This window comes from Pseudomonas sp. Ps21-P2, assembly GCF_039672565.1.
Taxonomy (GTDB): domain Bacteria; phylum Pseudomonadota; class Gammaproteobacteria; order Pseudomonadales; family Pseudomonadaceae; genus Aquipseudomonas.
Window position 1 is genome coordinate 171433 of the sequence record NZ_JBDFPL010000008.1, and the last position, 56728, is coordinate 228160.

Annotated in this window: 53 protein-coding genes and 1 riboswitch (2 of these 54 running past the window's edge); of the genes, 28 read left to right on the forward strand and 25 right to left on the reverse strand. The window is 59.4% G+C overall.

Annotated features, from left to right (window positions below):
* Together ABEH28_RS20585 and ABEH28_RS20590 are read left to right on the forward strand one after the other, a co-directional pair.
* Positions 1 to 217, forward strand: the final stretch of a protein-coding gene (locus ABEH28_RS20585; protein ID WP_346630941.1) for a cytochrome b. The gene continues 335 nt to the left of window position 1, outside the view; the window shows 217 of its 552 coding nt (coding positions 336-552); its start codon lies off the left edge, out of view; it ends in the stop codon at positions 215 to 217.
* 31 nt (positions 218 to 248) lie between these two features.
* A complete protein-coding gene (locus ABEH28_RS20590) occupies positions 249 to 845 on the forward strand; it encodes a YceI family protein (RefSeq protein WP_282368546.1) in 597 nt (198 codons plus the stop codon).
* A 133-nt stretch (positions 846 to 978) separates the two neighbouring features.
* Here the strand turns inward: ABEH28_RS20590 and ABEH28_RS20595 are convergent, their stop codons facing one another.
* From ABEH28_RS20595 to ahcY, 4 genes are all read right to left on the reverse strand, one after another.
* Positions 979 to 2898, reverse strand: coding sequence for a DEAD/DEAH box helicase (locus tag ABEH28_RS20595; protein ID WP_192173214.1), 1920 nt, complete (start codon positions 2896 to 2898; stop codon positions 979 to 981).
* Between the two features lie 277 nt (positions 2899 to 3175).
* Positions 3176 to 3985, reverse strand: a complete 810-nt coding sequence (locus ABEH28_RS20600; RefSeq protein WP_282368542.1) for a transporter substrate-binding domain-containing protein — start codon at positions 3983 to 3985, stop codon at positions 3176 to 3178.
* Positions 3986 to 4140: 155 nt separating this feature from the next.
* The gene (gene metF, locus ABEH28_RS20605; protein ID WP_192173212.1) at positions 4141 to 4986 is read right to left on the reverse strand and encodes a methylenetetrahydrofolate reductase [NAD(P)H]; all 846 of its coding nucleotides are present in this window, start codon (positions 4984 to 4986) and stop codon (positions 4141 to 4143) included.
* Positions 4987 to 5167: 181 nt separating this feature from the next.
* Positions 5168 to 6577 carry an adenosylhomocysteinase gene (gene ahcY, locus ABEH28_RS20610; protein ID WP_192173211.1) on the reverse strand — a complete coding sequence of 470 codons (1410 nt, stop codon included), beginning with the start codon at positions 6575 to 6577 and terminating at the stop codon, positions 5168 to 5170.
* 21 nt (positions 6578 to 6598) lie between these two features.
* Positions 6599 to 6707: riboswitch (S-adenosyl-L-homocysteine riboswitch) on the reverse strand.
* Between the two features lie 196 nt (positions 6708 to 6903).
* On the opposite strand from ahcY, the gene ABEH28_RS20615 reads away from it, so the two are divergent.
* On the forward strand, positions 6904 to 7308 hold the full coding sequence (locus tag ABEH28_RS20615) for a hotdog domain-containing protein (RefSeq protein ID WP_192173210.1): 405 nt from the start codon (positions 6904 to 6906) through the stop codon (positions 7306 to 7308).
* 144 nt (positions 7309 to 7452) lie between these two features.
* Here ABEH28_RS20615 and otnI read toward each other — a convergent pair whose 3' ends face one another.
* From otnI to ABEH28_RS20645, 6 genes are all read right to left on the reverse strand, one after another.
* Entirely contained in the window at positions 7453 to 8244 is a 792-nt protein-coding gene (otnI, locus tag ABEH28_RS20620) for a 2-oxo-tetronate isomerase (RefSeq protein WP_346630942.1), read from the reverse strand.
* Between the two features lie 22 nt (positions 8245 to 8266).
* A complete protein-coding gene (locus tag ABEH28_RS20625) occupies positions 8267 to 9724 on the reverse strand; it encodes an SLC13 family permease (protein ID WP_346630943.1) in 1458 nt (485 codons plus the stop codon).
* An 84-nt stretch (positions 9725 to 9808) separates the two neighbouring features.
* Entirely contained in the window at positions 9809 to 10471 is a 663-nt protein-coding gene (locus ABEH28_RS20630; RefSeq protein ID WP_346630944.1) for an aldolase, read from the reverse strand.
* A complete protein-coding gene (gene otnK, locus ABEH28_RS20635) occupies positions 10468 to 11760 on the reverse strand; it encodes a 3-oxo-tetronate kinase (protein WP_282368531.1) in 1293 nt (430 codons plus the stop codon). Before otnK ends, ABEH28_RS20630 begins: the two co-directional genes overlap by 4 nt.
* Before the next feature lie 10 nt (positions 11761 to 11770).
* Complete coding sequence (ltnD, locus tag ABEH28_RS20640) at positions 11771 to 12793, reverse strand: L-threonate dehydrogenase (protein ID WP_282368529.1); 1023 nt, start codon at positions 12791 to 12793, stop codon at positions 11771 to 11773.
* 204 nt (positions 12794 to 12997) lie between these two features.
* Positions 12998 to 13825 (reverse strand): DeoR/GlpR family DNA-binding transcription regulator, encoded by an 828-nt coding sequence (locus ABEH28_RS20645; protein WP_192173205.1) that lies wholly within the window; start codon positions 13823 to 13825, stop codon positions 12998 to 13000.
* A gap of 381 nt (positions 13826 to 14206) precedes the next feature.
* Here ABEH28_RS20645 and ABEH28_RS20650 point away from each other — a divergent pair, with 381 nt between their 5' ends.
* Positions 14207 to 14593, forward strand: a complete 387-nt coding sequence (locus ABEH28_RS20650; RefSeq protein ID WP_192173204.1) for an MAPEG family protein — start codon at positions 14207 to 14209, stop codon at positions 14591 to 14593.
* A gap of 183 nt (positions 14594 to 14776) precedes the next feature.
* On the opposite strand, the gene ABEH28_RS20655 is transcribed toward ABEH28_RS20650, so the two are convergent.
* Both ABEH28_RS20655 and ligB read right to left on the reverse strand, forming a co-directional pair.
* Positions 14777 to 15196 (reverse strand): DUF1090 domain-containing protein, encoded by a 420-nt coding sequence (locus tag ABEH28_RS20655; protein ID WP_192173203.1) that lies wholly within the window; start codon positions 15194 to 15196, stop codon positions 14777 to 14779.
* A 59-nt stretch (positions 15197 to 15255) separates the two neighbouring features.
* Complete coding sequence (ligB, locus tag ABEH28_RS20660; RefSeq protein WP_346630945.1) at positions 15256 to 16941, reverse strand: NAD-dependent DNA ligase LigB; 1686 nt, start codon at positions 16939 to 16941, stop codon at positions 15256 to 15258.
* Between the two features lie 189 nt (positions 16942 to 17130).
* Between ligB and ABEH28_RS20665 the strand changes: the two genes are divergently transcribed.
* Entirely contained in the window at positions 17131 to 17751 is a 621-nt protein-coding gene (locus ABEH28_RS20665) for a LysE family translocator (RefSeq protein WP_192173201.1), read from the forward strand.
* A 100-nt stretch (positions 17752 to 17851) separates the two neighbouring features.
* Here the strand turns inward: ABEH28_RS20665 and metK are convergent, their stop codons facing one another.
* Both metK and ABEH28_RS20675 read right to left on the reverse strand, forming a co-directional pair.
* Positions 17852 to 19042, reverse strand: a complete 1191-nt coding sequence (metK, locus tag ABEH28_RS20670) for a methionine adenosyltransferase (protein ID WP_065991235.1) — start codon at positions 19040 to 19042, stop codon at positions 17852 to 17854.
* A 17-nt stretch (positions 19043 to 19059) separates the two neighbouring features.
* Complete coding sequence (locus tag ABEH28_RS20675; RefSeq protein WP_346630946.1) at positions 19060 to 20058, reverse strand: metalloregulator ArsR/SmtB family transcription factor; 999 nt, start codon at positions 20056 to 20058, stop codon at positions 19060 to 19062.
* 258 nt (positions 20059 to 20316) lie between these two features.
* On the opposite strand from ABEH28_RS20675, the gene tkt reads away from it, so the two are divergent.
* From tkt to fba, 6 genes are all read left to right on the forward strand, one after another.
* A complete protein-coding gene (gene tkt, locus ABEH28_RS20680; protein ID WP_346630947.1) occupies positions 20317 to 22314 on the forward strand; it encodes a transketolase in 1998 nt (665 codons plus the stop codon).
* Between the two features lie 123 nt (positions 22315 to 22437).
* Positions 22438 to 23484 carry an erythrose-4-phosphate dehydrogenase gene (gene epd / locus ABEH28_RS20685; protein WP_192173198.1) on the forward strand — a complete coding sequence of 349 codons (1047 nt, stop codon included), beginning with the start codon at positions 22438 to 22440 and terminating at the stop codon, positions 23482 to 23484.
* A 19-nt stretch (positions 23485 to 23503) separates the two neighbouring features.
* A complete protein-coding gene (locus ABEH28_RS20690) occupies positions 23504 to 24667 on the forward strand; it encodes a phosphoglycerate kinase (RefSeq protein ID WP_346630948.1) in 1164 nt (387 codons plus the stop codon).
* Positions 24668 to 24691: 24 nt separating this feature from the next.
* Entirely contained in the window at positions 24692 to 24919 is a 228-nt protein-coding gene (locus tag ABEH28_RS20695) for a hypothetical protein (RefSeq protein ID WP_192173196.1), read from the forward strand.
* Between the two features lie 110 nt (positions 24920 to 25029).
* A complete protein-coding gene (locus ABEH28_RS20700) occupies positions 25030 to 25353 on the forward strand; it encodes an MliC family protein (RefSeq protein ID WP_346630949.1) in 324 nt (107 codons plus the stop codon).
* A 121-nt stretch (positions 25354 to 25474) separates the two neighbouring features.
* The gene (fba, locus tag ABEH28_RS20705) at positions 25475 to 26539 is read left to right on the forward strand and encodes a class II fructose-bisphosphate aldolase (protein WP_037018967.1); all 1065 of its coding nucleotides are present in this window, start codon (positions 25475 to 25477) and stop codon (positions 26537 to 26539) included.
* Between the two features lie 76 nt (positions 26540 to 26615).
* Here the strand turns inward: fba and ABEH28_RS20710 are convergent, their stop codons facing one another.
* The 3 genes from ABEH28_RS20710 to ABEH28_RS20720 all read right to left on the reverse strand — a co-directional run bounded on the left by ABEH28_RS20710 (position 26616) and on the right by ABEH28_RS20720 (position 29302).
* A complete protein-coding gene (locus tag ABEH28_RS20710; protein ID WP_346630950.1) occupies positions 26616 to 27089 on the reverse strand; it encodes a thioesterase family protein in 474 nt (157 codons plus the stop codon).
* Positions 27090 to 27310: 221 nt separating this feature from the next.
* On the reverse strand, positions 27311 to 28276 hold the full coding sequence (locus ABEH28_RS20715) for an L-carnitine dehydrogenase (RefSeq protein ID WP_346630951.1): 966 nt from the start codon (positions 28274 to 28276) through the stop codon (positions 27311 to 27313).
* A 138-nt stretch (positions 28277 to 28414) separates the two neighbouring features.
* Positions 28415 to 29302, reverse strand: coding sequence for a 3-keto-5-aminohexanoate cleavage protein (locus tag ABEH28_RS20720; protein ID WP_346630952.1), 888 nt, complete (start codon positions 29300 to 29302; stop codon positions 28415 to 28417).
* A 214-nt stretch (positions 29303 to 29516) separates the two neighbouring features.
* Between ABEH28_RS20720 and ABEH28_RS20725 the strand changes: the two genes are divergently transcribed.
* A complete protein-coding gene (locus tag ABEH28_RS20725; protein WP_346630953.1) occupies positions 29517 to 30473 on the forward strand; it encodes a GlxA family transcriptional regulator in 957 nt (318 codons plus the stop codon).
* Between the two features lie 244 nt (positions 30474 to 30717).
* Here ABEH28_RS20725 and ABEH28_RS20730 read toward each other — a convergent pair whose 3' ends face one another.
* Together ABEH28_RS20730 and ABEH28_RS20735 are read right to left on the reverse strand one after the other, a co-directional pair.
* On the reverse strand, positions 30718 to 31137 hold the full coding sequence (locus ABEH28_RS20730; RefSeq protein ID WP_192173191.1) for a DUF3010 family protein: 420 nt from the start codon (positions 31135 to 31137) through the stop codon (positions 30718 to 30720).
* A gap of 47 nt (positions 31138 to 31184) precedes the next feature.
* Positions 31185 to 31589, reverse strand: a complete 405-nt coding sequence (locus tag ABEH28_RS20735; RefSeq protein ID WP_192173190.1) for a lysozyme inhibitor LprI family protein — start codon at positions 31587 to 31589, stop codon at positions 31185 to 31187.
* Between the two features lie 329 nt (positions 31590 to 31918).
* On the opposite strand from ABEH28_RS20735, the gene ABEH28_RS20740 reads away from it, so the two are divergent.
* The 10 genes from ABEH28_RS20740 to ABEH28_RS20785 all read left to right on the forward strand — a co-directional run bounded on the left by ABEH28_RS20740 (position 31919) and on the right by ABEH28_RS20785 (position 42365).
* Complete coding sequence (locus ABEH28_RS20740) at positions 31919 to 32407, forward strand: type VI secretion system tube protein Hcp (RefSeq protein WP_346630954.1); 489 nt, start codon at positions 31919 to 31921, stop codon at positions 32405 to 32407.
* A gap of 9 nt (positions 32408 to 32416) precedes the next feature.
* On the forward strand, positions 32417 to 33376 hold the full coding sequence (locus ABEH28_RS20745) for a hypothetical protein (protein WP_346630955.1): 960 nt from the start codon (positions 32417 to 32419) through the stop codon (positions 33374 to 33376).
* Entirely contained in the window at positions 33373 to 33750 is a 378-nt protein-coding gene (locus ABEH28_RS20750; protein WP_108121072.1) for a hypothetical protein, read from the forward strand. The genes ABEH28_RS20745 and ABEH28_RS20750 overlap by 4 nt, the downstream gene beginning before the upstream one ends.
* A gap of 180 nt (positions 33751 to 33930) precedes the next feature.
* Positions 33931 to 34347 carry a hypothetical protein gene (locus ABEH28_RS20755; protein ID WP_346630956.1) on the forward strand — a complete coding sequence of 139 codons (417 nt, stop codon included), beginning with the start codon at positions 33931 to 33933 and terminating at the stop codon, positions 34345 to 34347.
* A 209-nt stretch (positions 34348 to 34556) separates the two neighbouring features.
* The gene (locus tag ABEH28_RS20760) at positions 34557 to 35534 is read left to right on the forward strand and encodes a dipeptidase (protein WP_074886739.1); all 978 of its coding nucleotides are present in this window, start codon (positions 34557 to 34559) and stop codon (positions 35532 to 35534) included.
* A gap of 88 nt (positions 35535 to 35622) precedes the next feature.
* Positions 35623 to 36153 carry a 4-vinyl reductase gene (locus ABEH28_RS20765; RefSeq protein WP_192173186.1) on the forward strand — a complete coding sequence of 177 codons (531 nt, stop codon included), beginning with the start codon at positions 35623 to 35625 and terminating at the stop codon, positions 36151 to 36153.
* A gap of 15 nt (positions 36154 to 36168) precedes the next feature.
* Complete coding sequence (dgcA, locus tag ABEH28_RS20770) at positions 36169 to 38229, forward strand: dimethylglycine demethylation protein DgcA (protein WP_192173185.1); 2061 nt, start codon at positions 36169 to 36171, stop codon at positions 38227 to 38229.
* Positions 38230 to 38390: 161 nt separating this feature from the next.
* Positions 38391 to 40352: a dimethylglycine demethylation protein DgcB gene (dgcB, locus tag ABEH28_RS20775; protein ID WP_346630957.1), complete on the forward strand. Its 1962-nt coding sequence runs from the start codon at positions 38391 to 38393 to the stop codon at positions 40350 to 40352.
* Entirely contained in the window at positions 40352 to 41572 is a 1221-nt protein-coding gene (locus ABEH28_RS20780; protein ID WP_346630958.1) for an electron transfer flavoprotein subunit alpha/FixB family protein, read from the forward strand. Before dgcB ends, ABEH28_RS20780 begins: the two co-directional genes overlap by 1 nt.
* Complete coding sequence (locus ABEH28_RS20785; protein ID WP_346630959.1) at positions 41562 to 42365, forward strand: electron transfer flavoprotein subunit beta; 804 nt, start codon at positions 41562 to 41564, stop codon at positions 42363 to 42365. The genes ABEH28_RS20780 and ABEH28_RS20785 overlap by 11 nt, the downstream gene beginning before the upstream one ends.
* 27 nt (positions 42366 to 42392) lie before the next feature.
* On the opposite strand, the gene ABEH28_RS20790 is transcribed toward ABEH28_RS20785, so the two are convergent.
* The 3 genes from ABEH28_RS20790 to gbcA form a co-directional block, all read right to left on the reverse strand.
* A complete protein-coding gene (locus ABEH28_RS20790; RefSeq protein WP_346630960.1) occupies positions 42393 to 42944 on the reverse strand; it encodes a hypothetical protein in 552 nt (183 codons plus the stop codon).
* An 861-nt stretch (positions 42945 to 43805) separates the two neighbouring features.
* A complete protein-coding gene (locus tag ABEH28_RS20795) occupies positions 43806 to 45464 on the reverse strand; it encodes an ATP-binding cassette domain-containing protein (protein WP_346630961.1) in 1659 nt (552 codons plus the stop codon).
* A 382-nt stretch (positions 45465 to 45846) separates the two neighbouring features.
* Positions 45847 to 47145 (reverse strand): glycine-betaine demethylase subunit GbcA, encoded by a 1299-nt coding sequence (gbcA, locus tag ABEH28_RS20800; RefSeq protein WP_192173178.1) that lies wholly within the window; start codon positions 47143 to 47145, stop codon positions 45847 to 45849.
* 329 nt (positions 47146 to 47474) lie between these two features.
* Between gbcA and gbcB the strand changes: the two genes are divergently transcribed.
* Positions 47475 to 48575, forward strand: coding sequence for a glycine-betaine demethylase subunit GbcB (gene gbcB / locus ABEH28_RS20805; RefSeq protein ID WP_192173177.1), 1101 nt, complete (start codon positions 47475 to 47477; stop codon positions 48573 to 48575).
* Between the two features lie 75 nt (positions 48576 to 48650).
* On the opposite strand, the gene ABEH28_RS20810 is transcribed toward gbcB, so the two are convergent.
* Positions 48651 to 50276: a methyl-accepting chemotaxis protein gene (locus tag ABEH28_RS20810; RefSeq protein ID WP_192173176.1), complete on the reverse strand. Its 1626-nt coding sequence runs from the start codon at positions 50274 to 50276 to the stop codon at positions 48651 to 48653.
* Between the two features lie 316 nt (positions 50277 to 50592).
* Between ABEH28_RS20810 and ABEH28_RS20815 the strand changes: the two genes are divergently transcribed.
* Together ABEH28_RS20815 and ABEH28_RS20820 are read left to right on the forward strand one after the other, a co-directional pair.
* Complete coding sequence (locus ABEH28_RS20815; RefSeq protein WP_346630962.1) at positions 50593 to 50826, forward strand: hypothetical protein; 234 nt, start codon at positions 50593 to 50595, stop codon at positions 50824 to 50826.
* Positions 50823 to 51125, forward strand: a complete 303-nt coding sequence (locus ABEH28_RS20820) for a cell division protein ZapA (protein ID WP_065991262.1) — start codon at positions 50823 to 50825, stop codon at positions 51123 to 51125. Before ABEH28_RS20815 ends, ABEH28_RS20820 begins: the two co-directional genes overlap by 4 nt.
* Positions 51126 to 51191: 66 nt before the next feature.
* Here the strand turns inward: ABEH28_RS20820 and ABEH28_RS20825 are convergent, their stop codons facing one another.
* Complete coding sequence (locus ABEH28_RS20825; protein WP_192173174.1) at positions 51192 to 52232, reverse strand: low specificity L-threonine aldolase; 1041 nt, start codon at positions 52230 to 52232, stop codon at positions 51192 to 51194.
* Between the two features lie 99 nt (positions 52233 to 52331).
* On the opposite strand from ABEH28_RS20825, the gene ABEH28_RS20830 reads away from it, so the two are divergent.
* Complete coding sequence (locus tag ABEH28_RS20830) at positions 52332 to 53075, forward strand: TraX family protein (protein ID WP_346627201.1); 744 nt, start codon at positions 52332 to 52334, stop codon at positions 53073 to 53075.
* A 270-nt stretch (positions 53076 to 53345) separates the two neighbouring features.
* The gene (alaC, locus tag ABEH28_RS20835; protein ID WP_192173172.1) at positions 53346 to 54560 is read left to right on the forward strand and encodes an alanine transaminase; all 1215 of its coding nucleotides are present in this window, start codon (positions 53346 to 53348) and stop codon (positions 54558 to 54560) included.
* A 10-nt stretch (positions 54561 to 54570) separates the two neighbouring features.
* Here the strand turns inward: alaC and ABEH28_RS20840 are convergent, their stop codons facing one another.
* Positions 54571 to 55308 (reverse strand): hypothetical protein, encoded by a 738-nt coding sequence (locus tag ABEH28_RS20840; RefSeq protein WP_346630963.1) that lies wholly within the window; start codon positions 55306 to 55308, stop codon positions 54571 to 54573.
* A gap of 334 nt (positions 55309 to 55642) precedes the next feature.
* Here ABEH28_RS20840 and glyA point away from each other — a divergent pair, with 334 nt between their 5' ends.
* Positions 55643 to 56728 carry the 5' portion of a serine hydroxymethyltransferase gene (glyA, locus tag ABEH28_RS20845; protein WP_282371162.1) on the forward strand. 168 nt of this gene lie beyond the right edge of the window, so 1086 of the gene's 1254 nt are visible here — the first part of the coding sequence; the start codon lies at positions 55643 to 55645; the stop codon falls past the right edge of the window.

Below are 56728 nucleotides of genomic sequence, written 5' to 3' on the forward strand. Positions count from 1 at the left end.
CACCGCAGACGGTGTCGGGATTCCGGTGTTTGGATTGTTCGAAGTGCCTGCATTGATCAGCGGACTGCCCGACCAGGCAGACGTCGCAGGCACCGTGCACTTGTACCTGGCCTGGACCCTGGTGATTTTCGCTGGACTCCACGGGCTGGCCGCTTTGAAGCATCACTTCGTTGATCGTGATGCCACGCTTGTACGTATGCTTGGCCGCAAGGCCTGATACTCAATTCAACTGAAAAGGAAGAAGACGTATGTTGAAAAAGACACTGGCTGCACTGGCCCTCGGTACCGCGCTGCTGACAGCGGGTCAGGCCATGGCCGCTGATTACACGATCGACAAGGAAGGCCAGCACGCCTTCATCAATTTCAAGATCAGTCACCTGGGCTACAGCTTCATCTACGGTACGTTCAAGGACTGGACCGGCACATTCAGCTTCGACGCCGCCAAGCCTGAAGACAGCAAGATCAGCATCGACCTGAAGACCGCCAGCGTCTTCACCAACCACGCTGAACGTGACAAGCACATCAGCAGCAAGGACTTCCTCGACGTCGCGACCTATCCTGACGCCAAGTTCGTTTCCACCAAGGTCACTAACATCGGCAAGAATGCTGATGGCAAGACCACTGCTGACGTGATCGGCGACCTGACCCTGCACGGCGTGACCAAGCCGGTCACCGTCAAGACCACTTTCCTGGGTGAAGGCAAGGATCCATGGGGCGGCTACCGTGCCGGCTTCGAGGGCACAACCTCGATCAAGCGTTCTGATTTCGGCAAGATGATGGACCTGGGTCCACAGTCCGACACCCTGGACCTGATCATCTCGTTCGAAGGCGTCAAAGCCAAGTAAGACGAGTTGTTGTGGTGATAAAGCGCCGACCTTTGGGTCGGCGTTTTTGTGTGTGGCATTGCTTGAATCACGCAAACAAAAACGCCCCGAACCAGTCGGGGCGTTTTATTGGCTGCAGAACAACCGGCGCTGCTTAACCTTCGCGGTTGCGGGTCAGCAGGGCTGGTTTTTCACCGCGAGGGCGGCTTGGCAGCTGATCAAGTTGTTCAGCCGAAGGGAAACGATCACCCTTGGACTCTTTGTGCATGATCTTCGGTGCTGGCTGACCGTCGCGAGGCCCGCGAACCGCTGGCTCCTGACGCGCTGGTTGCTCTTCGCGTGCCGGACGACGGGCACGCGGCGAGTCTTCACGGCGAGCCTGACCATCACGGCCGGAGCCATTGCGAGGACCACTGCGTTTGGCCGGTGCGCCGGCGCTGTCGGTGCTGGCGGGAGCGCCAGATGCCGAACCGCCGCCTGAACCACTGCGCGGGCCGCTACGGCCTGGCGCCTGACCACGCGGTGCCGGTGCAGCGCCAGTGGCAGGAGCGCCCGGACGACGACCGCGGCTCTGGTTCTTGTTCTGGTACGGGCTGACGTAGTCGGCGCGGTTGCCGAAGTTGTCCACTTCGTCATCCAGGAATTCGTCGGGTGCGCGATTCGCACCTGACGCTGCTGGCTGCGACTGACGTGATTCGCTCGACGCCGTGCCCTGACGCGGCTTTTGCGGGCGCGCCGGACGTGCCGGGCGCTCACCCGAAGCGGCGGCCGCTGCCGGCTTTTCCTTGCCCTTGTCTTTGCCTTTGTCCTTGCGACCGCCACCACCACCGCCGCCGTTCGGACCGTCGCCACGGGGGCCACGGGCATTGCGCGGGTTACGCACGTCCGGACGCTCGCGGACTTCCGGCTTCTCGGCTTCAACGGCCGTGATGTCAAAGCCCATCAGATCGCCGTCGGCAATCTTCTGCTTGGTCATGCGCTCGATGCTTTTCAGCAGCTTCTCTTCGTCCGGCGCAACCAGCGAGATCGCCTCGCCGCTACGGCCTGCGCGACCGGTACGACCGATGCGGTGCACGTAGTCTTCGTCGACGTTAGGCAGTTCGAAGTTGACCACGTGGGGCAACTGGTCGATGTCCAGACCACGGGCAGCGATGTCGGTCGCGACCATGATGCGAACGGTGCCGGCCTTGAAGTCGGCCAGCGCTTTGGTGCGCGCGTTCTGGCTCTTGTTGCCGTGGATCGCCACAGCGCTGAGGCCGTGCTTGTCCAGGTACTCGGCCAGGCGGTTGGCGCCGTGCTTGGTGCGGGTAAACACCAGCACTTGCTCCCACGCGCCTTGAGTGATCAAGTGCGCCAGGAGCGAGCGTTTGTGGTTGGCCGGCAGGCGGAAGACGCGTTGTTCGATGCGCTCGACCGTGGTGTTCGGCGGCGTGACTTCGATGCGTTCCGGGTTGTGCAGCAGTTTGCCGGCCAGCGCGGTGATGTCCTGGGAGAACGTTGCCGAGAACAGCAGGTTCTGACGCTTGGAGGGCAGGCGCGCGAGGACTTTCTTCACGTCGTGAACGAAGCCCATGTCGAGCATGCGGTCGGCTTCGTCCAGCACAAGGATTTCAACGTGGGACAGATCGACGCTGCCCTGACCGGCCAGATCGAGCAAACGACCCGGGCAGGCGACCAGTACGTCAACGCCGCGGGCCATGGCCTGAACCTGCGGGTTCATGCCGACACCGCCGAAGATGCAAGTACTGACGAACTTGAGGTTCTTGGCGTAGATCTTGAAGCTGTCGTGGACCTGGGCGGCCAGTTCACGAGTCGGGGTCAGGACCAGAACACGCGGTTGGCGCGGGCCGTGACGCTGGGATTTGTCCGGATGACCGTTGGGAAACAACCGCTCCAGGATAGGGAGGGCGAAACCACCGGTTTTACCAGTACCTGTCTGGGCGGCGACCATCAGATCGCGGCCTTGCAACACGGCGGGAATGGCCCGCTGTTGCACTGGGGTAGGCTGGGTGTAGCCAGCAGCCTCGATGGCGCTGACTAAAGCCTCGGAGAGACCGAGGGAAGCAAAGGACATGAGTAATCCTGTCTTGAGTTGGGGCCATAGAGGCCCAAATAGGGATGATCTTCCAGGCGCAGACTAAGGTTCTGCACGTAACGTGAATGCGCTCGACCCTGCTGCGGTCATCGCACACTCCTTGGAAGGTGCAATGGCGTCCGGTCCTGTGGAGGTCTGTAAGTTCAACTCGGGGCAGGGGCGCAAAAAGTGCGCTGCTGACGTGTTCGAGAAGTCTTCTGTGAGACCGTGCACCCGGGCGCAAGCCTGGCGGGGACGCCGGAGTATAACAGAGCAATCACAACGCGCTGCTTTCCTGCTGCTCAACGGTTTTATCGACACTTTCCCCCGATTCTGCAGGGATCGTCGTCGGTGTTTCGCCGGTATACCGCTCCACCAGTTTCGCGTAGGCGGGTTCTTGCTTGAAACGCTTCAGTTCTGCGCTGAATCGCTGGGCCAGCAAGTCCATACCGGCATTGCGGCGCAGCGCCAGGTACTGCCCCCTGTGAGTGAGCACGACCGGCAACTGACTGACCTGGTCTTGCAGCTTGAGCCGCTCAATCATCTGCCGCCCCAGCAGGCGATCGGTCACCATTAAATCGATGCGGCCGCGAATGAGTTTGCCGAAGTTCGCTTCATGGCTTGGCGCAGGCTCACGGATGAACGCCGTTGAGCTGTCGAACTCCGGCGTGTATCGATAACCGGGAGAGACGCCGACAGTCAGCCCGTGCAGGTCTTCCACGCCATTGAAAGCATGCGGCCTGGCATTGGCCTGAAACAGCACCCAATCGATGGTCGACAACGGTTCGTTCGGATACAACAGATCCGCGCGCGTCTCGTCCTTGAAGATGTCGAGCACGCCGTCAGCTTCGCCGTCACTGAGCATCATCAGGCAGCGTTTCCACGGGAGAAACTGCCACTCGACGTCGATGCCCAAGCGCTCGAAGACAATCGCCGTGGCGTCGTAATCCAGGCCGGAGGCATGGTTGCCGTCCACGATGACGTAGGGAGACCAGGGTTCGGTGACGATCCGCAGTTTTTCACCCAGCGCGCTGAAGCTCAGGCAGGTGAGGAGTGCAGCAACGGATAGGGAGAGGATGAGCGGCATGCGCGCGAGATTACGACGCGAGCTAACTAAATAGAAGCAGTGATTCTCAACAAAAACAGAAGCCTGGACGCAACGACCCGACTGGCAGGCGTCTTGGTTACGAAGCCTGCCGGTGAAGCCAGCGCGGTTTCAATCCGTATGGATTGAAACCGATATTACGCAGAAAGCTTCAGGTTGTTCCACACCGCCAGACTCGGTTCGGCCTGATTCAGCGTGTAGAAATGCAGGCCGGGCGCACCGCCGTGCAGCAGTCGTTCGCACATTTCAGTGATGACCTGCTCGCCGAACGCCTGAATGCTTGCCGTGTCGTCGCCGTACGCTTCCAGCTGCTTGCGAACCCAGCGCGGGATCTCCGCACCGCACGCGTCCGAAAAGCGCGCCAGCTTGCTGTAGTTGGTGATCGGCATGATGCCCGGCACGATCGGAATATCCACGCCCAGCTTCTGCACGCGCTCGACGAAGTGGAAGTAGCTGTCGGCATTGAAGAAGTACTGGGTGATCGCACTGTTGGCGCCGGCGTTGGCCTTGCGCACGAAGTTTTTCAGATCGTCTTCAAAGTTGCGCGCCTGCGGGTGCATCTCCGGGTAGGCCGCGACTTCGATGTGGAAATGATCGCCGGTTTCTTCACGGATGAAGCTCACCAGATCATTGGCATAACGCAGCTCACCGCTGGCCATGCCCATGCCGGAGGGCAGGTCACCGCGCAGGGCGACGATGCGTTTGATGCCGGCTTCCCGGTACTGCGTCAGCAAGCTGCGTAGGTCGGCCTTGCTGTCACCGACACACGAGAGGTGCGGTGCGGCCGGAACGTGTACTTCTTTTTCCAGCTGCAGCACGGTGTTGATCGTGCGGTCGCGCGTGGAACCCCCGGCACCGTAAGTGCAGGAGAAAAAACTTGGGTTGTAGCTGGCCAGCGTACGCGCCGTGGCAAGCAGTTTTTCATGACCAGCGTCGGTCTTCGTCGGGAAGAATTCGAAGCTGTAGCTACGGTCTTGGCTCATGGAGCGAGTCTCCAGCGGCAAGCTACAAGCCGTAAGCTGCAAGAGTGGCGGTGCGCCGTATCCTGCAGCTCAAGGCTTGTCACCTGGTGCTGCTAAATGCTTGGACGATTTAAAGCCTGACGCGGCAAGTCATGACAATGGTGATGCCTTTAATTGCCGCTTGAAGCTTGCCGCTTACTGCTTAGTAGCGATAAGCGTGCGGCTTGAACGGACCTTCGACGGTCACGCCGATGTAGTCGGCCTGGGTCTTGGTCAGCTTGGTCACGACGCCGCCGAAGCCACGTACCATTTCCAGCGCCACCTCTTCGTCCAGCTTCTTCGGCAACACTTCGACGGTCAGACGCTCGGCTTTCTGGGCAGGGCTCAGGTCAGCGTACTTCTGGCCGAACAGGAAGATCTGCGCCAGCACCTGGTTGGCGAACGAGCCGTCCATGATGCGGCTCGGGTGACCGGTGGCGTTGCCCAAGTTCACCAGACGGCCTTCGGCCAGCAGGATCAGGTAGTCGTCGTTCTGAGGATCGAACGAGCCCGAACCGGTGCGGTGGATCTTGTGCACTTGCGGCTTCACTTCTTCCCATGCCCAGTTCTTGCGCATGAAAGCCGTGTCGATTTCGTTGTCGAAGTGACCGATGTTGCAGACCACTGCGCGTTTCTTCAGCGCCTTGAGCATGTTGGCGTCGCAGACGTTGACGTTACCGGTGGTGGTGACGATCAGGTCGATCTTGCCCAGCAGTGCTTTGTCGATGCTCGCTTCGGTGCCGTCGTTCTCGCCGTCGATGAAAGGCGAAACCAGTTCGAAACCGTCCATGCACGCTTGCATGGCGCAGATCGGGTCGACTTCGGTGACCTTGACGATCATGCCTTCCTGACGCAGCGACTGAGCCGAACCCTTGCCCACGTCACCGTAGCCGATGACCAGCGCTTGCTTGCCGGACAACAGGTGGTCGGTGCCGCGCTTGATGGCGTCGTTCAGGCTGTGACGGCAGCCGTACTTGTTGTCGTTCTTGCTCTTGGTGACCGAGTCGTTGACGTTGATCGCCGGGATCTTCAGTTCGCCCTTGGCCAGCATGTCCAGCAGGCGGTGAACGCCCGTGGTGGTTTCTTCGGTCACGCCATGGACGCGGTCCAGGATGGCCGGGTATTTCTTGTGCAGCAGCTCAGTCAGGTCGCCGCCGTCGTCGAGGATCATGTTGGCGTCCCATGGCTGACCGTCTTTGAGGATAGTCTGCTCCAGGCACCACTCGTACTCGGCTTCGGTTTCGCCTTTCCAGGCGAAAACAGGAATGCCGGCAGCAGCAATAGCGGCAGCGGCCTGATCCTGAGTCGAGAAGATGTTGCAGGACGACCAGCGTACTTCGGCACCCAGGGCAACCAGGGTTTCGATCAGCACGGCAGTCTGAATGGTCATGTGGATGCAGCCGAGAATCTTCGCGCCCTTGAGCGGTTGCTCGGCAGCATACTTGCGACGCAGGCCCATCAGGGCAGGCATTTCGGATTCGGCGATGATGGTTTCGCGACGGCCCCAGGCAGCCAGGGACATGTCGGCGACTTTGTAGTCGTTGAAATCGTTGGGCGTCAGTACAGCACTCATTAAGAGTCTCCATTCGTAGGGTGCGAATGGGCGCCGTTGTGCGTTTAAAGCTTGACCGGCGGGAAGCCTGATCAAACAACGCCCTCTCCGAGCCTGACAGGTCTGACCTGCTGCAGCGCCCCTCGGACAGGTGGCGGGAAAACGGTAACAAGGTGTGATGACCGTTTTTTGAAGCGGTGGCGATTATCTTTCTTTGAGCTGCAAGTGGCAAGCTGCAAGCGGCAAGCGGTAAACAACAGCGGACCTGCTTTTGACTTGCAGCTTCAGGCTTGAAGCTTGAAGCTGGAGCACATCCACCACCGTCGCCCAAACACCCCGGAGTCCCCATGAACTTCCACACCCGCAAATGGGTAAAACCCGAAGACCTCAACCCCAACGGCACGTTGTTCGGCGGCAGCCTGCTGCGCTGGATCGACGAAGAGGCGGCCATCTACGCCATTGTTCAGTTGGGCAATCAGCGCGTCGTGACCAAGTACATTTCCGAGATCAACTTCGTCAGCGCCTCGCGTCAGGGCGACATCATTGAGCTGGGGATCACTGCCACCGAGTTCGGCCGCACCTCCATCACCCTGACCTGCCAGGTCCGCAACAAGATCACCCGCAAGAGCATTCTCACGGTCGAGAAAATGGTCTTCGTCAATCTGGGTGAAGACGGCCTGCCGGCGCCACATGGCAAGACCGAAATCAGCTACGTGAAGGATCAGTTCAAGGAAGACGTGATCAACGAGTGATCGCGCAATGGACGCGGATGACTGATCAAAGAAGAACTCGTAGGAGTGAGCTTGCTCGCGATTGCGGTGTGTCAGGCGAAGAAGCTTCGTCTGGTCTGACGCATCGCGAGCAAGCCCACTCCTACAATAAAAAGACAGCGCCTGTTATGCCGGATGACGTGCCTGCCAATCGCGCAGCCACTGCAGGCCTTCGCTGGTATCGCCTTTCGGACGGTATTCGCAGCCGACCCAGCCGGTGTAGCCCAAGCGGTCGATCTCTTCGAACAGCCACGGGTAATTCACTTCCCCCACGCTCGGCTCATGCCGGTCCGGCACGCCGGCGATCTGGATGTGGCCGATGCCGGCGAAGTCGCGGCGCAGTTTGCTGGTGACGTCGCCTTCCACGATCTGGCAGTGGTAGCAGTCGAACTGTACCCGCAGATTGTCGGCGCCCACTTCTTTAAGCACAGCCTGGCCCTGATCCTGACGGTTGAGGAAAAAGCCCGGAATATCTCGGGTGTTGATCGGCTCGATCAACACCGTCAACCCCACCTTGGCGGCTTGCTGTGCGGCGAAGCTCAGGTTTTCCAGGTACACCGCGTGATGCTTCTGGCGCAGGTCTTCACTGGGCAGCAAACCGGCCATGACGTGAATGCGGTCGTTGCCCAGCACCGCTGCGTAATCCAGCGCCTTCTGGAAACCGTCGCGGAATTCACTCTCCCGGCCCGGCAACGAAGCAATGCCACGCTCGCCCTGGGTGAAGTCGCCGGGCGGGGCGTTGAACAGGGCCTGGGTCAGGCCGAAGTCGTCGAGACGCAGCTTGATTTCCTCGGCCTTGAAGTCATACGGAAACAGGTACTCCACGCCCTTGAAACCGTCACTCGCCGCAGCCGAGAAACGCGCCAGAAAGTCGTGTTGCGGATACATCATGCTGAGGTTGGCAGCGAAGCGAGGCATGGTTATCTCCTAATTAAAGCCGTTAGACGAAAGGCCAGAGCAGCAGCGTCATCAAGAACCCGAGGGTGCCCAGAACGGTCACCAGAAAGGTCCAGGTGCGCAGGCCGTCGGCAACGTTCAGGCCCGCCAGTTTGGTGAACATCCAGTAACCGGCGTCGTTGATGTGCGACATCGCCAGACCGCCACCGCCCATGGCCAGACAAAGCAGGGCCATATGATTGGCGCTCAGGTTCAACGTGGCGATCAGCGGGCTGAGAATACCGGCCGTGGTCACCAGCGCCACTGTGGTCGAGCCCTGTACGGCGCGCAACAGCAGTGTCAACAGAAAGCCCAGGGCGAGAACCGGCAGGCCGGTGTTGCGCAGCGCTTCGGAGACGACCGCGCCAATACCGGTATCGACCAGCACCTTGCCGAACACGCCGCCAGCGCCTGCAATCAAAATCACCATCGCCACGCCGGGCAATGCCGAACCCACGACATCGGACACCTGACTGCGGCTCCAGCCACGGCGCGAACCCAGCAGCCACGCGCAGAGCAGCGTGTCGATTAGCAGCGCCACCAGCGGCGCACCGAGAACGGTCAGCACGCTGCGCAGCATTGATTCGGCGGGCAACATCGTGGTCGCCAGTGTGCCCAGCAGGATCAGAATGATCGGCAGCAGAATCAGCGCGATGATGATGCCTGCGCCCGGCGCCGGTGCTTTTGGCAGACGTGCCGCCAAGCTGCTGGCGCTTTCTTCCAGGCCCAGTACCTTGGCGTGTGCCGCTTCGGAGGTCGTTGAGTAATCGTTGTTCGCCCACGCCACCAGATCCTGGTTGGTGATGTGCGGACCGTAGACTTCGCTCCGAATATCGTCAGTCATCGGGTAGGTCTTGCGGGTGATGCGACCGGCAATCAGGTAGCCGATCAGGCACAACACAGCAACGATCGGCAGCCCGAACATCAACACGCGACCCAGGTCCGCCCCCAGCTGACCGGCTGCCGCAACGGCGCCCGGATGTGGCGGCAGGAAGGCGTGAACCGACAGCAGCGCGGCGCACATGGGCAGCGCGAAAATCAGCAGCGGTTTACGTGCGGCACGGGCGACACCATAGGCCAGTGGCATAAGGATGATCACGCCCACTTCAAAGAACACCGGAATACCGACCATGAAACCCGCGACGGTCAGGGCCAGCGGCGTGCGCCGGTTGCCGAAGCGGTTGATCAGCGTCTTGGCCAGCGCCTCGGCGCCACCGGACAGCTCAATGATGCGGCCGATCATGGCGCCCAAGGCAATGATGATCGCGATGTGGCCGAGGGTTTTGCCCATGCCGCCTTCGATGGTCGCCACCAGATCGCCGGGTTTAACCCCGGCCACCAGCGCCACGATAATGCTGACCAGCATCAGTGCCACGAACGGTTGGAATTTGTATTTCAGGACCAGAAGCAGCAACAGCGCAATGCCGGCTCCGGCGATGATCATGAGCAATAGAGGAGTCATGTTGTGTCCCGTTGTTATTGTTTTCCGGCGAAGCCGGTCCGCCGAAAACCGGGAGTCCGGTTTTCGATCAAAACGCCGTTGGGGTTACCAGTTCACGCCAAACGTCTGGCGCAGTTCTTCCAGAGCCGCTGCGTCCAGCGGTTCAGGTTTAGGGTTGCTCATCAGCCACAGGCGTGCCGTCTCCTCCAGCTCTTCCAGCGCATAAGAAGCCTTGGCGACCGAGCTTTCCCAGATCACCGGGCCAAGTCGCTCGAGCATCACGCCGCGCACGCTGTTCGCCAGTTTCGCCACTTGTTCAGCGACGTTCGGCGAGCCGGGGCGCTCGTAGGCAATCAGGGGAATGTGCCCGACTTTCATCACCTGATACGGGGTGATGGGCGGGAGGATGTCGTCCGGTTTCCAGACGCCGGCCAGTGTCAGAGCGACCAGATGCGTCGAGTGGGTGTGCACCACGCCGCCCACGCCAGGGTTGCGGTCGTAGACCTGACGATGCAGGGCCAGGGTCTTCGAGGGCTTGTCGCCGGAAACCCATTCGCCGGCCAGATTGACCTTGGCGATGGCGTCAGGATCAAGACGCCCCAGGCACGCGTCAGTTGGCGTGATCAGCCAGCCATCGTCGAGACGCGCGCTGATATTGCCTGCGCTGCCAACGGTGTAGCCGCGCCCGAACAGCAAGCGGCCGATGCTGCAGATTTCTTCACGCTGCTGGTTTTCGGCGCTCACTGAACTGCTGGTTACGTTGCTCATTGGGCACTTCCTGCCAGCTGCTTGAGGGCTTTGTCGAAAAAGTCGCGGCCACCGAAATTCCCGGACTTCAGCGCCAGGGCCAGAGGCATCGCACCGCTGCTGATGGTCGCTGGAACACCCGGGTCGATTTGCGCGCCGATCTTCAGCAGGCTCACGCCCAAGGCCTGAACCACGGCGCCGGAGGTTTCGCCGCCGGCGACGACAAAGCGCTTAACGCCCGCGTCCAGCAGTCCGCGAGCGATCTGGCCCAGTGCGTCCTCGACCAGCGCGCCGGCACGTTCGACGCCGAGTTTTTGCTGCACGGCTTTGACTTCTTCCGGGCTGCTGGTCGCGTAGATCAACACGGTTTGCCCGGCATCGCGGGCGAACGCCAGCGCATCGGCAACAACCGGTTTGCCTTCAGCCAGTGCCAGTGGATCGATGCGCAGCGCAGGCCGGCTGGCCTCAAGCCAGGCGGCCACCTGGCCGTTGGTGGCGACCGATGCGCTGCCCGCCAGCACCACTTCACCGCCGTCGATCTGCTCAAGCTTCGCGGCATCGATATCACGCAATTTGCCCGCTTTACGGAAATTACCCGGAAGACCCAGCGCCAGACCCGAGCCACCGGTGAGCAGCGGCAGGTCGGCGCAGGCCTCGCCCAGCGTGTACAAATCAGCGTCCGACAATGCGTCGGCAATCGCCATGATGACGCCTTCGGCACGCAGCTCGCTGATGCGTGCCCGCACGCCGTTGACGCCTTTGGCGATGCTGTCGTAACGCAACAAGCCGACTTTTTGCGTGGTTTGCGATTGCAGCACGCGTACCAGATTGGCGTCGGTCATCGGCGTCAGCGGATGGTTCTGCATGCCGCATTCGCTGAGCAATTGGTCCTGCACGAACAAGTGGCCGCGGAAAATCGTGCGACCGTTTTCCGGAAATGCCGGGCACGCCAAGGTGAAGTCGCTGTTCAGCGCCTTGAGCAGCGCCTCGCTGACCTGACCGATGTTGCCTTTGGCGGTGGAGTCGAACGTCGAGCAGTACTTGAAGAAGATCTGCTCGCAGCCCCGATCACGCAGCCACTGCAGCGCGGCGAGGGATTCTTCGACCGCTTCTGCAGCCGGCGTGGTGCGGGATTTCAGCGCGATGACGATGGCGTCGGCATCCAGTTCGGCCAGGCTGTCGGCGCTTGGGATGCCAATGCTCTGCACGGTGCGCATGCCGCCCCGCACCAGCATGTTGGCCAGGTCGGTGGCGCCGGTGAAGTCATCGGCGATGCAGCCCAACAGAGGGCGCGGAGTCGTGGTGCTCATCAGCGTCATCTCAGTTGTTTTCAGGCTTGGCGGTCGGCAGTTCGATGCCCGGGAAAATCTTGATCACGGCGGAGTCATCCTCACGGCCAAAGCCTGCGGTGGAGGCCTGCATGAACATCTGGTGGGCGGTGGACGACAGCGGCAGCGGGAATTTGCTGGCGCGGGCGGTATCCAGCACCAGGCCCAGGTCTTTGACGAAGATATCCACAGCCGACAGCGGCGTGTAGTCCGCCTTGAGGATGTGCGGCACGCGGTTCTCGAACATCCACGAGTTACCGGCGCTGTTGGTGATCACTTCGTACAGCGCGTCCGCGTCGACGCCTTCGCGCAGGCCCAGGGCCATGGCTTCGGCGCTGGCGGCGATGTGTACCCCGGCCAGCAACTGATTGATGATTTTGACTTTGGAGCCCAGGCCGTGGACGTCTCCCAGGCGATAGACTTTGCCGGCCATGCCGTTGAGGATCGCGTCGGCCTTGGCGTAGGAATCAGCCGGGCCGGAGGTCATCATCGTCATTTCACCCGCAGCCGCTTTGGCCGCGCCACCGGAGATCGGAGCGTCGAGGTAAAGCAGGCCTTTTTCGGTGAGGCGTTGACCCAGTTCGATGGCGAAGGTCGGTGCGACCGTGGCGCAACCGATGATCAGGCTGCCCGGGCGCAAGGCGGCGACTGCGCCGTTGTCGCCGAACAATACGGTTTCGGTCTGCTCGGCGTTGACCACGACGGTGATGATCACGTCGCAGGCAGCGGCCATGCTCGCAGGAGATTCACAGGCAACGCCGCCTTCGCTGGCGAATTGCTCGGTCACGGCGGCGCGCACGTCACAGGCATGAACGTTGAAGCCGCTGCGCAGTAAGGAGCGCGCAATGCCCAGGCCCATCGCACCCAGACCAATGACGCCGACATTCTTGTTATTCATGAATCTCTCCTCGGGTGAGCGCCGAAGTTCATCAGCACTCGAACGGTGTTTGTTCTGATCTGTTAAAGATAGTGAACCTGTGATCGGATAATGTGAAGTGCTTTTTTGAGTTAACAAAAATTAACATCAGCCTGATCGGGCACAAAAAAGCCCTGGCTGGCTGCCAAGGCTTGGGTGCACGGTATTGGGTGGGATGTCTCTGTCAGCACGTAAATTGTGGGAGCGAGCTTGCTCGCGAAGCAGCAGGAGCATCCACCGCATCTTCAGCGGCTGAAAGACCGCTTCGCGAGCAAGCTCACTCCCACACCAGGGATGTCAGCCTCAGGAGAGCACGACCTTACCCACTGACGCCAACATCAACTCAACCCCCAGGGCGCGGATGCTGTCCGCAGCACCGTGGGCAAGACGGTCATCGCTGATGATCGTGTCGAACTGCTCCAGACCGGCGACCTTGTACATGCCAAAGGTGCCGTATTTCGTGCTGGTCGTCAGCAACACCGTGCGCGACGCCGACTGCATGGCCGCTTGCTTGACCTCAACCTTCAACGCGGAAGGCGTGGTCGTGCCGCGCTGCAGATCCCACGAGCTGGTGGACATGAACGCCACATCGGTTGCCAATTGCCGCAAGGTTGCGGCGGCCAGCCCGCCGACACAGGACCGGTTCGGATGATCCAGCAGCCCGCCGGTGTGAATCACATCCACATGGGTCGCATCGGCGAGTGCATTGACCACGCCGAAGTCGTTGGTCACCACCGTCATGCCCGCCAGCGCGACGATGTGCGGGACGATTTCCAGCGTGCTGGTGCCGGCGTCCAGGTACACGGTCATTTCCGGGTGCAGCAGGCTGGCGGCCAGTTTCGCCATCGCCTGTTTGTGCGGCAACTCGACCACCGCTTTGGACTGATGACTGGGCTCGCTGTGAACCTGACTGGCGATGCGCACCCCGCCGGTCACCGAATAGGCGCGGCCACTTTGCTCAAGCAGCGCGATGTCGCGGCGAACGGTCATGTGCGAGCAGTCGAACATTTCCATGAGCTGATGCACGCTCAGCACCTGATGCTTGCGCAACTGACGCAGCATCAACTCCCGACGCTGATCGGGAATCATCGGCGCTGCGCCACTGAGGGTGGCGTCTTCTTCGCTGGACATGCAGGCTCCTGGGCAACGAGATACAGCCGAGGTCGGCTGGGAGGCTGGCATCTTAGCCAATCGGGATGGCTGTGGCAGTAATGGCGAATAATCAGTGCGGCGTTACGCTCATTTAACTGACTGAATGCGATATTTAGTGGGACCGGCTTTAGCCGGGAAGGGGGCCGGTGTGTGCGCATCAAATTTGCGGTGTGGCGGGTGACGCCTTCCCGGCTAAAGCCGGTCCCACTATGGGGGCACGATGGCCCACTGGAGGCGTGTGATTCCTGTAAGGCTTTCAGGCCTGCAGGACCTGAAAGAACCTTTCGCCAAGCTGCAGTTCTTAGGCTGTAGAGGGGCATCGTTCTAATGAAGCTCAAATTCTAAAAAAAGGATGTGGTTATGACCGTTGCTTTTTGGTGCGTGTTGATCGTGATTCTCTTGCCGATAGGGTGCGCTGGCATTGCCAAGTTCAGCAGCGGCAAATTCGGTGCACGGCACAATCATGATCCCCGGGACTTTCTCGACCGCCTCGAAGGTCTCCCGCGGCGCGCCCACAACGCGCAGCTCAATAGTTTTGAAGCGATTCCAGGGTTTGCCGCTGGCGTGATCATTGCCCACGTTGCCGGCGTGGCGCAGTTGGTGACGATCGACGTGCTCGCCGTGCTGTTCGTGACGAGTCGCCTGCTCTACATCATCTTCTATCTGGCGGATCTCGCGACGTTGCGCTCGCTGGCCTGGATCGTTGGGTTGGGGTTGGTGATCGCGCTGTTTGGCGTTTCAGTTTGATCGCTCAACGGTCCTGACACTGCGCGGTCAGCTGGCGGACACAGTCACTGTGGGAGGGAGCTTGCTCCCGAAGAGGTCGTGACATCCGTTAAACATTCAGCGGCTGAAATATCGTCTTCGCGAGCAAGGTGGAGCGCCACCCCGCTCACTCCTACAGATCAAGACTAAAGCGAGCCCACGTGCTTATTCGTCATCCTCGTCGGGCTGCACCTTCTCCAGCTTTTCCTGCTCGTCCTGCAGTTCTTTGCGCGATTCGGCCAGCTTGTCTTTACGCTTGTCGATCTTCTCCGGATCGCCCTTGCTCATGGCTTTGTTCAGGTCCGCCTGGCGACGGCTGACTTCGCGCTTGGCATCCAGCACCTTTTGCTCCTGCTGCTTGACCAGGTCGACGTCGTTGCAGTTGGCGTTCAGCTCGCTCAAGGCTTTTTGCAACCCGGCCTGTTGATTGGTATTGCCTGCGGCCTTGGCGTTTTCTATCTGAGTGCTGATGTCCTGGCGCTTGGCGGCGCATCCGGACGGTTCCGGCGCTTGGTCGGCCGCAAACACGGGCGCGGCCAGAAACCCGCACGCGGTGAATGCAAAAAGGGATGACAGGAATTTCATGAATACTCCTTGAACACAAATAGCCGCACGCTCGACGCAATCATGCGGCCCTAAAAATACTAAAAACCATCGATGCCTTCGTCCCGCAGTTGGCGACTTAACGCCTGCACCTGCGGGTCTTGAAAAAATGCATATAGCTGCTTCGCACGGCCCGAGCCAATGCCGGGCTCGGCCTGCCAGTCCTTGACGCTGCGCGAGGCCAGCGCCGCCCAGGAATCACCCAGATCAACGCCCGTGGTCGGAGGTAAACCGATGGCTTTAAGCCAGACAACAAACGGCTTCTCACGCGCGGCCTTAAAACTTGCCAGCAGTTTAGCGCTGCTGCGCTCGCCCAGGCCGGGAATGTTAGCAAGCTGTGCACCGTCGAGGGTCATCCAGTCCAGCAAACCGTTCAATTGCCCGGCCTGAATCAACTTGTCCCACGTGCCCGGTCCTACGCCGCTGAGCGCCACGCCCTTCTTCCCGCTCAGCCATTTAAGTCGTTCACGGAACTGGCTTTCGCAGCCCTCGATGGGCTGCCAGCAACTCAGTGGATGGAAATCCTCCGCTCTCGGAATATTCAGCGGAGCGCGCTCAACGCTGCGCGACACCACCTCATCCAGACGCGGGATCGTGAGCCCGGCGAGGCTGATCCCGACCTGATCGCCGGGCCGAATGTCCATTTCCTGCCAGCGCTTCAGCGAACCGACGCTGATGCGGGCGATCATTCGGTCATCCAGGCGCACTGGTTCTATGTCCAGCACGGGCGTGATTTTGCCGCTGCGCCCGATATTGAAATGAACCTTGCGCACCTCGGCCAGCGCCTGTGCGAACGGGTACTTCCAGGCTGCGATCCAGTAAGGGGCTTTCGCTTGCCAGCGCTCGGCCGATGGGCGCTCGCCCTGCCGGATGACCACGCCATCGGTGGCAAACGGCAGCGGCGAGCGGTACCAGTGCTCCCGCCAGTTCTTTGCCTGAGTGAAACCCTTCAGCGGCTCACTGAAGCGTGCGCTGTCCTCGAAACCCATGGCTCTCAAGCCGGCCAGTCGCTCGTTCATCCCCGTCGGACCTTCCGGCCAGTCCCAGACGAACAAGCCGATCTGCGCGCCTTCCTCCTCGCTGATCGCGTGACGCGCCAACAAACCGGCCACTTTGCTGCGAGCGTTCAGACTGCCGGCGTCCGCCTGAACGTGATCTGTCAGCTTCCAATACAGCTCGCCCTGGAGGATCACGGTCTTTTCCCACGCGAGATGGCGAGGAATCGCCTCGATCTGGTGGGCATGCCCCGTCCAGTCCTGGCCGAAAACGCCGTCGCCCCGGCTGATGGCACTCACCAGTTTGCCGTCGACATACACTAGCGTGACGGCCACGCCATCCACTTTTGGCTGAATCCACAGATCGCTTCGGTCTTCAAGCCACGCTTGAACGGCGGCCTCGCCCGGCAATTTTGTCAGGCCGGTGTGCGGGATGGGATGTGCGACAGGACCGCGAGCGGTTTTCAGCGGATTGGAGGGCGCCGCCGACGTGGCGGCGAAACAACTGCGCAGATCGGCGAGGCGCTGAACGGATTGGTCGTAAAGCTCATCGGCCACCAGAGAAATACCTTGGCGGTGGTAGCTGTCGTCCCATTGGGTGATCTGGCTTTGCAGCGCCAGGATCTCGCTTCGGGCTTTGGCCGGTGGCCAGTCGGGGCATGTTTGCGCGTTTGCATTGATGGCCAGAAGAGGCAGTGCACAGAGGACCAGTGCGCGAAGGGAGAGCAGCATCGGAGCGTCCTTGCCGGGGGAGGGACTGCAAGGCTAGGTTTTCCCGATGGGCGTTTCATCGCGCCGTGGTTACCGCGTTTGTCTCGCACCGATACAGCCAGCCCCTGATTCCCCGCCCAGCTGTGCCTTGAGCCGCGCGCCCACGAGTGCAAAATGATGTTTCACCCGGCTACTGGAAGAGGCATTGCCATGGACCTGTCGACCCTCGCTGTATTCATCCCCGCCTGTTTCGCCCTGAACATGGCGCCGGGCCCGAACAACCTGCTCTCCATCAGCAACGCCTCACGTTATGGATTTGGCCGCGCCTGCACCGGCGGGCTAGGGCGGCTGCTGGCATTCGCGATCATGATTGCGCTGGCCGCAGCCGGGCTTACGGCAGTGCTGCATACGTCCGAGTGGCTGTTTCATACGATCAAGATTGTAGGGGCGGCGTATCTGTTCTATCTGGCGTTACAACTGTGGCGAGCGCCGTCGGAGGCCCACGATATTGAAGCGGGCGCGCGCGTTGGAGTGACGAAGCTGGCGCGCCAAGAATTTCTGGTCGCCATCGGCAATCCCAAAGCCATTCTGTTGTTCACGGCGTTTCTGCCGCAATTCGTCGACCGTACCGCCGTGGTCACTACTCAATTCGCACAATTGGGCGCGATGTTTCTGGCGTTGGAATGTATCGCTATCGGGCTGTACTGCTGGATGGGCGTGCATGCGCGTCGGCTGTTTGCGAAGCCCAGTGGCAAGCGGGTGTTTAACCGGGTGTGTGCGGGGTTGTTGGCGAGTGCGGCGTCGTTTTTGCTGGTGGCGCGTAGGGTGTGATTGTTTCCGCAGCCCGAATGCAAAAAGCCCCTGACGACTCACATCGCCAGGGGCTTTTATTTTTACCGGATGCCGCTAAGCGCAATGCACCCGGCGGGTATTACAAACCGGCAGCAGCGCGCAAGGCGTCGGCGCGGTCGGTTTTTTCCCAGGTGAACGTGGTGAACGTGTCGTCGCCCACGGTCTTGGTTTGCGGCGTCCGGCCGAAGTGGCCGTAGGCTGCGGTTTCTTGGTACATCGGGTGCAGCAGGTCGAGCATGGTCGTGATCGCGTACGGACGCAGGTCGAAGTGCTCGCGGACCAGCTGGACGATCTTGTCGTCGCTGATTTTGCCGGTGCCGAAGGTGTTCAGCGAGATCGACGTAGGCTGTGCAACGCCAATGGCGTAGGACACCTGAATCTCGCAGCGCTCGGCCAGACCGGCGGCGACGATGTTCTTGGCGACATAACGGCCAGCGTACGCAGCCGAGCGATCGACCTTCGATGGATCTTTACCGGAGAACGCGCCGCCGCCGTGACGGGCCATGCCGCCGTAGCTGTCGACGATGATCTTGCGACCGGTCAGACCGCAGTCACCCACTGGGCCGCCGATGATGAACTGTCCAGTCGGATTGATGTGGAACTGAGTGTCCTTGTGCAGCAGTTCAGCCGGCAGCACGTGCTTGACGATCAGCTCCATCACGCCTTCGCGCAGATCTTTGTAGGACACTTCCGGGTTGTGCTGGGTCGACAGCACAACGGCGTCGATGCCCACCACGATGCCGTTTTCATAGCGGCACGTGACCTGGGATTTCGCGTCCGGGCGCAACCACGGCAGCAGGCCGGATTTACGGGCTTCGGCCTGGCGGTGTACCAGCTGGTGCGAAAACGCGATCGGCGCAGGCATCAGCTCGGCGGTTTCGTTGCTGGCGTAGCCGAACATCAGGCCCTGGTCGCCAGCGCCCTGATCTTCAGGTTTTGCGCGGTCGACACCCTGATTGATGTCAGGGGACTGCTTGCCGATGATGTTCATCACGCTGCAGGTCGCACCGTCGAAACCGACGTTGGAGCTGGTGTAGCCGATCTCGCAGATCACGTCACGAACGATCTGCTCCAGGTCGACCCACGCGGTCGTGGTGACTTCGCCGGCAACAATGGCCACACCGGTCTTGACCAGGGTTTCCACGGCGACGCGCGCCTGCTTGTCCTGGGCAATGATGGCGTCCAGCACCGCATCGGAGATCTGGTCGGCGATTTTGTCCGGATGTCCTTCAGACACGGACTCGGAGGTGAAAAGGGAGTATTCGCTCATCTCGACGGTTTTCCTGATTAGTACCGATGGTGAGTGTTGCCAGCCGGTCGCTGAAAATGGCGGACCTGGATCTGGAAACCATTACGTAAGCCTATGTACAGGCTTTCCCCGGGGACCAGCCCCGCAGCGATGGCCCAACGGGCCAGATCTTCCTGTTCGAAGCCTAACCAGAGATCGCCACAGGCCTCCTTGGCCCAGCTCTGGTCATGACTGCACAACTCTGTCACCAGCAGGCTACCGCCCGGTTGCAACAGGTTGGCCAGATGTTTGAGCGCTTCGGCGGGCGCGGCGAAATGGTGCAGCACCATATTCAAGACCACGCAGTTGCCGGAGATATTAGCGTTGGTCAGTGCATCGGCCAGTTTCAGCTCGACGTTAACCAGCGACTTCTGCGTGCAGATCTTGCGCGCCAGATCGAGCATTTCCGGGCTGTTGTCCAAGCCCGTCACATGTCGGAAACGCCGCGCCAGATCCGGCAGAAAACCGCCATCGCCCGGCCCCACTTCTATCGCCGTGGCATCGGCGGGGAAGCTCAGCTTGTCCAGCAACGACAGCAGGCTGTCGCGGTACTGCGGCAGTCCTGCGATCAGGTCCTGCTGGGCCCGAAATTTCTCGGCAGTGCGTGCGAAGAAATCCTGACTGGCATTGGCCCGCTGGCGATGCACCAGCCCGATCCGGGTCTGTACGTCATCGGGCAGGCGCAGGTTATCGGCTTCTTCAAGCATCGCTGCGTGCAGCTTGCCGCCGGTGTGTTCGGTGTGGGGCAGGGCGCGTCGGTAGAAGATCGCGTTGCCTTCACGCCGCGTCGCCACCAGGTCTGCCTGGGCCAGTACCTTGAGGTGGTGGCTCATGCCGGACTGACCAATCGCAAAAATCTGCGCCAGCTCCAGTACGCCGAAGGAATCGTTCGACAGTGCGCGCAAGACATTCAGCCGCAGCGGATCGCCGCCGGCTTTGCACAGGGCAGCCAGCTCGTCGCATTCATCATGGCTAATGGCAGGCACGCGAAGATTCATAAGGCAGGCAGTCTAGTTATCGACCGGGGCTGTCGCAAGGGCAATATCAAAAAGTTTTGATATTGGTCGATCAGTGGCGGCACCCCGGCGCCGTGATTCTGCCGTTTGCCGTCGCCTGTTGGGTGCGGTGTACGAAAACACGTCAGCGGCAGAGGAAAACACCGATGGTGTGTGATCTGTCATTGCCCCCGGAGGGTGCCTGAGGGAAAATGGCCGCCTTTTTCCGGTCCCACTTTTATCTGCCCCAGGAGATCAGCGATGCCAAGCCGTCGTGAGCGAGCCAATGCCATTCGTGCCCTCAGCATGGATGCCGTGCAAAAGGCCAATAGCGGCCACCCGGGTGCCCCGATGGGCATGGCGGATATCGCTGAAGTGCTTTGGCGCGATTATCTGAAGCACAACCCAGCCAATCCCATGTTTGCTGACCGCGACCGGTTCATCCTGTCCAACGGTCACGGCTCGATGCTGATCTACTCGCTGCTGCACCTGACCGGCTACGACCTGTCCATCGAAGACCTGAAAAACTTCCGTCAGCTGCACAGCCGCACGCCGGGCCACCCGGAGTACGGCTACACCCCGGGCGTTGAAACCACCACCGGCCCACTGGGTCAGGGTTTCGCTAACGCCGTCGGTTTTGCGGTCGCCGAGAAAACGCTGGCTGCCCAGTTCAACCGTCCAGGCCACAACATCGTCAACCACCACACCTACGTGTTCATGGGTGATGGCTGCATGATGGAAGGCATCTCCCACGAAGTCGCTTCCCTGGCCGGTACGCTGCGCCTGAACAAGCTAGTCGCGTTCTACGACGACAACGGGATTTCCATCGACGGCGAAGTCGAAGGCTGGTTCACCGACGACACCCCGAAGCGCTTTGAGTCCTACGGCTGGCTGGTCATCCGTAACGTCGACGGCCATGACGCCGACGAGATCAAAACCGCCATCGACACCGCTCACAAGAGCGACAAGCCGACACTGATCTGCTGCAAGACCACCATCGGTTTCGGTTCGCCGAACAAGCAGGGCAAGGAAGACTGCCACGGCGCTCCGCTGGGCACTGACGAAATCGCCCTGACCCGCGCTGCGCTGAAGTGGACCCATGGCCCGTTCGAAATTCCGGCCGACATCTACAGCGAGTGGAACGCCAAGGAAAAAGGCCTGGCCGCCGAGGCCGAATGGGATCAGCGTTTTGCTGCCTATTCCGCTGCCTTCCCGACCGAAGCCAACGAGCTGATCCGCCGCATGAGCGGTGAATTGCCTGCTGACTTCGCCGAGAAATCCGCCGCGTACGTCGCTGAAGTCAACGCCAAGGGCGAAACCATCGCCAGCCGTAAGGCCAGCCAGAACGCGTTGAGCGCCTTCGGTCCGCTGCTGCCTGAGTTCCTCGGCGGCTCGGCTGACCTGGCAGGTTCCAACCTGACCATCTGGAAAGGTTGCCGCAGCATCACCGGCGAAGACGCCACCGGCAACTACCTGCACTACGGTGTTCGTGAGTTCGGCATGGGCGCCATCATGAACGGTATCGCCCTGCACGGCGGCTTCGTGCCGTACGGCGCGACCTTCCTGATCTTCATGGAATACGCTCGCAACGCCGTGCGCATGTCTTCGTTGATGAAGAAACGCATCATCTATGTGTTCACCCACGACTCCATCGGTCTGGGCGAAGACGGCCCGACTCACCAGCCGATCGAGCAGCTGACCAGCTTGCGCACCACGCCGAACCTGGACTGCTGGCGCCCGGCCGATGCCGTGGAATCCGCCATCGCCTGGAAACACGCCATTGAACGTGATGACGGCCCGTCTGCGCTGATCTTCTCCCGTCAGAACCTGCAACATCAGGCGCGTGATGCCGAGCAGCTGGAAAACATCAACCGCGGTGGTTACGTGCTGCGCGACTGCAGCGGCGAGCCTGATCTGATCCTGATCGCCACCGGTTCCGAAGTCGGCCTGGCTGTTCAGGCATACGACAAGCTCACCGCAGACGGCAAGAACGTGCGTGTGGTTTCCATGCCATGCACCAGCGTTTTCGAAACCCAGAGCGCCGAGTACAAGCAGTCGGTTCTGCCGCTGGAAGTCAGCGCGCGTATCGCCATCGAAGCTGCTCACGCCGACTACTGGTACAAATACGTGGGCCTGGAAGGTCGCGTCATCGGCATGACCACCTTCGGCGAGTCGGCACCTGCCAACCTGCTGTTCGAAGAGTTCGGCTTCACGCTGGAGAACGTTCTGTCCACGGCTGAAGAGCTGCTGGAAGACTAAGCACCATCGCGTTGCCCTTGTAGGCGCGTGGCTTGTTATGCGATCTGCTGCCTGTAACTGGCAGGTCGCGGGAGAGCCGCGCGCCTGCAGGTTCTCTGTACCACTCAAGATGTTGAGAACCCCATGCCTCAGCCACGCCCTTATAAAGTCGCCCTCAATGGTTACGGTCGTATCGGCCGCTGCGTGCTGCGCGCGCTGTGCGAGCGAGGTGCGAAAGCGGGCTTTGAAGTGGTGGCAATCAATGACCTGGCCGACATGGCCAGTCTCGAATACCTCACGCGCTTCGACTCCACACACGGCCGGTTTCCCGGCGAAGTGCGGGTCGAAGGCGATTTTCTGCACATCAACGATCACGTCATCAAAGTGTTTCGCAGCGCGACGCCGGAAGGCATCGACTGGGGCTCCCTCGACGTGGATCTGGTGCTCGAATGCTCCGGCGTCTACAACACCCGTGCTGACGGCGAGCGCTTTCTTTCGGCCCGGGCGCCACGGGTGTTGTTCTCCCAGCCCATGGCCAGTGAAGCCGACGTTGACGCCACCATCGTCTACGGCATCAATCAGGAAGCCCTGACGGGGGATGAGCGGCTGGTGTCTGCCGCGTCGTGCACCACCAATTGCAGCGTGCCATTGCTCGACCTGCTGAACCGCGAGTTGGGTCTCGAATACGTAACCATCACCACGATTCACTCGGCGATGAACGATCAGCCGGTGATCGACGCCTATCATCATGAGGATCTGCGCCGCACGCGTTCGGCTTTTCAGTCGATCATCCCGGTGTCCACTGGTCTGGCGCGAGGCATCGAGCGGCTGCTTCCGGAACTTGCCGGCCGAATTCAGGCCAAAGCAGTTCGTGTGCCGACGGTGAACGTCTCGTGCCTGGACATCACGCTGCAGGTCGCCCGTGATACCGATGCCGTCGAGATCAACCGCATCCTGCGCGAGGCCGCCACCCGCGGCCCGCTGAAGGGACTGCTGGCGTATACCGAATTGCCGCATGCCAGTTGCGATTTCAACCACGACCCGCACTCGGCCATCATTGATGCCAGCCAGACGCGGGTCTCGGGCCCCAGGCTGGTGAACATCCTGGCGTGGTTCGACAACGAGTGGGGTTTTGCCAATCGCATGCTGGATGTCGCCGATCACTACCTGCACACCATTCATAAACAATAGTAAAAACAGGGAATGCCTCATGACCGTGTTGAAGATGACCGACCTCGATCTGCAAGGTAAGCGTGTACTGATCCGCGAAGACCTCAACGTTCCGGTCAAAGACGGCGTGGTGACCAGCGATGCCCGCATTCTCGCGTCGCTGCCCACCATCAAGCTGGCGCTGGAGAAAGGCGCAGCCGTCATGGTCTGCTCGCACCTGGGTCGCCCCACCGAGGGTGAGTTTTCTGCCGAGAACAGCCTCAAGCCGGTTGCTGACTACCTGAGCAAGGCGCTCGGTCGTGAAGTGCCGCTGGTCACGGAGTACCTGGACGGTGTCGAGGTCAAGGCGGGCGATATCGTGCTGTTCGAGAACGTGCGCTTCAACAAGGGCGAAAAGAAGAACGCTGACGAGCTGGCGCAGAAGTACGCCGCTTTGTGTGATGTGTTCGTGATGGACGCCTTCGGCACCGCCCACCGTGCGGAAGGCTCGACCCACGGCGTGGCCAAGTTCGCCAAAATCGCTGCGGCCGGTCCTTTGCTGGCAGCCGAACTGGACGCGCTGGGCAAGGCCCTTGGCAATCCGGCCCAACCAATGGCGGCCATCGTGGCCGGCTCCAAGGTCTCCACCAAACTGGACGTGCTCAACAGCCTGAGCCAGAAGTGCAATCAGCTGATCGTCGGCGGTGGCATCGCCAATACTTTCCTGGCAGCGGCAGGTCATCCGGTTGGCAAATCCTTGTACGAGCCTGGCCTGCTTGAGACCGCCAAAGCCATCGCCGCCAAGGTCAGCGTGCCTTTGCCGGTCGATGTGGTGGTTGCCAAGCAATTCGCCGCCGATGCGGAAGCCACCGTCAAGCTGATCGCCGATGTGGCCGAGGACGACATGATCCTCGACATCGGTCCTCAAACAGCTGCGCACTTCGCCGAACTGCTGAAATCTTCCAAGACTATTCTCTGGAACGGCCCGGTCGGCGTATTCGAGTTCGATCAGTTCGGCGAAGGCACCAAGACACTGGCTCATGCAATCGCTGAGAGTTCTGCTTTCTCGATCGCAGGCGGCGGCGATACGTTGGCCGCCATCGACAAATACGGTGTAGGCGACAAAATCTCCTATATCTCTACAGGCGGTGGTGCGTTCCTCGAGTTCGTCGAGGGCAAGGTTCTGCCGGCTGTGGAAGTTCTGGAACAACGCGCCAAGGCCTGACCGGCCAAGGTGAAGGGGAGTGAAATGGTCAAGCCATTACCGCTGTTGATCATGGCGGGTTTGCTGGTCGGCTGCGCAAGCAAGCCTGAAGCGGAGACGGCGTCCAGCGCGGCACCGGGACTGCTCCAGGTCAGCTGCTATCAGGCGGGCTGGCAGGCGGAAACCGTACCGATCGTTTACAAGCGTGGCGGGCCTGAGGTATGGGAAAAATACGAATTCATGCCTGCCATGGGACCAGTCCCCTGTCACTGATTTTCAGTCGACCACTGATTCTCAGCTGACGGTGCGCCGGAATACAGGAACAGCATTGCCCCTGCCATGATCGACATCCGTCGCGCGATGCAGGCGATCCAGGAGTAGTAATGAAAGGCTTGTTAGCCCTTGCGACACTGATGCTGCTGAGCGGTTGCGCCAGCATGAAGGCTTCGGAACCGGCAGCCCCCTGGACCCATTGGGTCTGCGACAGCAAAGCCGAGATTTTTTGGAAGTACGCCGATGCCGCTAAGAAAGAGGTGGATGTACGCCTCAATCAGAGCGAGCAGGTATTCCGTCTGCAAGCAGCGCCCGGAGCTTCCGGCGCGCTCTACAGTAACGGCGTGCTGGCGTTCGACAACAAAGGCAGCGAAGGCTTGGTCTACTGGGACGCTACCAACGATTTGATCGGTCGTGGCTGCAAGGCGCCGTAAAGGGCCGAGCAGTTCGAGCGAGGCTGTACCGGGGCGATGTCTGAGCAATCGACCCCTATAATTTGAATAGCCGCCAATACGGCACGCACGATTAACGACCCCACCGGGAGAGAGACAGACAATGGCACTTATCAGCATGCGCCAGATGTTGGACCACGCAGCCGAATTCGGTTACGGCGTCCCTGCATTCAACGTGAATAACCTGGAACAAATGCGCGCCATTATGGAAGCGGCCGACAAGACCGATTCTCCGGTGATCGTTCAGGCTTCGGCCGGTGCGCGCAAATACGCTGGCGCCCCGTTCCTGCGCCACCTGATCCTGGCGGCAATCGAAGAATTCCCGCACATCCCGGTGGTCATGCACCAGGACCACGGCACCAGTCCGGCCATCTGCCAACGTTCCATCCAGCTGGGCTTCAGCTCGGTCATGATGGACGGTTCGCTGCGCGAAGACGGCAAAAGCCCTGCGGACTACGAGTACAACGTTCGCGTGACGCAGGAAACCGTCGCCATGGCTCACGCCTGCGGCGTTTCGGTTGAGGGCGAACTGGGCGTTTTGGGTTCGCTGGAAACCGGTATGGCCGGTGAAGAAGACGGCGTCGGCGCAGAAGGCATGCTGGATCACAGCCAGATGTTGACCGACCCGGAAGAAGCAGCTGATTTCGTCAAGAAAACCCAGGTCGATGCCTTGGCCATCGCCATTGGCACCAGCCACGGCGCTTACAAGTTCACCAAGCCGCCTACCGGCGACATTCTGGCGATCGAGCGCATCAAGGAAATCCACAAGCGCATCCCGAACACCCACCTGGTGATGCACGGTTCTTCTTCCGTTCCGCAGGAATGGCTGAAAATCATCAACGAGTTCGGCGGCGACATCAAAGAAACCTACGGCGTGCCAGTCGAAGAAATCGTTGAAGGCATCAAGCACGGCGTGCGCAAGGTCAACATCGACACCGACCTGCGTCTGGCGTCCACCGGTGCCATCCGCGAATTCATGGCGAAAAACCCGAGCGAGTTCGACCCACGCAAGTACCTGGCAAAAACTGTATCGGCCATGCGCGACGTGTGCATCGCCCGTTACGAAGCATTCGGCACCGCCGGCAACGCCTCCAAGATCAAGCCGATCTCTCTGGAGAAGATGTTCGAGCGTTATGCCAAGGGCGAGCTGAACGCCAAAGTGAACTGATCGTTTTCTGATCAATTTGCAAGAATGAAGAAGCCCGCAGCGATGCGGGCTTTTTTGTGGCTGTGATTCGCGAAGGTTATTTCGGCAGCCCGATGACTCGGCCGACATACATTGGGTCAGGCTGGTCACGCTGTGCTTCAGTAAACAATTGCAACGCCTGCAGTGACGTTTCGCTGAACGGCGCCGACTTCGGCCCGGCGGCCAGATCCACATGCAGCAGCATCTGCTCGCTCGCTGCCAACTCGACATCCCCTTCTGCTTTGTAAAGCCCGTGATAAAGCTGCACCCGCTTGCGGTCTTGTCCGATGATTTGCGTACGCACCTCCACCACTTCCCCGAGCTTCACTTCGTGCAGGAAGTTGATGTGCGCTTCGAGCGTAAACAGCGAGTGGCCGCTTGCATCCCTATCGTCAGTGGCGAGGCCGATTCGGTCCATGAAGGCGTCTGTGGCGAAGCTGAAAATCAGCAAATAAAAGGCATCGCGGAGGTGACCGTTGTAGTCGACCCAATCGGCGAGGACCGGGGTTTTGTAAGTGATGAGCGCTGGCATAGGATTCCCATGGCTGAAATCTTGGTGAGCTGAACGGGCCTATTCGTGAGCAAGCTCACTCTCACAGGTCTTGCGTGAACCAATGCAGGACCGGCTTTAGCCGGGAAGACGGCAAGCGCCACACCGCGAAATTTCGGGTGCACATCAACAGTATTTCCCGATCCCCTGTAGAAGCGAGCTGCTCGCGAGGGCCCCAGTTCAGACGATAGGGCGCTGGCGTATCAATCCTCAAACGCCATTCCATGTTTGGCCTTGGTGGTTTTCACTGCTTCAATCACCGCCAGCAGGCAGTCATCGCGATACCGCTCCAGCGCCGCAATGCTGTGGCTGCCGAGCTGATCCGAGGTGCCATCAACCACGTCATCGATCAACTTGTCAGTTAGCTCGGGCGCCGGGAGATAGGTCCACGGCAACTGCAGCGCCGGGCCGAATTGCGCCATGAAGTGGCGCATGCCCGCATCGCCGCCGGCCAGGGTGTACGTCAGAAAAGTGCCCATGAACGACCAGCGCAGGCCGGCGCCGAAACGGATGGCGTCATCGATTTCGCCTGTGGTCGCCACGCCATCGTTGACCAGATGCAGCGCCTCACGCCATAACGCTTCCAGCAAGCGATCCGCAATGAAGCCGGGGACTTCTTTGCGCACATGGAGCGGGCGCATCCCCAGTGATTGATAGACCTGAATCGCCGCCTGCACCGCTTCCGGTGCAGTGTTTTTGCCGCCCACCACTTCTACCAGCGGTAGCAGATAAACCGGGTTGAATGGGTGGCCCACCACGCAGCGCTCCGGGTGCGTGGCGCTTTCGTAAAACTCCGACGGCAGCAGACCGGAGGTGCTGGATCCAATGATCGCGTCAGGCTTGGCCGCCGCGCTGATCTTGCTGTGCAGATCCAGTTTGAGGTCAAGGCGCTCCGGGGCGCTTTCCTGAATGAAGTCGGCGTCGCGAACGCACTCTTCGATGGTGTCGACGAAGCGCAGACGTTCCTGGGAGGCGCCCGACGCCAGGCCTTTTTGTTCAAGGGCCGGCCACGCGTTGGCGACGCGTTTGCGCAGCGCGGCTTCCGCTCCCGGCGCCGGGTCCCAAGCCACGACATCCCGGCCGTGAGCCAGCGCGCGCGCTACCCAGCCGCTGCCAATGACACCGCTGCCCAAGGCCGCGAAGGTTTTGATGGTGGTAATGAAGGTCATGTCGGTTACTCGAAAAAGTGTCGAAGCCCTTGTGGGAGTGAGCTTGCTCGCGATAGCTATTCATCTGTGCGGCATGTGTGACTGACCCACCGTCATCGCGAGCAAGCTCACTCCTGCACGGTGGGATTTATGTGGAGATCAAAACCGCTTTTTCAGCCCCATCTTTACGCGGCCCTCTGCGGGAGTCAGAACCCGGGCGCCCAGTCGGCTGAGGATTTCGCTGGCCCGCTCGACCAGTGCGCCGTTGCTGGCGAGCACACCTTTTTCGAGCCAGATGTTGTCCTCCAGACCGACCCGCACGTTGCCGCCGAGCAATACCGCCTGCGCAGCCATCGGCATTTGCATGCGGCCGATACCAAAGGCGGCCCAGACTGCATCGGCAGGCAAGTTGTCGACCATGGCTTTCATCGTGGTGGTGTCCGCCGGCGCGCCCCACGGAATACCCAGGCACAGCTGAAACAGCGGGTTGTCCAGCAAGCCTTCTTTCATCATCTGTTTGGCGAACCACAGGTGGCCGGTGTCAAAAATCTCCAGCTCGGCTTTTACCCCCAGCTCTTGAATACGCTTGGCCCCCGCCCGCAGTTGCGCGGGCGTGGACACGTAAATGGTGTCGCCATCGCCAAAGTTGAGGGTGCCGCAATCCAGCGTGCAGATTTCCGGCAGCAGCGCTTCAACGTGCGCCAGCCGGGTCAGCGGACCGACCAGATCGGTACCGGGACCAAAGTCGGTCGGACGTTCGCCCGGGCCGATTTCCAGATCGCCGCCCATGCCTGCCGTCAGGTTGACGATGATGTCGATGTCGGCTTCACGGATGCGGTCCATGGTTTCGCGGTAAAGCTCGACGTCACGGCTGAACTTGCCGGTTTCGGGATCGCGGACATGGCAGTGCACGACTGTCGCACCAGCCTTGGCGGCCTCGACTGCGGCGGCGGCAATCTGCTTGGGCGTGATCGGGACCAGGTGGCTTTTTCCGGTCGTGTCGCCAGCACCGGTCAGTGCGCAGGTGATGATGACGTCGTGATTCATGGGTGAGGTTCCTTGCAGGCCAGGCAGTGACGCGGACATTTGCATTCCGCTTTTGAGGTGCAAAGCTACGCAGCGGCGAACCCCTCAAAACGCACAGCGGCGACACGGTCTTGCACAGCAGCGACCTGTGCTGTTGCTGCCCATCGGCAAGAGGTGTATTTGATGATCGGGCTCAGGACGCCCCATCCCGCAAATCCCAAGGAACGCGCCAACGATGTCCCAGGATTTCTACTTTCTGCTCATGCCCGGCTTTTCGATGATGGGCTTCGTCTCGGCGCTGGAGCCTTTGCGCGTCGCCAATCGCTTCGGTGGCGAGCTGTTTCGCTGGCACATCCTGAGCGTCGACGGCGGTCCCGTGATTGCCAGCAACGGCATGTCGGTGAACGCCGACGCGGCGCTTGAGCCACTGAAAAAGGGTGCGACCCTGTGGGTGATGGGCAGCGTCGATCCGCTGAAGTTTTACACCGGCATGCTGGAACACTGGCTGCGTCGGCTGGACCTGGAAGGCGTGGTTCTAGGGGCGATCGACACCGGCAGTTTCGTGCTCGCCCAAGCCGGTTTGTTGGAGGGCTATCGCCTGACCCTGCACTGGGAAGCCCTGGACGCCTTCAAGGAAACCTACCCCCGGCTGCAAGCAACACAGGAATTGTTCGAGATCGACCGGCGCCGCATTACGTCGGCCGGCGGCACGGCCTCCATCGACATGATGCTCGACCTGATCGGGCAGGCGCATGGCCCGGACATGGCGATCAAGGTCTCCGAGCAGTTCGTCCTTGGGCGCATACGCCAGCGCAAAGACCACCAGCGTATGCAGATCGCCACGCGCTACGGCATCAACAACAAAAAACTGGTTCAGGTGATCGGCGTCATGGAGCAGCACACCGAACCGCCGCTGAGCACGCTGGAACTGGCCGAGGGGATTCAAGTGACGCGGCGTCAGCTGGAGCGGCTCTTTCGCCTGCACCTGAACGACACGCCGAGCAACTTCTACCTCGGCCTGCGGCTGGAAAAAGCCAGGCAACTGCTGCGCCAGAGCGATATGAGCGTGTTGGAAGTCAGCATCGCCTGCGGGTTTGAATCGCCGTCGTATTTCACCCGTAGTTACAGGGCAAAATTTGTGCTGTGCCCGAGGGAGGATCGAGGGCGGACGCGCGAGGTGAAGGCTGTTTGATGCTCAATTATGGTGAATTATAGTCGCGACTATAATTCGGTATAAATGACCCGGCGGGCGGCTTTCGTCTTCTTCTTCTTCAGGCTCCGGCTCGTTCAGCAGGACCGGCTTCAGCCGGGAATAGGCTCGGTTGAGCACCCTCAGTTTAAGGTGGTGGCGCCTGACGCCTTCCCGGCTAAAGCCGGTCCTACAGTCGGATTTAACCCCGGCCCACCACCGAGCAAGCGATCGGATGCAGACCTTTCTACTTGGTCTTCATCAACGCCGAACACGCCGCTTTGTACGCCTCGTGCTGATACTTGTTCAGTGCTGCGGGCAGTTCAAAGCTGTGCTTCTTCATCTGAGCATTAATGGTCTGGGGCGACAGCAGGATGACGTCGCAGTCTTCCAGCAGCTGAAAGATAGTCTCGATCTTGAAGGTCGTCGGGCCGCCGGCGAATTCGCCTTTCTTGCTGCGCTTTTTGATGGCGATATGACCGATGCCGTTATCACGCACGAACGCCTCGATCTGGCGGGCGAACGCTTTCACGTTGACGGCTTCATCGTCGTCTTCGAGTGCGATCTTTTTGGTCGGCAGTGGGATGTGTTCGAGCGCGCCAGATGCGCGAGTGGCGACAGCGAAGATGGCCTCGCTGCCTTTGATTTCTACGCCGCAGATGTTCATGTGCCTACCTTGAGCTCGGGGAAGGCGTCAGGGTAGCGCATTCGGGATCACTCAGACTGCGCGACGGTATCCAGATACTCCGATCGTTCGTCGCTGGCGCGGGTCAGGCAATCGTTCTGATCGATATTGAATTCTTTGGTACCCGGTTTGGCGGGGAACACTTCCACTGCGCAGTCCGCGTCACGCAGTTTTTTCCAGGCTTCCTGAGCGGCCTTGAGTTTGGTGGCGAATTCCTCGGCCTGGGCCTTATTCGCCCCGAACTGCGTCTGCACGCGCTCAAGCACGTTCTGCACATTCTCGGTCAGCAACTTCTCCGCCGTATCGCGGGTGTATACCGAGCACTCAAGCGTCTGCTGATCTTCTTCAAGGCCCTCACAGGGGTCGGCGGCCGGAGTGGCTGCTGCGTGTGCGCCTGTCGCGAATAGAGCCAGAGCCAGAAACATGGTTTTCATTAGGGCTTTCCGAGTCAGAGATGGATTGGATTCTCGCCCAAGCGCGAGGCAATGAACAGGTGTCAAATGCGGTGACCGTCCGGACGCCGTGAGCCGGCGTCGCTTGTTGACGGTTTCGACACTTTTCCAGTCGTTTTATCTCGCGATGCTTGGCCTTTTGATACGTCAAGAAGGGAGTTTTGTCGAATCTCCACTGGGTAAAAGAACCGTCCTACGGAAAAGTCTGAAATTTTCCATCAGGGTTTTTGTAGCGAGTTTCTTTGGGTAGGATCCAATCCGCGCCGTTAACCGGCACACGCAAATAACCCAGCAACTCAGGGAGAGAGCTCATGGCGCTCGACGCATTTATCCAATTTGATGGCATTCCGGGTGAGAGCCTCGACGACCAGCACAAGAACTGGATCGAAATCCTCGGCTATAACTTCGGTACCCATCAGAGCGCATCGGCGACCGCAACCTCGGCGGGTGGCGCCTCGTCGGGCCGGACCACTGTCACCACATTCAACTTTTCCAAGTTCCTTGATGCGGCAAGCGCCAAACTGATGCAAGCGAGCTGCGCAGGCCAGCATTTCAAAAAAGTAACCATCGCGGTGCACCGCGCTGGCGGCGAAAAGCTCAAGTACTTTGAGATCGTGCTAGAGGAAGTGATCATTTCTGACTACAGCCACAGTGCCACCGTCGGCGTGCCCCGCGAAGTGGTGCAGCTCGATTACGGACGTATCAAAACCAACTACGTTCAGCAGCGTCGTAGCGATGGTGGTGGGGGCGGCAACGTGACGGGTGGCTGGGACCGTATCAAAAACACGATTTACGCGTGAGGGTCGTCTATGTCGCGGCCTTACAGCTTCATCAATGATCAGATGCAGACCTATTTTTCTATCAAGGCAAAACTGCCCTTGGGACGCCGCGCGGCTGATAAATTCGATGTGCTTAATGCCCACATCCGCAATTCCACCGTAGCGGCGGGAGAAATCGTCATCGTCCCCGATGATCTAACCTCTGCGTGTACGTCTGAAGAAGCCGAACTCATGAGGCTTGCTACGATGACCCATCAGGGCCTCATCGATAACGACGCAGGAGGCGACGACTTCATCGTGGCCAACCACGAACTCATCACGCGGCTACTTGGCAATACCTCAATCGGTATCGGAATGGCTGCTGACGCTTGGGAAAAGCATCTGGAGCAGATCAAGACCACGCTCGACAGCATCGATGCCCTGCATAAGCAACACATGGCCTCGGGAACCCTGATCGAACGAAATCTGTTCTATACCAAACGCCGCCAGCTTTTCGACAAACTCGAAAAGCTGCTGAAAGGCTTTCTTAGTCTGGGAGCAGGACTGCGGAACACAGGCTCAATCCGGCGAATGCTGGGGATCTCAACTAAAAGCTACCTGCACACTGGCGAGATCAGACACTACGCCGAAAAAATGAGCGGCATTGCCAAAGCGGCGAAGCTAATAAAAAGAGGAGCTTATGTGGGGATAGTTCTCGATACAGCTTCGACGGCGGTTGATATCAAGACGGCTTGCTCGACGGGCCGGGAGGATGAGTGTACGAAGGCGAAGTATGTTGAGGGGAGTAAGCTGGTTGGTAATTTGGGGGGCGCTGCGGCCGGCGCGGGAGTGGCTACTGTGATTTGCGTTACCGGGTTGGGGCTTACAACAGGTCCGGGTGCACTCGCCTGCGGTGTCATCACTGCTGGGATATTGGGTTGGTTGGGGGGCGAGATAGGAGGTAAGGGAGGCGAGATGACGGGCGAGTTACTCTATGAGGTCTCTCAATGAAAGATATCGTACCTGGCCTAGTTGCAACTTCGATAATGATCCCTGGAATCCTGAACTTATTGGTGCTGCTATTCATCACCTGGTGGGTAAGGGACGAGGTGGACAGCCGTCTTTCTCGATGTTCCATAATTGTAGATATCAAGGCCACTTTTGGTGGCTTGGGATTTATCGGAGATGTCTATAGGGTAGGCACTGTGGCGTGTATCTTAATTTTCCCTAAGCTGTTCCTCAAGCGAGGAGTCATTGATGTTCGGCAGGTAGTGGACTTTCCAAAAAAATGGAAACTATTGATCGTAGTGCCGTTTTTTCTAAATATCATTTTTTTTACGGCCATGTTGGTGTTTCGTGCCTGGCTCTACTTTTATGATTTCTAACGACTTCATATGCTTTGAAGAATATCTCCATTGGCACCGAAATAGCAGCCGACGCTGGTGAGAGCTATTTTCAAAGGGTGGCATCATTAATGTAAGCATATAAGTATTTTGGTTGTATTTGCAGGGTGCGTGAAGCTATTAGTAGCTGGCAGCTTTTTTGCGATCGGTCCGGAGGTCGTTATGATAATTAGAAGCGGACACTATCGTCATGGTGGCGCCATTCATTCTGCGGATCATGACTTTATCGTTTTGACGATGTGTATCCTTTTCGTAGTCACTCTGTTGTATACGGTGTTGATAACGTTGTATCTGCGAAACAAGATCAATAAATCACTGGATAACTGTTTAGCGGTCACGGACTCTAGTTTGTTCCAGATCGGGACCGGGTTTCTAGGAGATATCAGAAAATTAGCCATCGTAAGCGCGATGTTCCTTCGGCCCCAAATGTTCCTGAAACTGGGCGCCATCGACTTGGAGCAGGTCGATACATTCCCAAAAAAATTCAAATACATGATGTTGGCTCAGGTGGCTCTAGTCACATTGACAACGTTAGTCACCCTCGTTTTTTTTGTTTGGGCGTATCTTCCCGACTTCTGAATTCCGCCCCAGAGCGCCCCCCCTGCCTGAATGGCTGCATCATCGTGAGGACCTGCTGCGTCGTCATGCCTATGCCCTTTGTCGTTTCTTGACGCTTTCGGCAATTCCCCTGTCGTTTTTGCACCCGGCTCCTCCGACTCTCAGGCATATGCTGACCCCAAAGCGCCGGCAGACCTTCCGGCCATTAAAGAACCCCAGGGGACCGCCTGATGAGCCCAGCCGAATTACACGCCGACAGCATCGTCATTGACGGGTTGATCATTGCCAAATGGAACCGTGAGCTGTTCGAAGACATGCGCAAGGGCGGCCTGACCATGGCCAACTGCACAGTTTCGGTGTGGGAAGGTTTTCAGCAGACCGTCAATAGCATCGCGTCCAGCCAGAAACTGATTCGTGAAAACAGCGACCTGGTGATTCAGGTGCGCAACACGGCCGACATCCGCAAAGCCAAGGAGCTGGGCAAGACCGGCATCCTGTTCGGCTTCCAGAATGCCCATGCTTACGAGGACCAGATCGGCTACGTTGAGATATTCAAACAGCTGGGCGTGGGCATCGTGCAGATGTGCTACAACACCCAGAATCTGGTGGGAACCGGCTGCTACGAGCGCGACGGCGGCCTGTCAGGTTTCGGTCGTGAAATCGTCGCGGAGATGAATCGCGTCGGCGTCATGTGTGACCTCTCCCATGTGGGATCGAAGACTTCTGAGGAAGTCATCCTCGAATCGAAAAAGCCTGTCACCTACTCCCACTGCCTGCCTTCGGGCCTCAAAGAACACCCCCGCAATAAGTCCGACGCCGAGCTGAAGTTCATCGCCGATCACGGCGGCTTTGTTGGCGTGACCATGTTTGCGCCGTTTCTGGCCAAGGGTATCGATTCGACCATCGACGATTACGCCGAAGCCATCGAGTACGTGATGAACATCGTCGGCGAAGACGCCATCGGCATCGGCACTGACTTCACCCAGGGCCACGGCCAGGAATTTTTCGAATACCTGACCCACGACAAAGGCTACGCCCGCCGCCTGACCAACTTCGGCAAGATCATCAACCCGTTGGGCATCCGCACCGTCGGCGAATTCCCGAACCTCACCGAAACCCTGCTCAAACGCGGCCACTCCGAGCGCGTGGTGCGCAAGATCATGGGCGAAAACTGGGTACGCATCCTGGGCGATGTCTGGGGCGAATAAGCCTCCGGATTCACTCGCCGATCAAAGAATTTTTCCCTCTCCCATCGCAGAGAGGGCTTCCACACGAATTTTCCGGAGTTAAGTTTCCATGGCCAAGATCGCCCCGCAATTGCCAATCGAAGTCGACAGCGAGACCGGTGTCTGGACCTCCGACGCCCTGCCGATGCTGTACGTGCCGCGCCATTTCTTCGTCAACAACCACATGGGCATCGAAGAAGTACTGGGCGCCGAGGCGTACGCCGAAATCCTCTACAAGGCCGGATACAAGTCCGCCTGGCACTGGTGCGAGAAAGAAGCCGAATGCCATGGCATCGAAGGCGTTGCGGTGTTCGAGCACTACATGAATCGTCTGTCCCAGCGCGGTTGGGGCCTGTTCAAGATTCAGGACATCGATCTGGAAAAAGGCACCGCCAGCGTCAAGCTCGAGCACTCGGCGTTCGTTTACGTCTACGGCAAAGTGGGGCGCAAGGTCGATTACATGTTCACCGGTTGGTTTGCCGGCGCCATGGACCAAGTCCTTGAAGCCAGCGGCAGCAACATCCGCACCGTGGCCGAGCAGGTCTACGGCGGGTCGGAAGAAGGCCACGACGACGGCCTGTTTGTCGTCAAGCCGTTGTAAGTCGAGGTTTCCGTCATGGCTTTCGAAGCGATGTTTCAACCGATTCAGATCGGTAAATTGACCATACGCAACCGCGTATTGAGTACCGCGCACGCCGAGGTCTACGCCACCGACGGCGGCATGACCACCGACCGTTACGTGAAGTACTACGAGGAGAAAGCCAAGGGCGGCATCGGTCTGGCCATTTGCGGCGGCTCGTCCAGCGTGGCCATCGACAGCCCGCAGGGCTGGTGGAAATCGGTCAACCTGGCGACCGACAAGATCATTCCGCACTTCCAGAACCTCGCTGACGCCATGCACAAGCACGGCGCCAAGATCATGATCCAGATTACCCACATGGGCCGTCGCTCCCGCTGGGACGGCGATCATTGGCCAACGCTGCTGTCGCCTTCGGGCATCCGCGAGCCGGTACACCGCGCGACCTGCAAGACCATCGAGCCGGAAGAAATCTGGCGCGTGATCGGCAACTACGCCAGCGCGGCGGCACGGGCCAAGGCCGGTGGTCTGGACGGCGTCGAGCTGTCGGCCGTGCACCAGCACATGATTGACCAGTTCTGGAGCCCGCGGGTCAACAAGCGCACCGATGAGTGGGGCGGCAGCTTCGAGAACCGCATGCGTTTCGGCCTGGAAGTGATCAAGGCAGTGCGCAAGGAAGTGGGGCCTGATTTCTGCGTGGGCCTGCGTATCTGCGGCGACGAATTTCACCCGGATGGCTTGAGCCACGAGGACATGAAAGAGATCGCCAAGTATTACGACCAGACCGGCATGATCGACTTCATCGGGGTCGTGGGTTCGGGGTGCGATACCCACAACACCCTCGCCAACGTCATCCCGAACATGAGTTATCCACCGGAGCCATTCCTGCATTTGGCGGCCGGGATCAAGGAAGTGGTCAAGGCGCCAGTGCTGCACGCGCAGAACATCAAGGACCCGAATCAGGCGACCCGCATTCTCGAAGGCGGCTACGTCGACATGGTCGGCATGACCCGCGCGCACATCGCCGACCCGCATCTGATCACCAAGATCAAAATGGGCCAGGTCGATCAGATTCGTCAGTGCGTCGGTGCCAACTACTGCATCGACCGTCAGTACCAGGGTTTGGATGTGCTGTGCATTCAGAACGCCGCGACGTCCCGCGAATACATGGGCGTGCCGCACATCATCGAAAAGACCAGCGGCGTGAAGCGCAAGGTGGTGATCGTCGGCGCAGGGCCCGCGGGGATGGAAGCGGCGCGCGTCTCGGCCGAGCGGGGCCATGACGTGACCTTGTTCGAGAAGAAAGACGCCATCGGCGGACAGATCACCACGGCGTCGAAAGCGCCGCAGCGCGATCAGATCGCTGGCATCACTCGCTGGTTTCAGCTGGAGCTGGCGCGTTTGAAAGTCGATCTGCGTTTGGGCACGGCGGCAGATATCGCGACCATCATGGACCTGCGGCCTGATGTGGTGGTGCTGGCGGTTGGCGGTCATCCGTTCATTGAGCAGAACGAGCACTGGGGCGCGGCCGAAGGGTTGGTCGTCAGCAGTTGGGACATCCTCGACGGCAAAGTCGCGCCGGGCAAGAACGTGCTGGTCTACGACACCATTTGCGAGTTCACCGGGATGTCCACGGCCGATTTCCTGGCGGACAAAGGTTGCCAGGTCGAGATCGTTACTGACGATATCAAGCCCGGCGTTGCCATCGGTGGTACGTCGTTCCCGACCTACTACCGCAGCATGTACCCCAAAGAAGTGATCATGACCGGCGACATGATGCTGGAAAAGGTCTACCGCGAGGGCGACAAGCTGGTCGCGGTGCTGGAGAACGAATACACCGGCGCCAAAGAGGAGCGGGTAGTCGATCAAGTGGTGGTCGAGAACGGCGTGCGTCCTGACGAAGCGCTCTACTACGGGATGAAGGAAGGTTCGCGCAACAAAGGCCAGATCGACATCGATGCCCTGTTCGCGATTCAGCCGCAGCCGTCGTTGAGTCAGCCGGGTGACGGGTATCTGCTGTTCCGCATTGGCGATTGCGTGGCACAGCGCAATACCCATGCGGCGATCTATGACGCACTCAGGCTGTGCAAGGATTTCTAGCGGCCGGCACACAACCCTGTAGGAGTGAGCTTGCTCGCGAAAGCGGCCGGTCTGTCGACATCCATGTTGAACGTCAGTACGGCTTCGCGAGCAAGCTCACTCCTACAGGAATCGAGTAAGGCATCCCGACCTGCAAGACCCTGAGTCTTTGGGAGCTCCACATGTTAAACACCCTTCTTCCCATCCTGCTTTTCGCTGCCCTGGGCCTCGCGGTCCTTGGCGCGTTGCGGCGGGTGAGCCTGTGGCGCAACGGGCGTGCCGCCAAGGTCGACCTGCTCGGCGGATTGCTGGCGATGCCCAAGCGCTACATGGTCGATCTGCACCACGTCGTTGCGCGGGACAAATACATCGCCAACACCCACGTGGCCACGGCGGGCGGCGCGGTTGCGTCGATCATCCTTGCGATTCTGGTTCATGGTTTCGGCCTGCATAACCGCGTCCTCGGTTACGCGCTGTTGCTGATGTCGGCAGTGATGTTTGTGGGCGCAATCTTCATGTACCTGCGTCGTCTTCACCCGCCAAGCCGGTTGTCGAAAGGCCCGTGGATGCGCCTCCCGAAAAGCCTACTGGCGTTCTCGGGTTCGTTCTTTATCGTCACGCTGCCCGTCGCGGGCGTGCTGCCGGCGAACTTCGGTGGCTGGTTGCTGGCGATCATTCTGGGCATCGGTGTGCTGTGGGGTGTGTGCGAATTGTTCCTCGGGATGACCTGGGGCGGCCCAATGAAACACGCCTTCGCTGGCGCGTTGCACCTGGCGTGGCACCGCCGCCCGGAGCGCTTCGGCGGCGGCCGCTCTACGGGGCTGAAGCCCCTCGATCTCACCGACAAAACCGCGCCGCTGGGCGTCGAAAAACCCAAGGACTTCGCCTGGAATCAGCTGCTCGGTTTCGATGCGTGCGTGCAGTGCGGCAAGTGTGAAGCTGCCTGCCCGGCCTTCGCTGCCGGCCAGCCGCTGAATCCGAAAAAGCTGATTCAAGACATGGTCGTCGGGCTGGCGGGTGGCACCGATGCCCATTTCGCCGGCAGCCCTTACCCGTCCCTCGACGGTCAGGGCAAACCCATTGGCGAGCATGGCGGCAATCCCCATCAACCCATCGTCAACGGGCTGGTCGACGCCGACACCCTGTGGTCGTGCACGACCTGCCGGGCCTGCGTGGAAGAGTGCCCAATGATGATCGAGCACGTGGACGCCATCGTCGACATGCGCCGTCATCTGACCCTTGAAAAAGGCGCCACCCCCAACAAGGGCGCCGAGGTCCTGGAAAACCTCATTGCGACGGACAACCCGGGCGGCTTCGCGCCGGGCGGACGCATGAACTGGGCGGCCGACCTGAGCCTTGACGTCATGAGCCACAAGAAAACCGTGGACGTGCTGTTCTGGGTTGGCGATGGCGCCTTCGACATGCGCAATCAGCGCACCTTGCGCGCCTTCGTCAAAGTGCTGAAAGCCGCAAACGTCGACTTCGCCGTGCTGGGTCTGGAAGAGCGCGACAGCGGCGATGTGGCCCGTCGCCTGGGCGATGAAGCTACCTTTCAGATGCTCGCCAGACGCAATATTCAGACGCTGGCCCAGTACGACTTCAAGCGCATCGTCACCTGCGACCCGCACAGCTTTCATGTTCTGAAAAACGAATACGGTGCGTTCGACGGTCACTACGTCGTACAGCATCACAGCACATATCTTGCCGAGCTGATCGGCAACGGCGCATTGAATCTGGGGCAGCACAAAGGCGCCAGCGTCACCTATCACGATCCTTGCTACCTCGGGCGTTACAACGGCGAGTACCAGGCGCCGCGCGATGTGCTGCGTGCGCTGGGCATCGAGGTCAAGGAAATGGTGCGGTCCGGTTTCCGCTCACGTTGCTGCGGCGGCGGTGGCGGCGCGCCGATCACCGACATTCCGGGCAAGCAGCGGATCCCTGACATGCGCATGGATGACATCCGCGAGACCGGCGCCGAGCTGGTGGCCGTGGGTTGTCCGCAGTGCACCGCGATGCTCGAAGGCGTGGTCGAGCCGCGACCGATGATCAAGGACATCGCCGAACTCGTTGCTGATGCACTGCTTGAGGAAACCGCACCTGTAAAACCGGCAGCGGCCCGACGTGAACCTGCGGAGGCGCATTGATGAGCGACATTATCCGCCGTGACCCACGCGCTGAATGGATTGCACGAAACCGGCTGCATCCTCTGCACGCTGCCATGCAACCGGCGCAAACCAGCTGGATGGGCCCCAACGGGGTGCTTCGTAAAAACGTGCATGGCGTCGGTTTTATCGGTCCCAACGGCGTCAAACGCATCGACCGAAGCGGGGCGCAGCAAGGCGGCGCGGTCAAACGCTCGGCATCGGTGGACGTGCAATTGCCGCTGCATCGGATTGCGACGCCAGCCTTCTACATCGCTGTGGTGCCCGACATGGTCGGTGGCCGTTTGAGCAGCCACGACCGAGACCTGCTGGGCTTGGCCCATGGGCTGGCGGGCAACGAGGGCGCTGTCCTGGCGGTGATTTTTGGCGAGCACAAAGAGACGGCGTTCGACACCGCTGGCGTCGATCGTCTGTTGATATTGGAAGGCAATGCGTTCACTGGCTATTCCCCCGAGCAACGTGTGCAAGGTTTGCGGGCTGTGGATAACCAGTTCGACCCCCATCACTGGTTGCTGCCTGACAGCCGAAACGGCGGGGGAGAATTGGGTCGCCGTTTTGCGGCCAGTCTGGGTGAGCGACCGTCGACACGCGTCTGGCAAGTGGCTGGCGAACAGTGCATCGGTCGTGCAGGCGCTGGTGCGCAAGACCTGTTGCGTCCCGTGTCACGCTTGATCCTCGCCCAGGCGGAATGCGCCGAACCGGTCAGTGAGACCCGGCACGAAGTACTGCCCGTCGAGTTATCCACAGCTGTCGCGCGCAGCTTGCCGCGCATCGAAGACCTTGGCGCTGTGGCGGTCGATCCCGCACTTATCCCCATGTCCGAAGCTGAATTCATATTTTCGGGTGGTAACGGGGTCAAGGATTGGTCGTTGTTTCACCGCACCGCCGTCGCGTTGGGCGCAACTGAAGGCGCTTCCCGTGTGGCCGTCGACGATGGCTTCATGACCCGGGATCGCCAAGTCGGTGCGTCGGGCACTTGGGTCACTGCCCGGGTGTACGTGGCGGTAGGGATTTCCGGCGCGATCCAGCATTTGCAGGGCATTGGTGCCTGCGACAAGGTCGTGGCGATCAACCTCGATCCGACCTGCGACATGATCAAGCGGGCCGATCTATCGGTGATCGGAGAGAGCTCCGCCATTCTCGAAGCGCTGATTGAAGCGGTCGACAGTTACCGGAATGGGGCAAAGCGCGATGCAGCCTGAAATGGAGTTCTCTGTGGATAAAGGTGCGCTGCACGTAATCAGCCTGGTCTCCGTCGGTGCGCACCCGACGTCGGGACGGCCGCGTCGTGCCGAGCAGGATGCCCGTGCCGTTGAGCTGGGTTTGCAACTGGCTGGGGATAACTTGCACGTATTACATGCGGGTGATGCCGAAGAACCCGCATTACGTGGCTATCTGGGCATGGGCGTGGATGAGCTTCATGTGCTGGCTCAGCCGCCGGGTGCGGACGCGTTGCCTGGGCTGACGGATTACATTCGCGAGTCGGGCGTGCAGCTGGTACTGACCGGCAATCAGGCCGAGACGGGCGAAGGGTCCGGCATGCTCCCGTATTTGCTAGCCGAAACGCTCGGCTGGCCGCTGGTGGTGGGCCTGGCCGAGGTCGAGTCCATGAGCAACGGCAGCGCCCAGGTGCTGCAGGCGCTCCCGCGTGGTCAGCGCCGTCGACTCAAGGTCCGATTGCCGTTCCTGGCAACTGTGGATAACGCCGCCCCGAAACCGCGGCAAAGCGCTTACGGCCCGGCGCAACGGGGTCTGCTGGATGTGGAAGAGATCGAGGTGGTCATCGACGAAGTGTTCACCGGCGCAGAGCTGACGCCCGCGAAACCTCGGCCAAAACGCTTGAAGGTCATCAAAGCGAAAAGCGGCGCTGATCGTATGAAAGCCGCCACGGCAAAAGCGAGCGGAGGCGGTGGGCAGGTGCTCAAAGGGGTGACTGCTCAGGAGGGGGCTGCGGCGATTTTGAAATTGTTGGTGGAGGAGGGGGTGGTTCGCTGAGTGGGTTTCAGCATTGAGGAAGGCGTCCTAAGTGGCGCCTTTTTCATTTGGAGGTGATTCCTCGGGCAACCGGCTTTCAACGGCTTGCTCCGCTAATGGGACATCAATAATCGCCACATCGAAAACGTGTTCAATGACCTGCCGAGGTCCTTGTTTGAGGCTCCAGGTAAAGAACACCAAGCACCCAACCAGCAGGACGAAACAGCCTGAGCCAACGACGCTTTGAGACACACCTGACCAGAATCCGGGTCTGAATGATCGGATCTCGTTATTCGCCTTGGCTGAGTACAGCTCCTCAAGCTCTTTTGCTTCATTCGCGAATGATGTTTCCAGAAAACTCACTGCCAACTGGGCCGCCTGGTTTCTGTAAACATCCAGCTGCGAAGCGTTGTTGCTGATGTCATGGAAAGCCGTTAGATCGGAGTCTTTCGGCTCCTCTCCGTGCTTCGCGATGAAAGCCTGGATGTACTCGATTTTCTGCCGCTTGTAGCTCGAATAAGCGAGTTTGCCCAGAATGTCGCTCTCGTCAGCGACCAGTTCCTTGTAGATGTAGTTGTAGCCTCCTCTCGCCATGGTCATCAGGTTCGCTGCATTTTTGCGTAGGCGGAGGCGAATGCGCTTTTAATCTCCTGAAGCGTTCGGGGTCTGTAGGTCACGATACCCAGCAGCTCCCGCGGAAGACGGGTGGGCCGTCCGCGTTGTTCTATGAGCTGAGCGTTTGCCCGTACGACAACCTGCTCAGAAAACCGGACTCTTGATGTCATTCTTGGCCACTCCAAATCGATGATGGGCGGCAGTTTAACGCTCAGAAAAAGATATGAATGTCAGACGCGTCTGATTCGGTTTGTAAGTTTCAGTATTACCCACAATCGCTGTTGATCCGCCTGTGGATAAACTGTTCGGCCATTGCTACAGACCATGTTGACCGTGGCTTTCAGGCAGGTGGTCAATTTTTGATCGCTCTATCCCGCGGATTCTTATAGGTTTTTTCCACAAGCCAGGCCTCGCGGTCCGTGTTCTTACCCACATTCTCTGTGTGCGGGCGTGTGGATAAGATGTTTGTGATTAGCTGTAGCCCCTGTATTCCGTGGTCTGTGGAGTGGTGATCAAATTTTAACCAATAACAGGTCTAGCGCGTCCGTTTGCGTCTCTGACCGTCATTATTACGCCCATTGCGCGCTTTTCCACAGCGATGGGGAGACTTACGCACATAGGCTGTTGGTGCTTCTGTGGATAACATGTTCGCGGTCAGGGTTGGGCCCCTGAATCCGGCGCGTTGAGCGATATGCTCAAAAAATGATCAACGATTCGCGCTAAACAATGACGAAGCGGCATTGAATCGCGCTAATGCCTCCAAATCCTCAAACCTGACGGCGTTGTAAAACTCCTCAATCGGCACGGAGGTGATGAGCCTCGCCGTTTGGTTCAACAGCCTCGTATCTACGCCAGCGCCTGCGCAACGACCCCGTCGTTTTGCAATTCGCTCCAGGGGCCGTCTGCAATGACCTCGCCGTTTTTCAACACAATCACACGATCGAAACGGGACAGCGCAGTCATGTCGTGGGTAGCGCACACCAGCCCCCTTTTATGGAAGTGCTCGAACAGAGTGCTCCACACACCCAGGGCAGTTTCCTGATCCAGAGCCGATGTTGGCTCGTCGAACAAGTTGAAATCTCCAGGGCGATTGATTAGCCGGAGCAGTGAAAGTCGCTTTGCTTCGCCTCCGGAAATGTTTACTGCGCCTTCAGCTATTGATCGGTAGGCGGCCAGGTGTGCCACGCCAAGATCGTCAAGGATTCGGGGGAGGTGGTCTGACATGGGTTGATCCAAGAGCACAGAGTGTTTGAATGTGCCTTCAAGAAACACTGGGTCTTGAGGACAGTAGCGAACCCGATCCAGATACGTCTGAATGTCGCACCCTCGTAATGTCCTGCCATTTATAGAAAGGGCGTGCCGGAGTGTTTTCAGCGTTCCGGCCATCGTGTCTAAAAGCGTGCTTTTGCCGGCACCACTGGGCCCGATGATCGCAACGGATTGGTCAGGCGTGAAATGCAGCTCACAGTTCGTTACCTGAGCAACTGCGACCAATTCCAGTCTTGATAACGGTTCAGGTAAAGGTTCTTGCGGTACCTCTACAAGATCCTCCAGTGACAAGATTTGCAGAAGCCTCTGTCTGTCTACCGAAAACTGATCCAGTGCCCGATAGGCCTCTGCCAAAGCGCTGCAATTACTGAGAAACATGCCCGCCAGCGAAAATACCGCGACCAGCTCCCCAACAGACAAACGTGGGGATAGGGAAGCCTGATCACTGACGCCCCAGGCAAGCAGCCCGGCCGTGGACAGCCCGATGTACAACACTTTGATCGAGCTGAGAACAGCACCGGTACTTGCCACTCGTGTTGCCGCATGTGCGTACTCCGTGTAGCTCTGACGAAGCGGCTTCATGGCGAGGCCGCAAGCCTGTTCGAGCTTCAGGATTTTGCCGGCTTGCAGGGTTTCGAATAGCCTGGACGACACCCTGTCTTCTTCATCATTGACGGCAACCAGATAAGAACGCCGCCAGCAGATCAACTGGTGGTATAGCAGTATGTAGCCGACAGAAATACCCAGCAGGGTGGTGAACATCAGTGCGCCGCCCAAGTAGGCAAAGATGATCGCGATCAAAGCCAGTTCAATCAGCAGCGGGAACCCTGATGTGATAAAAAAAATCAGAAACTTCTCGTGGGCAGTTATTCCTCGCTCCACGGATTTGATGAGGCCGCCAATTCGGAGGGACGAAAATTGCTCAAACTCTTTGCCCAGTATTTTTTCAGACCATTCAGTGGAGAGGTCTACCAGGGTTGTCTGCACGAGCTTCACCAGTTGATAAGTCTGAAGCGGGTGCAACACGGACTGCAGCAGCACAGCGCCACAAAGAACAATCAGTAAATCGCTAAGGGTGAGTGAAGCGACATCTTCTGCGGCAGAGAGGTTATCAATAATCTTCCCCAGCAACAGGGCGGGCGCTAGGGTGGCCAGCTTCAATAGAACGGTAAGGGCGGTGGCGCTTATGAACAGTCTTTTCCTGGAACTTAGTGTTTCACTGATAAATTCCATCATCCGCATATTTACCTCAGGAAGCACACGTCGTGATGAGCGTTTTCAAACGGCCCGTCATTCGTTGCGAGTGCTGTACTGATAGCAGGCGTTGATCGTCATTCACATAGATTGCTGAGGTGAAACTTCTGATCGTTCTGTAGGCTGCTTCGGCTGTGTTGTAGGCTGACCTGCATAAGTCTCTGAATTGATTAACGCTTCGGTGTAGGAAATTCGGGCTGACTAGACACAGCTGCTGCGAGCACCCTGCTGAGCCCTTACTCAAACTTCCGCTCATTCCACCCCCAAAAAAACGCAGCGCGGGCAAGCGCGCTCCTACAGCTCGAATGTCTGTAGAAACGCGGTTGCCCGCGAAGGTGTCAGTCCAAATCCGACAGGTAAAACCCTACTCGTGGTTAACCGCCACGCCCTTCAAATACGAAGCCGGTTCCGCGCCCATGTTTTCCAGCAATTTGGCGCTGTACCAGTCGATGAAGTTCACCACGCCGAACTCGTAGGTCTTCGAATACGGCCCCGGCTGGTAAGCAACGGAGTTGATACCGCGCTGGTTTTCTTCGGCGAGACGGCGGTCCTGGTCGTTGGTGGCGTCCCAGACTTCACGCAGGCGCGCGACGTCGTAGTCCACGCCTTCGACGGCGTCCTTGTGCACCAGCCATTTGGTAGTGACCATGGTTTCCTGCGCGCTGACCGGCCACACGGTGAACACGATTACGTGGTCGCCCATGCAGTGGTTCCACGAATGGGGCAGGTGCAGGATGCGCATCGAGCCCAGGTCCGGGTTCTGGATGCGGCCCATCAGTTTTTTGCTGCCTTGCTTGCCGTCCATCGTCATCGAAACAGTGCCTTTGAGCAGCGGCATGCGCACGATGCGGTTGCGCAGGCCAAAGCTGGCGTGGGCGAAGGGAATCTTTTCCGCTTCCCAGGCGGCGGCGGATGCAGCAACGTGGTCCTTGAAGGCCTGGTCGGCGCGCGGGTCAGTGACGTCGTCCCACTCCAGCAAGGTGTTCAGCAGTTCGGGGTGCGACGCATTGCAGTGGTAGCACTCGCGGTTGTTTTCCAGCACCAGCTTCCAGTTGGCTTTTTCAATCAAGGTGGTTTGCACCGCCACCTTGGTGTTTTCCATGTCGTACGGTTCCATGTAGTGGTTCAGCGTCTGCAGGAACGCGTCGATGGCAGGCGGATTGCTCGCCATGCTGATGAAGATGTACCCGCCCGCGACCTTGCAGTGCACCGGCTTGAGGCCGAACTGCTTCATGTCGAAGTCCGCACCCATCTCGGTCCCCGCGTACAGCAGACGCCCGTCGAGTTCGTACGTCCACTGGTGATAAGGGCAAACCAGTTTGGCGACTTTGCCTTTTTCCTTGGTGCACAGGCGAGAGCCGCGGTGGCGGCAGACGTTATGGAATGCGTTGATCGATCCGTCTGGCGCACGCACGACCAGGATCGGATTCTTGCCAATTTGAAGGGTGAGGAAGTTGCCCTTCGCCGGCACTTCGCAGGTCATGCCCGCGATCAGCCACTCTTTCTGAAAGATTTCCTGCATGTCGATTTCAAACAGCCGCTCATCGCTGTAGAAAGGCTGCGGCAGCGAGTAAGTCCGCTCGCGGGTATGCAGCATCTCGGCAGTCGCCTTGCGCGCAGGTTCCAGCGGATCGCCCAAGCTCAGAGTTGCGGTGACGTCCATCTTTCAAGTCCTCAGGCCGCGCTTTGCGCAGTCTACGAATGTGGCTGATACGGTGGGTGTGTAGCGAAGCACGCGAGGCGGCAGTGATTTCTGACGCTCAGGCCGATGGATAAAGAATCTGTAATGAATTGACGGCGAGTGTGGAGCCGGGCGCGACCTGAACCTTATCCATGGGCGACATGGCCGAATCCGTTTCCGACGGCCCGACCCCTATAGATCGGGGCTGGTCGCCATAAGTATGTGAATGTCGCTGATAGGTAAATAGGCGGCTCGCGCGTTACGCAGAATCGCCACCATAAGAGGCCGACCGTCGGCCGTGGAGAGTGAGTATGTCCCAGAGTTTCCTCAGCCCGGTCAATACCCAGACGTGGGCCAACGGCCGCCATCTGGTGCGGGTCGTCAAAGTGATCCAGGAAACCTGGGACGTGCGTACGTTCTGCTTCATGGCCGATCAGCCGATTCTGTTCTTCTTCAAGCCCGGCCAGTTCGTCACCCTGGAGCTGGAAATCGACGGCGCGCCAATCATGCGCTCGTACACCATCTCCAGTTCACCCTCGGTGCCGTACAGCTTCTCCATTACCATCAAGCGCGTGCCCGGCGGCAAGGTTTCAAACTGGCTGCATGACACGTTGCACGAAGGTCAGGAGCTGGCGGTGCACGGCCCGGTGGGTCTGTTCAACGCCATCGACTTCCCCAATCCGAAAATCCTCTACCTCAGCGGTGGCGTCGGCATCACGCCGGTCATGTCCATGGCGCGCTGGTACTACGACACCAACGCCAACGTCGACATGGTCTTCGTGCACAGTTCGCGCTCGCCCAAGGACATCATCTACCACCGCGAGCTGGAACAGATGGCGTCGCGAATCAATAACTTCGCCCTGCACATCGTTTGTGAAAAGCACGGGCTGGGTGAGCCGTGGGCGGGTTATCGCGGTTATCTGAATCAGAAGATGCTCGAACTGATGGCACCGGATTTCATGGAGCGGGAAGTGTTCTGCTGCGGACCGACGCCGTACATGAGTGCGGTGAAGCGGTTGCTTGAAGCCAACGGTTTCAACATGGCGCAGTACCACGAAGAATCCTTCGGAGCGACGCCACCGGAAGCCCGCGCCGACGCCGTGGAGCACGCCGAACAGGCCGCCGATGCGCCGGATCTGGATGTTGCTGAATTGAATCAGGTTGAATTCACCGACACTGGCAAAAGTATCCGCGTCGCGCCAGGCGAAACCGTCCATGCGGCGGCTGCCAAGCTCGGCCTGATGATTCCCAAGGCGTGCGGCATGGGCATCTGCGGTACGTGCAAGGTGATGAAGCTAAGCGGGGAGGTCGAGATGGAACACAACGGCGGCATCACCGATGACGACGTGGACGAAGGCTACATCCTGGCGTGCTGCAGCGTGCCGAAGGGGGATGTGCGGATTGAGTATTGAGGTCTGACGCGGGCGTCGAACTCTCCCCGCGTCTTGATGAGCCGACCCGGTTTCGAGTCGGCTCTGTAACGTCTTTTAAACTTTGAAGCGCGCAACCATCCCGTTCAAATCCACAGCCAGACGCGACAGCTCGTTGCTCGCTGCGCTGGTCTGATTGGCGCCGGTGGCGGACTGAGTCGACAGGTCGCGGATGTTGACCAGGTTGCGGTCCACTTCCCGTGCGACTTGGGCCTGCTCTTCCGCCGCGCTGGCGATGACCAGGTTGCGTTCGTTGATTTCCACAACGGCGCTGTTAATGGTGTCCAGCGCAAGGCCGGCGCCTTTGGCGATGTTCAGGGTGGATTCCGCACGCTCGGTGCTGCTGCGCATGGAGTTCACGGCCTGTTCGGTGCCGCCCTGAATGCTGCCGATCATACGCTCGATTTCGCTGGTCGATTGCTGGGTGCGGTGGGCGAGGGCGCGAACTTCGTCGGCGACCACCGCAAATCCGCGACCGGCTTCACCCGCGCGGGCAGCTTCGATGGCGGCGTTGAGGGCCAGCAGGTTGGTCTGATCCGCCAGGCCGCGAATCACATCCAGCACCTTGCCGATGTCACGGGACTCGTCCGCCAGATTGCCGATCAGCGTGGATGTGCTTTGCACGTCAGTGCTCATGCGTTCGATGGCGGTGACGGTTTCCTGCACCAGATCACGGCCATCGCTGGCGGACGTCGTAGCGTTCTTCGACGCTTCCGAGGTGCTCACCGCGTTGCGTGCGACTTCTTCCACGGCGCTGGTCATTTGGTTAACCGCAGTGGCGGCCTGTTCGATTTCGTCGTTTTGCTTGGAGAGGCCGCGCGCGCTTTCGTCGGTGACAGCGTTCAGCTCTTCGGCGGCCGAAGCGAGCTGGGTCGCTGAACCGGAAATACGCTGCAGGGTGTCGCGCAACTTGGACTGCATCTTCAGCATCGCGGCCAGCAAACGGCCTGCTTCGTCGGTTCCGTCCACGTTGATGGTGCGCGTCAGATCGCCTTCGGCAATGTCTTCAGCGGCGTTCAGTGCCGAAGCGATAGGTCGGGTGATGCTGTTGGTGAGCAACCAGGCGAACAACACGGTCAGCACAGTGGCAATGATCAGCAGCGTGACGACCATCGTGAACGCGGTCGAATACTGTTGAGTGGCCGTCGCACTGGCTTCATTGACCTGTTGGGTGTTCATCTCAATCAGCTTGGCCAGCACCACGTTCATCTGGTCTGAGTTGGTCTGCAGATCGGCGCTGAGCAAACGGGTCAGCTCGGTCATATCGTTGGCCTGACTCAGCGTCTTCATACGGCTTTCAAGCTGGCGGTAGTCGTTGAGCAACTTGACGTACTGGTCGTAGGCCGACTGCTCTTCGGGCGCGGAAATCATCTTGGCGTAGATTGTCCGGGCGTCGTCGATCTGCTTGTTGCGCATGGCAAACAATTCAGTGGTTTTCTGCAGCGTGTCGGGGTCGCGGTTGAGCATTAGGCGATAGGACAGAACACGCAGGCGAATGCTGCCTTCGGTCAATTTATCCAGCGCCTTGATGCTCGGCATGCTTTTGCTGGCCATGGCAACGTTGGCGTTGTTGATTTTGTTCATTTGCGACAGAGCGAACACGCCCAGAATCAGCATCAGGAGGCCGATGACGGCAAATCCGAGAAAAGCGCGGGGCGCTATATTCAAATTACGTAGGGACATTACGGTTCCAGAGAGGCCGCGATCCATGCGAGGCGAGAGATAGAAGTGTCAGAGATGCATGGGTTATCGGTCGGCCCTGTGGGGACTTGATGCCACTGGTCTACGCTGTGCGGTTATGTCGCAGCCGGGTGATCTGACGAACAGCAGGAACAAGACCGTAAAAACGTAGTCAATCAGGGCCGTTATGCGTTTGCGGAATAGAGTGGTAGAGATGCTTGTTGGTCGGTGTAGCGGCTTGGATGCCCTGATTTCACTGGTAGCTAAAGTGACTTTTCTTTATCGTACGCGCCCTTTGAAATTTGCCTGAGATATCAAAATGTTGGAAACATCCCTAAGCCAGTTGGAAAAGCTCGTCAGTGACCTGGTACAGCACAATCAGGAGCTGCAGAACACGAACGCACAACTCGCCGAAGAGTTGAAGCAAGCCAGGGATGACAACGACAGTCTGCAGTTGAGTCTGATGGAGCAAGAAGAGAAACAGGGTGCGACGGCTGCGCGCATTCAGGCGCTGGTTGACCGCGCCACCAGTGCCAGCGCGGTTGACGCATGATCACGGATCAGGACGGCGCCAAGGTTATTTCCATCCTTGGCAACGACTACACGATCAAGGCACCTGCCGGCCAAGAGCAGACCCTGATGGATGCCGTGTCAATGCTGAAATCGGCATTGTTCGAAACCAAGCGCAGTTACCCGACGCTGATCGGCGATCGTCTGCTGGTGCTGGCGGCGCTGAATCTGTGCTCGAAGCAGATCGAACTCAAGCAGCAACACGCCGAAGCGCTTAGCCGTTATGAAGACAAGGTCAGCGCTACGGTCGAGGTGATCGAGAAGGTTATTGCTCAGGGGTGAGGCACCGGTTCAGTCCATCTGCAGGCTGCGGATGGGCTGCACCTACCAGTGACGAGTAAGCCGCTTTCAGCTCCCCATCACCAACCGAATGTCCGCTGCCAGTTCCCGTACCCGGGCTTCTTCGGTGTCCCACGAGCACATGAACCGCGCGCCGCCATTGCCGATGAAGGTGTAGAAGCGCCAGCCCCTCGCGGTCAACGCAGCAATGGCCGCTTCCGACAGTTGCAGGAACACGCCGTTGGCCTGCACCGGAAACATCAATTCAACGCCCGGAATATCTTTCACCAGATCCGCCAGCAACTGGGCGCAGCTGTTGGCGTGGCGTGCGTGCTTGAGCCAGGCGTCGTTTTCCAGCAGACCCACCCAAGGCGCTGATAAGAAGCGCATCTTCGAGGCCAGTTGACCGGCCTGCTTGCAGCGGTAGTCGAAGTCTTCAGCGAGCTTGTGGTTGAAGAACAGAATCGCCTCGCCCACTGCCATGCCGTTTTTGGTGCCGCCGAAGCACAGTACGTCAACGCCAGCCTTCCAGGTCAGCTCGGCAGGCGAGCAACCGAGAAACGCACAGGCATTGGCAAAGCGGGCGCCGTCCATGTGCAGGTTCAGGCCCAGCTCCTTGCAGGTCTCGCTGATGGCTTTGAGCTCTTCCGGCTGATACACACTGCCCACTTCCGTGGCCTGGGTCAGCGTGACGACGCGGGGTTTTGGATAGTGGATATCGGCGCGTTTGAGCGCGACTTCCCGGATGGAATCAGGCGTCAGCTTGCCGTTCTCGCTGCGTGCGGTCAGCAGTTTGGAGCCGTTGGAGAAGAATTCCGGTGCGCCGCATTCGTCCGTTTCGACGTGGGCGGTTTCCGAGCAGATGACGCTGTGGTAACTCTGGCAGAGCGAGGACAGCGCCAGGGAGTTGGCCGCCGTGCCGTTGAAGGCAAAAAACACCTCGCAGTCTGTTTCGAACAACTGACGGAATTGATCGGCCGCGCGCGCTGTCCACTGGTCGTCGCCATAGGCACGCTGGTGCCCGTGGTTGGCTTGCTCCATGGCCGCCCACGCTTCCGGGCAGATTCCCGAATAGTTGTCGCTGGCAAACTGCTGGCTTTGGTCTGACATGGCCGGTTCCCTGTAATCGAAGGCTGCGACTGTAACCAAAGTTGATCGGTTTGGTCATGCATTCTTGCGTCAGAAAATTCAGCCAGACAGCGAAGCAATATGAGCGAACCGAAATCAATGACCACACCCGGGCGGAATCGCGCGCTGGACCTGCTCAAGTGGCTGGCGATGCTAAGCATGGTGATGGATCACCTGCGCTATGTCGGCTGGCACGCCAATTGGCTGTACGTGCCGGGGCGTCTGGCGTTCCCGTGGTTTTGCCTGGCGATCGCGGTCAACGTCGTACGCACTGGCCGGCACGATGTGGAGGCTTCGATCAAGTGGAAATACCTGACGTGGCTGGCGGTGTTTTCCGTGGTCGCGGAGCTGCCATACCGGATTTACATGGCCGGTGAGGTCACCACGCTCAATGTGCTGCCTACGCTGGCTTTGGGTTTGCTGGTCGCGCAGGGTGGATTGAGTCGCTCATGGCCGGCGAGGGTCTTGGGTATCGCTGCCCTGGCGATGGGTGTTCTGTTTGGGTCGCAATTGATGTTCGGCATGTACGGGGTGTTGCTGCCTCTGGCGTTTGTGCTCGTGCTGCGCACTTCCATATGGCTGGCGATTGTGCCGGGGATCGTCTGTTTATTGAGCAACGAGTGGCCGAAGATTATCGACGGCATGCTATGGGGCGACCCGATTTCCATCGGCGCGCTGGTGGCCTGTTTGCTGGCGCCACTGTTGGGGTTAGCGATTCTGCGCGGGCGCCCGGCATTCGGAGTGTGGCCGATGCGGCGGTGGGCGTACCTGATTTATCCAGTGCATTTTTTGCTGTTGTTTGGACTGCGGCAGATCATCGAATGACGGTGATGTGGCAGACAGGTATTCAGCGTGTATGCCCTTGGTTTTGCGTTCCGACCTCCGACGCCTGCCCGGCTAAAGCCGGTCCTACTGACCGCGCGCATATCTTCAGTGGGACCGGCTTCAGCCGGGAAGAGGCCTGTGAGAGCGCCGTCGATTTCGCGGTTTCGCTGTAGACAAACCGCCGTCCCCGCCCGTATCTTCCGCCTCAGGCCACCGCAGTGGCCAGCGTCGCTCGGACGGTTCCGGGCGCTTACGTCTTCAGAGGTTTCCATGGCAGACCAAGGTTCGCCGCGCCGTTTCGCGCGCATCGATCGACTCCCCCCTTACGTGTTCAACATCACCGCCGAGCTGAAAATGGCTGCGCGTCGTCGTGGTGAGGACATCATCGACCTGAGCATGGGCAACCCCGATGGGGCAACGCCGCCGCACATTGTCGAGAAACTGGTCACCGTCGCCCAACGTGAAGACACTCACGGCTACTCGACTTCGCGTGGCATCCCGCGTCTGCGTCGGGCGATTTCCAGCTGGTACAAAAAACGCTACGACGTGGACATCGATCCCGAAGACGAAGCTATCGTCACCATCGGCTCCAAAGAGGGCCTGGCGCATTTGATGCTCGCCACGCTGGATCAGGGCGACACCGTTCTGGTGCCGAACCCCAGTTACCCGATTCACATCTATGGTGCCGTTATCGCCGGCGCTCAGGTGCGCTCCGTGCCACTGGTGCCAGGCGTGGACTTTTTCGCTGAACTGGAAAAAGCCATTCGCGGCTCGATCCCCAAGCCGAAGATGATGATCCTGGGTTTCCCGTCCAACCCGACCGCCCAATGTGTCGAGCTGGACTTCTTCGAGCGCGTCGTTGCCCTCGCCAAACAGTACGACGTGCTGGTGGTTCACGACCTGGCCTACGCCGACATCGTCTACGACGGCTGGAAAGCTCCGTCGATCATGCAGGTGCCGGGCGCCAAGGACATCGCCGTCGAATTCTTCACCCTGTCCAAGAGTTACAACATGGCGGGCTGGCGCATCGGCTTCATGGTCGGCAACCCCGAGCTGGTCAACGCCCTGGCGCGGATCAAGAGCTACCACGACTACGGCACGTTCACGCCGCTGCAAGTGGCCGCCATCGCCGCGCTGGAAGGTGATCAGCAATGCGTGCTCGACATCGCCGAGCAGTACCGCCAGCGCCGTAACGTGCTGGTTAAAGGCCTGCACGAACTGGGCTGGATGGTCGAAAACCCGAAAGCGTCGATGTACGTCTGGGCCAAGATACCCGAGGCTTACGCACACCTGGGATCGCTGGAATTCGCCAAGAAGCTGCTTGCCGAAGCCAAAGTCTGCGTTTCGCCTGGTGTCGGTTTTGGTGAATATGGCGATGACCACGTTCGCTTTGCGCTGATCGAGAATCAGGACCGCATCCGTCAGGCCGTGCGGGGTATTCGCAGCATGTTCCGGGCTGACGGATTGGTTACGCAAAAAGCCTGACGGTCGTCACTCATTTGCCGAGGTCATGACCTGACCTCGGCACATCCGGCAGCGGCACATGCTTGAGGATCGGCAATGACGCTAATTCGGGACGAGTGGTGATGCCATAAACGACCGACAGCTCGTTGGAACCGCTCTCCACATAGTAATCGCCGGGCGCGGCACATCGGATTGCTTCGGCTTCCGTGACGGTTGTTGAGTAGCTGCGCCCTTCAACGGTGCGAATGTTGACCGAGACTTGGCGGTCTTCAGACACTCTGAAAGTCCTGTCCATCACAATGTCTTCTTCAGAGGGGCTTGCGTGAAAAGTCGAGCCTTTGGGAAGGTACAGCGCAAGATCCGATTCGACAGACTGCGGTGCCGCGATGGGTGGTATTTCCCATAGATAGATGTCGGCGACCAGCTCAGCGTTCGGATAGGAAATGATCTTGAGAATGACCGAATAGTAACCGCCGTCCTGGTGAACGATGTCTTGGGGGGTGGCATAAAGCCTGGCGTCACTCACTGAAACAGTGGACGAAAGAACTACATCCGAATCTTCGACGTAGACGGCAAGCAGCGCCTCAGACTCGCTCAGTTCCCGAATAATCCTCAGTTTGACCGAGCCTTCTATATCCACCGTATGAAACACGCCTTGAGTCAGAAAGAGCAGCAGCTCCGTAGCGGGTCCCTGCCGACAGACGTTTTTCCCCCTTAGCTTTTTCCATAACTGCGGAGTTAGCGTATGCGACCTTGCGATTGTGCCCATGATCATTCCCTTGAGTGAGTGGCTGTCAGCCGTTCCGTTGGCTCAAAAGTAAGCCCGTCATTGCTATTTGAATACTGTCAGTTTTGACAGTCCCCGTGCCCATTGGGCTGAGGTGTTGCGGCGTGCCGAGGATTCGCGGCGGGCTCAGGACCGACAGTCTGCGGCGCGCAGAGCCGCGCAAATCCCGCTCCCCGTTAACCCATGTCGTAAACGCGCCTTTGTGTGGCGCGCGCAGGCATCTGGGCTGTCGGCGTCAGCCATACCATCGTGGCCAAAGGGCAGTTCAAGGCCCTGTCGATCATTCAGGCGCCGCGCCGCCGCTGGGAGAACCGCGATGTTCAGCAAGCAAGACCAGATCCAGGGTTATGACGATGCACTGTTGGCGGCAATCAGTGCCGAGGAGCAGCGTCAGGAAGACCACATCGAGCTGATCGCCTCGGAGAACTACACCAGCAAGCGCGTGATGCAGGCCCAGGGCAGCGGCTTGACCAACAAATACGCCGAGGGTTATCCCGGCAAGCGTTACTACGGCGGTTGCGAGCACGTCGACAAGGTCGAGCAACTGGCGATCGATCGCGCCAAGCTGCTATTTGGTGCCGACTACGCCAACGTCCAGCCGCACTCCGGTTCGTCGGCCAACAGCGCGGTTTACCTGGCGCTGTTGCAAGCGGGCGACACATTGCTGGGGATGAGCCTGGCCCATGGCGGTCACCTGACCCACGGCGCCAAAGTGTCGTCCTCGGGCAAGCTGTACAACGCCGTTCAATACGGTATCGACGTTGCCACCGGCCTGATTGATTACGACGAAGTCGAGCGACTGGCGGTCGAGCACAAACCGAAGATGATCGTTGCCGGTTTCTCGGCCTACTCCAAAACCCTGGATTTCCCGCGCTTTCGTGAGATCGCCGACAAAGTAGGCGCGCTGCTGTTCGTCGACATGGCTCACGTGGCCGGTCTGGTTGCTGCCGGTTTGTACCCGAACCCGCTGCCGTACGCCGATGTGGTGACCACCACCACGCACAAAACCCTGCGCGGCCCCCGTGGCGGGTTGATCCTGGCCAAGGCGAACGAAGAGATCGAGAAGAAGCTCAATTCCGCCGTGTTCCCGGGTGCCCAGGGCGGCCCGCTGATGCACGTGATTGCCGGCAAGGCCGTGTGCTTCAAGGAAGCCATGGAGCCCGGTTTCAAAGCCTATCAACAGCAAGTGATTGATAACGCCCAGGCCATGGCGCAGGTGTTCATTGATCGCGGTTACGACGTCGTGTCGGGCGGGACCGACAATCACCTGTTCCTCGTCAGCCTGATTCGTCAGGGCCTGACCGGGAAAGACGCCGACGCGGCGCTGGGCCGAGCGCACATCACCGTCAACAAGAACGCCGTGCCGAACGATCCGCAATCGCCGTTCGTCACGTCGGGCCTG

Coding starts and splice junctions, on each gene's coding strand:
- ABEH28_RS20750 (WP_108121072.1), top strand. CDS start 33,373: ATGAAAGATATCGTACCTGGCCTAGTTGCAACTTCGATAATGATCCCT.
- dgcA (WP_192173185.1), top strand. CDS start 36,169: ATGGCTTTCGAAGCGATGTTTCAACCGATTCAGATCGGTAAATTGACC.
- ahcY (WP_192173211.1), bottom strand. CDS start 6,577: ATGAGTGCTGTACTGACGCCCAACGATTTCAACGACTACAAAGTCGCC.
- tkt (WP_346630947.1), top strand. CDS start 20,317: ATGCCAAGCCGTCGTGAGCGAGCCAATGCCATTCGTGCCCTCAGCATG.
- ABEH28_RS20600 (WP_282368542.1), bottom strand. CDS start 3,985: ATGCCGCTCATCCTCTCCCTATCCGTTGCTGCACTCCTCACCTGCCTG.
- otnI (WP_346630942.1), bottom strand. CDS start 8,244: ATGCCTCGCTTCGCTGCCAACCTCAGCATGATGTATCCGCAACACGAC.
- ABEH28_RS20830 (WP_346627201.1), top strand. CDS start 52,332: ATGAGCGAACCGAAATCAATGACCACACCCGGGCGGAATCGCGCGCTG.
- ligB (WP_346630945.1), bottom strand. CDS start 16,941: ATGCTGCTCTCCCTTCGCGCACTGGTCCTCTGTGCACTGCCTCTTCTG.
- ABEH28_RS20725 (WP_346630953.1), top strand. CDS start 29,517: ATGTCCCAGGATTTCTACTTTCTGCTCATGCCCGGCTTTTCGATGATG.
- ABEH28_RS20755 (WP_346630956.1), top strand. CDS start 33,931: ATGATAATTAGAAGCGGACACTATCGTCATGGTGGCGCCATTCATTCT.
- ABEH28_RS20815 (WP_346630962.1), top strand. CDS start 50,593: ATGTTGGAAACATCCCTAAGCCAGTTGGAAAAGCTCGTCAGTGACCTG.
- ABEH28_RS20735 (WP_192173190.1), bottom strand. CDS start 31,589: ATGAAAACCATGTTTCTGGCTCTGGCTCTATTCGCGACAGGCGCACAC.
- otnK (WP_282368531.1), bottom strand. CDS start 11,760: ATGAGCACCACGACTCCGCGCCCTCTGTTGGGCTGCATCGCCGATGAC.
- ABEH28_RS20820 (WP_065991262.1), top strand. CDS start 50,823: ATGATCACGGATCAGGACGGCGCCAAGGTTATTTCCATCCTTGGCAAC.
- ABEH28_RS20655 (WP_192173203.1), bottom strand. CDS start 15,196: ATGAAATTCCTGTCATCCCTTTTTGCATTCACCGCGTGCGGGTTTCTG.
- fba (WP_037018967.1), top strand. CDS start 25,475: ATGGCACTTATCAGCATGCGCCAGATGTTGGACCACGCAGCCGAATTC.
- ABEH28_RS20790 (WP_346630960.1), bottom strand. CDS start 42,944: ATGACCATGGCGAGAGGAGGCTACAACTACATCTACAAGGAACTGGTC.
- ABEH28_RS20765 (WP_192173186.1), top strand. CDS start 35,623: ATGGCCAAGATCGCCCCGCAATTGCCAATCGAAGTCGACAGCGAGACC.
- gbcB (WP_192173177.1), top strand. CDS start 47,475: ATGTCCCAGAGTTTCCTCAGCCCGGTCAATACCCAGACGTGGGCCAAC.
- ABEH28_RS20785 (WP_346630959.1), top strand. CDS start 41,562: ATGCAGCCTGAAATGGAGTTCTCTGTGGATAAAGGTGCGCTGCACGTA.
- ABEH28_RS20715 (WP_346630951.1), bottom strand. CDS start 28,276: ATGACCTTCATTACCACCATCAAAACCTTCGCGGCCTTGGGCAGCGGT.
- ABEH28_RS20825 (WP_192173174.1), bottom strand. CDS start 52,232: ATGTCAGACCAAAGCCAGCAGTTTGCCAGCGACAACTATTCGGGAATC.
- ABEH28_RS20780 (WP_346630958.1), top strand. CDS start 40,352: ATGAGCGACATTATCCGCCGTGACCCACGCGCTGAATGGATTGCACGA.
- ABEH28_RS20795 (WP_346630961.1), bottom strand. CDS start 45,464: ATGATGGAATTTATCAGTGAAACACTAAGTTCCAGGAAAAGACTGTTC.
- ABEH28_RS20590 (WP_282368546.1), top strand. CDS start 249: ATGTTGAAAAAGACACTGGCTGCACTGGCCCTCGGTACCGCGCTGCTG.
- ABEH28_RS20720 (WP_346630952.1), bottom strand. CDS start 29,302: ATGAATCACGACGTCATCATCACCTGCGCACTGACCGGTGCTGGCGAC.
- ABEH28_RS20690 (WP_346630948.1), top strand. CDS start 23,504: ATGACCGTGTTGAAGATGACCGACCTCGATCTGCAAGGTAAGCGTGTA.
- ABEH28_RS20810 (WP_192173176.1), bottom strand. CDS start 50,276: ATGTCCCTACGTAATTTGAATATAGCGCCCCGCGCTTTTCTCGGATTT.
- ABEH28_RS20595 (WP_192173214.1), bottom strand. CDS start 2,898: ATGTCCTTTGCTTCCCTCGGTCTCTCCGAGGCTTTAGTCAGCGCCATC.
- ABEH28_RS20645 (WP_192173205.1), bottom strand. CDS start 13,825: ATGTCCAGCGAAGAAGACGCCACCCTCAGTGGCGCAGCGCCGATGATT.
- ABEH28_RS20625 (WP_346630943.1), bottom strand. CDS start 9,724: ATGACTCCTCTATTGCTCATGATCATCGCCGGAGCCGGCATTGCGCTG.
- ABEH28_RS20665 (WP_192173201.1), top strand. CDS start 17,131: ATGGACCTGTCGACCCTCGCTGTATTCATCCCCGCCTGTTTCGCCCTG.
- metF (WP_192173212.1), bottom strand. CDS start 4,986: ATGAGCCAAGACCGTAGCTACAGCTTCGAATTCTTCCCGACGAAGACC.
- ABEH28_RS20730 (WP_192173191.1), bottom strand. CDS start 31,137: ATGAACATCTGCGGCGTAGAAATCAAAGGCAGCGAGGCCATCTTCGCT.
- ABEH28_RS20675 (WP_346630946.1), bottom strand. CDS start 20,058: ATGAATCTTCGCGTGCCTGCCATTAGCCATGATGAATGCGACGAGCTG.
- ABEH28_RS20630 (WP_346630944.1), bottom strand. CDS start 10,471: ATGAGCAACGTAACCAGCAGTTCAGTGAGCGCCGAAAACCAGCAGCGT.
- ABEH28_RS20695 (WP_192173196.1), top strand. CDS start 24,692: ATGGTCAAGCCATTACCGCTGTTGATCATGGCGGGTTTGCTGGTCGGC.
- epd (WP_192173198.1), top strand. CDS start 22,438: ATGCCTCAGCCACGCCCTTATAAAGTCGCCCTCAATGGTTACGGTCGT.
- ABEH28_RS20840 (WP_346630963.1), bottom strand. CDS start 55,308: ATGGGCACAATCGCAAGGTCGCATACGCTAACTCCGCAGTTATGGAAA.
- ABEH28_RS20650 (WP_192173204.1), top strand. CDS start 14,207: ATGACCGTTGCTTTTTGGTGCGTGTTGATCGTGATTCTCTTGCCGATA.
- metK (WP_065991235.1), bottom strand. CDS start 19,042: ATGAGCGAATACTCCCTTTTCACCTCCGAGTCCGTGTCTGAAGGACAT.
- ABEH28_RS20745 (WP_346630955.1), top strand. CDS start 32,417: ATGTCGCGGCCTTACAGCTTCATCAATGATCAGATGCAGACCTATTTT.
- ABEH28_RS20740 (WP_346630954.1), top strand. CDS start 31,919: ATGGCGCTCGACGCATTTATCCAATTTGATGGCATTCCGGGTGAGAGC.
- gbcA (WP_192173178.1), bottom strand. CDS start 47,145: ATGGACGTCACCGCAACTCTGAGCTTGGGCGATCCGCTGGAACCTGCG.
- ABEH28_RS20615 (WP_192173210.1), top strand. CDS start 6,904: ATGAACTTCCACACCCGCAAATGGGTAAAACCCGAAGACCTCAACCCC.
- ABEH28_RS20700 (WP_346630949.1), top strand. CDS start 25,030: ATGAAAGGCTTGTTAGCCCTTGCGACACTGATGCTGCTGAGCGGTTGC.
- dgcB (WP_346630957.1), top strand. CDS start 38,391: ATGTTAAACACCCTTCTTCCCATCCTGCTTTTCGCTGCCCTGGGCCTC.
- ABEH28_RS20710 (WP_346630950.1), bottom strand. CDS start 27,089: ATGCCAGCGCTCATCACTTACAAAACCCCGGTCCTCGCCGATTGGGTC.
- alaC (WP_192173172.1), top strand. CDS start 53,346: ATGGCAGACCAAGGTTCGCCGCGCCGTTTCGCGCGCATCGATCGACTC.
- ABEH28_RS20760 (WP_074886739.1), top strand. CDS start 34,557: ATGAGCCCAGCCGAATTACACGCCGACAGCATCGTCATTGACGGGTTG.